The organism is Paenibacillus tyrphae, from assembly GCF_027925525.1.
Lineage (GTDB): Bacteria > Bacillota > Bacilli > Paenibacillales > NBRC-103111 > Paenibacillus_G > Paenibacillus_G tyrfis_B.
The window spans coordinates 1-57671 of the sequence record NZ_BSDJ01000015.1 but is presented as its reverse complement, the minus strand read 5'-3'; the positions used below and the strand labels follow the sequence as shown (position 1 = coordinate 57671).

52 protein-coding genes (1 of these 52 running past the window's edge) are annotated in these 57671 nt (G+C 45.1%); 28 read left to right on the top strand and 24 right to left on the bottom strand.

The window, feature by feature from the left end; all coding sequences use genetic code 11:
- The 3 genes in view from QMG93_RS19040 to QMG93_RS19030 are tightly spaced (at most 38 nt apart) and all read left to right on the top strand, a layout consistent with a single transcriptional unit that may run on beyond the window.
- On the top strand, positions 1 to 799 hold the 3' portion of the coding sequence (locus QMG93_RS19040) for a carbohydrate ABC transporter permease (protein WP_281939181.1). Its footprint begins 86 nt before the window's first position; only the last 799 of its 885 coding nucleotides appear in the window; the start codon falls outside the window, past its left edge; the stop codon is at positions 797 to 799.
- A 38-nt stretch (positions 800 to 837) separates the two neighbouring features.
- On the top strand, positions 838 to 2571 hold the full coding sequence (locus tag QMG93_RS19035) for a histidine kinase (protein WP_281939179.1): 1734 nt from the start codon (positions 838 to 840) through the stop codon (positions 2569 to 2571).
- Positions 2572 to 2583: 12 nt separating this feature from the next.
- On the top strand, positions 2584 to 4257 hold the full coding sequence (locus QMG93_RS19030; RefSeq protein WP_281939178.1) for a response regulator: 1674 nt from the start codon (positions 2584 to 2586) through the stop codon (positions 4255 to 4257).
- Positions 4258 to 4579: 322 nt separating this feature from the next.
- Here the strand turns inward: QMG93_RS19030 and QMG93_RS19025 are convergent, their stop codons facing one another.
- Positions 4580 to 6259, bottom strand: a complete 1680-nt coding sequence (locus tag QMG93_RS19025) for a methyl-accepting chemotaxis protein (RefSeq protein WP_281939175.1) — start codon at positions 6257 to 6259, stop codon at positions 4580 to 4582.
- A 708-nt stretch (positions 6260 to 6967) separates the two neighbouring features.
- On the opposite strand from QMG93_RS19025, the gene QMG93_RS19020 reads away from it, so the two are divergent.
- Together QMG93_RS19020 and QMG93_RS35405 are read left to right on the top strand one after the other, a co-directional pair.
- Positions 6968 to 7543 (top strand): phosphotransferase, encoded by a 576-nt coding sequence (locus tag QMG93_RS19020; protein WP_281939173.1) that lies wholly within the window; start codon positions 6968 to 6970, stop codon positions 7541 to 7543.
- A 2-nt stretch (positions 7544 to 7545) separates the two neighbouring features.
- Complete coding sequence (locus QMG93_RS35405; protein ID WP_413789311.1) at positions 7546 to 7941, top strand: phosphotransferase; 396 nt, start codon at positions 7546 to 7548, stop codon at positions 7939 to 7941.
- A 202-nt stretch (positions 7942 to 8143) separates the two neighbouring features.
- Here the strand turns inward: QMG93_RS35405 and QMG93_RS19015 are convergent, their stop codons facing one another.
- Positions 8144 to 8662 carry a hypothetical protein gene (locus tag QMG93_RS19015; protein WP_281939171.1) on the bottom strand — a complete coding sequence of 173 codons (519 nt, stop codon included), beginning with the start codon at positions 8660 to 8662 and terminating at the stop codon, positions 8144 to 8146.
- A gap of 82 nt (positions 8663 to 8744) precedes the next feature.
- On the opposite strand from QMG93_RS19015, the gene QMG93_RS19010 reads away from it, so the two are divergent.
- From QMG93_RS19010 to QMG93_RS19000, 3 genes are all read left to right on the top strand, one after another.
- A complete protein-coding gene (locus tag QMG93_RS19010; protein ID WP_281939169.1) occupies positions 8745 to 10286 on the top strand; it encodes an MDR family MFS transporter in 1542 nt (513 codons plus the stop codon).
- 116 nt (positions 10287 to 10402) lie between these two features.
- A complete protein-coding gene (locus QMG93_RS19005) occupies positions 10403 to 11575 on the top strand; it encodes an FAD-dependent oxidoreductase (RefSeq protein ID WP_281939167.1) in 1173 nt (390 codons plus the stop codon).
- A 53-nt stretch (positions 11576 to 11628) separates the two neighbouring features.
- A complete protein-coding gene (locus QMG93_RS19000) occupies positions 11629 to 12321 on the top strand; it encodes a TetR/AcrR family transcriptional regulator (RefSeq protein WP_164824320.1) in 693 nt (230 codons plus the stop codon).
- 249 nt (positions 12322 to 12570) lie between these two features.
- Here QMG93_RS19000 and QMG93_RS18995 read toward each other — a convergent pair whose 3' ends face one another.
- The gene (locus tag QMG93_RS18995; protein ID WP_025846770.1) at positions 12571 to 13482 is read right to left on the bottom strand and encodes a DMT family transporter; all 912 of its coding nucleotides are present in this window, start codon (positions 13480 to 13482) and stop codon (positions 12571 to 12573) included.
- 38 nt (positions 13483 to 13520) lie between these two features.
- Positions 13521 to 13901, bottom strand: a complete 381-nt coding sequence (locus QMG93_RS18990) for a RidA family protein (protein WP_025846769.1) — start codon at positions 13899 to 13901, stop codon at positions 13521 to 13523.
- 166 nt (positions 13902 to 14067) lie between these two features.
- Between QMG93_RS18990 and QMG93_RS18985 the strand changes: the two genes are divergently transcribed.
- Both QMG93_RS18985 and QMG93_RS18980 read left to right on the top strand, forming a co-directional pair.
- Positions 14068 to 14577: a hypothetical protein gene (locus QMG93_RS18985; RefSeq protein ID WP_281939162.1), complete on the top strand. Its 510-nt coding sequence runs from the start codon at positions 14068 to 14070 to the stop codon at positions 14575 to 14577.
- 651 nt (positions 14578 to 15228) lie between these two features.
- A complete protein-coding gene (locus tag QMG93_RS18980) occupies positions 15229 to 15606 on the top strand; it encodes a winged helix-turn-helix transcriptional regulator (protein ID WP_216795498.1) in 378 nt (125 codons plus the stop codon).
- A 48-nt stretch (positions 15607 to 15654) separates the two neighbouring features.
- On the opposite strand, the gene QMG93_RS18975 is transcribed toward QMG93_RS18980, so the two are convergent.
- Entirely contained in the window at positions 15655 to 16722 is a 1068-nt protein-coding gene (locus QMG93_RS18975; protein WP_281939158.1) for an SDR family oxidoreductase, read from the bottom strand.
- Between the two features lie 144 nt (positions 16723 to 16866).
- Between QMG93_RS18975 and QMG93_RS18970 the strand changes: the two genes are divergently transcribed.
- Together QMG93_RS18970 and QMG93_RS18965 are read left to right on the top strand one after the other, a co-directional pair.
- A complete protein-coding gene (locus QMG93_RS18970) occupies positions 16867 to 17538 on the top strand; it encodes an SDR family oxidoreductase (RefSeq protein WP_309299679.1) in 672 nt (223 codons plus the stop codon).
- Positions 17539 to 17743: 205 nt separating this feature from the next.
- Positions 17744 to 18298, top strand: coding sequence for a dihydrofolate reductase family protein (locus QMG93_RS18965; RefSeq protein WP_281939156.1), 555 nt, complete (start codon positions 17744 to 17746; stop codon positions 18296 to 18298).
- A 493-nt stretch (positions 18299 to 18791) separates the two neighbouring features.
- Here the strand turns inward: QMG93_RS18965 and QMG93_RS18960 are convergent, their stop codons facing one another.
- Positions 18792 to 19196 carry a VOC family protein gene (locus QMG93_RS18960; protein ID WP_216795505.1) on the bottom strand — a complete coding sequence of 135 codons (405 nt, stop codon included), beginning with the start codon at positions 19194 to 19196 and terminating at the stop codon, positions 18792 to 18794.
- Positions 19197 to 19431: 235 nt separating this feature from the next.
- On the opposite strand from QMG93_RS18960, the gene QMG93_RS18955 reads away from it, so the two are divergent.
- Positions 19432 to 20028 carry a TetR/AcrR family transcriptional regulator gene (locus QMG93_RS18955; RefSeq protein WP_281939154.1) on the top strand — a complete coding sequence of 199 codons (597 nt, stop codon included), beginning with the start codon at positions 19432 to 19434 and terminating at the stop codon, positions 20026 to 20028.
- A 130-nt stretch (positions 20029 to 20158) separates the two neighbouring features.
- On the opposite strand, the gene QMG93_RS18950 is transcribed toward QMG93_RS18955, so the two are convergent.
- On the bottom strand, positions 20159 to 20743 hold the full coding sequence (locus QMG93_RS18950; protein ID WP_281939152.1) for a DUF4062 domain-containing protein: 585 nt from the start codon (positions 20741 to 20743) through the stop codon (positions 20159 to 20161).
- A 193-nt stretch (positions 20744 to 20936) separates the two neighbouring features.
- Between QMG93_RS18950 and QMG93_RS18945 the strand changes: the two genes are divergently transcribed.
- The 14 genes from QMG93_RS18945 (at position 20937) to QMG93_RS18880 (ending at position 39467) form a co-directional block, all read left to right on the top strand.
- Positions 20937 to 21620 carry a response regulator transcription factor gene (locus QMG93_RS18945; RefSeq protein ID WP_281939151.1) on the top strand — a complete coding sequence of 228 codons (684 nt, stop codon included), beginning with the start codon at positions 20937 to 20939 and terminating at the stop codon, positions 21618 to 21620.
- A 1-nt stretch (position 21621) separates the two neighbouring features.
- Positions 21622 to 22623 (top strand): sensor histidine kinase, encoded by a 1002-nt coding sequence (locus QMG93_RS18940; RefSeq protein ID WP_281939333.1) that lies wholly within the window; start codon positions 21622 to 21624, stop codon positions 22621 to 22623.
- Between the two features lie 96 nt (positions 22624 to 22719).
- Complete coding sequence (locus tag QMG93_RS18935; protein ID WP_281939149.1) at positions 22720 to 23403, top strand: ABC transporter ATP-binding protein; 684 nt, start codon at positions 22720 to 22722, stop codon at positions 23401 to 23403.
- Complete coding sequence (locus tag QMG93_RS18930) at positions 23400 to 25964, top strand: ABC transporter permease (RefSeq protein WP_281939147.1); 2565 nt, start codon at positions 23400 to 23402, stop codon at positions 25962 to 25964. Before QMG93_RS18935 ends, QMG93_RS18930 begins: the two co-directional genes overlap by 4 nt.
- A gap of 331 nt (positions 25965 to 26295) precedes the next feature.
- Entirely contained in the window at positions 26296 to 27036 is a 741-nt protein-coding gene (locus tag QMG93_RS18925) for a LytR/AlgR family response regulator transcription factor (protein ID WP_281939145.1), read from the top strand.
- A 1-nt stretch (position 27037) separates the two neighbouring features.
- A complete protein-coding gene (locus QMG93_RS18920) occupies positions 27038 to 28309 on the top strand; it encodes an ATP-binding protein (RefSeq protein WP_253411827.1) in 1272 nt (423 codons plus the stop codon).
- A 139-nt stretch (positions 28310 to 28448) separates the two neighbouring features.
- The gene (locus QMG93_RS18915; protein WP_281939142.1) at positions 28449 to 30503 is read left to right on the top strand and encodes a serine hydrolase domain-containing protein; all 2055 of its coding nucleotides are present in this window, start codon (positions 28449 to 28451) and stop codon (positions 30501 to 30503) included.
- A 157-nt stretch (positions 30504 to 30660) separates the two neighbouring features.
- A complete protein-coding gene (locus QMG93_RS18910; RefSeq protein WP_281939140.1) occupies positions 30661 to 32715 on the top strand; it encodes a serine hydrolase domain-containing protein in 2055 nt (684 codons plus the stop codon).
- A gap of 158 nt (positions 32716 to 32873) precedes the next feature.
- Positions 32874 to 34925, top strand: a complete 2052-nt coding sequence (locus tag QMG93_RS18905) for a serine hydrolase domain-containing protein (RefSeq protein ID WP_281939138.1) — start codon at positions 32874 to 32876, stop codon at positions 34923 to 34925.
- Positions 34926 to 35270: 345 nt separating this feature from the next.
- Positions 35271 to 35960 carry a response regulator transcription factor gene (locus QMG93_RS18900; protein WP_281939136.1) on the top strand — a complete coding sequence of 230 codons (690 nt, stop codon included), beginning with the start codon at positions 35271 to 35273 and terminating at the stop codon, positions 35958 to 35960.
- A 1-nt stretch (position 35961) separates the two neighbouring features.
- Positions 35962 to 36897 carry a HAMP domain-containing histidine kinase gene (locus tag QMG93_RS18895; RefSeq protein WP_281939134.1) on the top strand — a complete coding sequence of 312 codons (936 nt, stop codon included), beginning with the start codon at positions 35962 to 35964 and terminating at the stop codon, positions 36895 to 36897.
- Positions 36898 to 37052: 155 nt separating this feature from the next.
- The gene (locus QMG93_RS18890; RefSeq protein ID WP_281939132.1) at positions 37053 to 37976 is read left to right on the top strand and encodes an ABC transporter ATP-binding protein; all 924 of its coding nucleotides are present in this window, start codon (positions 37053 to 37055) and stop codon (positions 37974 to 37976) included.
- Positions 37969 to 38661 (top strand): ABC transporter permease, encoded by a 693-nt coding sequence (locus tag QMG93_RS18885; RefSeq protein ID WP_281939130.1) that lies wholly within the window; start codon positions 37969 to 37971, stop codon positions 38659 to 38661. The genes QMG93_RS18890 and QMG93_RS18885 overlap by 8 nt, the downstream gene beginning before the upstream one ends.
- 53 nt (positions 38662 to 38714) lie before the next feature.
- The gene (locus QMG93_RS18880; protein WP_281939129.1) at positions 38715 to 39467 is read left to right on the top strand and encodes a DUF4097 family beta strand repeat-containing protein; all 753 of its coding nucleotides are present in this window, start codon (positions 38715 to 38717) and stop codon (positions 39465 to 39467) included.
- A 138-nt stretch (positions 39468 to 39605) separates the two neighbouring features.
- Here the strand turns inward: QMG93_RS18880 and QMG93_RS18875 are convergent, their stop codons facing one another.
- The 8 genes from QMG93_RS18875 to QMG93_RS18840 form a co-directional block, all read right to left on the bottom strand.
- Complete coding sequence (locus QMG93_RS18875) at positions 39606 to 39860, bottom strand: hypothetical protein (protein WP_281939128.1); 255 nt, start codon at positions 39858 to 39860, stop codon at positions 39606 to 39608.
- Between the two features lie 248 nt (positions 39861 to 40108).
- Entirely contained in the window at positions 40109 to 40477 is a 369-nt protein-coding gene (locus tag QMG93_RS18870; protein WP_281939127.1) for a hypothetical protein, read from the bottom strand.
- Positions 40478 to 41662: 1185 nt separating this feature from the next.
- Entirely contained in the window at positions 41663 to 42382 is a 720-nt protein-coding gene (locus QMG93_RS18865) for a tail fiber domain-containing protein (protein ID WP_281939125.1), read from the bottom strand.
- Between the two features lie 102 nt (positions 42383 to 42484).
- Positions 42485 to 42724, bottom strand: coding sequence for a hypothetical protein (locus QMG93_RS18860; RefSeq protein ID WP_281939123.1), 240 nt, complete (start codon positions 42722 to 42724; stop codon positions 42485 to 42487).
- Between the two features lie 96 nt (positions 42725 to 42820).
- Positions 42821 to 43075, bottom strand: coding sequence for a hypothetical protein (locus QMG93_RS18855; RefSeq protein ID WP_281939121.1), 255 nt, complete (start codon positions 43073 to 43075; stop codon positions 42821 to 42823).
- A 246-nt stretch (positions 43076 to 43321) separates the two neighbouring features.
- The gene (locus QMG93_RS18850) at positions 43322 to 43843 is read right to left on the bottom strand and encodes a DUF4309 domain-containing protein (RefSeq protein ID WP_281939119.1); all 522 of its coding nucleotides are present in this window, start codon (positions 43841 to 43843) and stop codon (positions 43322 to 43324) included.
- A gap of 121 nt (positions 43844 to 43964) precedes the next feature.
- Positions 43965 to 44540, bottom strand: a complete 576-nt coding sequence (locus tag QMG93_RS18845) for an SMI1/KNR4 family protein (protein WP_281939117.1) — start codon at positions 44538 to 44540, stop codon at positions 43965 to 43967.
- A 463-nt stretch (positions 44541 to 45003) separates the two neighbouring features.
- Positions 45004 to 45669 (bottom strand): hypothetical protein, encoded by a 666-nt coding sequence (locus QMG93_RS18840; protein WP_054973038.1) that lies wholly within the window; start codon positions 45667 to 45669, stop codon positions 45004 to 45006.
- A gap of 309 nt (positions 45670 to 45978) precedes the next feature.
- Here QMG93_RS18840 and QMG93_RS18835 point away from each other — a divergent pair, with 309 nt between their 5' ends.
- Entirely contained in the window at positions 45979 to 46329 is a 351-nt protein-coding gene (locus QMG93_RS18835) for a helix-turn-helix domain-containing protein (protein WP_281939113.1), read from the top strand.
- A 247-nt stretch (positions 46330 to 46576) separates the two neighbouring features.
- On the opposite strand, the gene QMG93_RS18830 is transcribed toward QMG93_RS18835, so the two are convergent.
- The 9 genes from QMG93_RS18830 to dnaA all read right to left on the bottom strand — a co-directional run bounded on the left by QMG93_RS18830 (position 46577) and on the right by dnaA (position 57621).
- Positions 46577 to 47644: an HD-GYP domain-containing protein gene (locus tag QMG93_RS18830; protein ID WP_281939111.1), complete on the bottom strand. Its 1068-nt coding sequence runs from the start codon at positions 47642 to 47644 to the stop codon at positions 46577 to 46579.
- A gap of 145 nt (positions 47645 to 47789) precedes the next feature.
- Positions 47790 to 50273 carry a DNA gyrase subunit A gene (gene gyrA, locus QMG93_RS18825; RefSeq protein ID WP_281939109.1) on the bottom strand — a complete coding sequence of 828 codons (2484 nt, stop codon included), beginning with the start codon at positions 50271 to 50273 and terminating at the stop codon, positions 47790 to 47792.
- Positions 50274 to 50338: 65 nt separating this feature from the next.
- Entirely contained in the window at positions 50339 to 51202 is an 864-nt protein-coding gene (locus QMG93_RS18820; protein ID WP_281939107.1) for a polysaccharide deacetylase family protein, read from the bottom strand.
- A gap of 10 nt (positions 51203 to 51212) precedes the next feature.
- Entirely contained in the window at positions 51213 to 53123 is a 1911-nt protein-coding gene (gyrB, locus tag QMG93_RS18815; RefSeq protein ID WP_281939105.1) for a DNA topoisomerase (ATP-hydrolyzing) subunit B, read from the bottom strand.
- Between the two features lie 57 nt (positions 53124 to 53180).
- Positions 53181 to 53429: an extracellular matrix regulator RemB gene (gene remB, locus QMG93_RS18810; RefSeq protein WP_010502242.1), complete on the bottom strand. Its 249-nt coding sequence runs from the start codon at positions 53427 to 53429 to the stop codon at positions 53181 to 53183.
- A 29-nt stretch (positions 53430 to 53458) separates the two neighbouring features.
- On the bottom strand, positions 53459 to 54565 hold the full coding sequence (recF, locus tag QMG93_RS18805; RefSeq protein ID WP_216795429.1) for a DNA replication/repair protein RecF: 1107 nt from the start codon (positions 54563 to 54565) through the stop codon (positions 53459 to 53461).
- 99 nt (positions 54566 to 54664) lie between these two features.
- Positions 54665 to 54880: a S4 domain-containing protein YaaA gene (yaaA, locus tag QMG93_RS18800; protein ID WP_036691741.1), complete on the bottom strand. Its 216-nt coding sequence runs from the start codon at positions 54878 to 54880 to the stop codon at positions 54665 to 54667.
- 17 nt (positions 54881 to 54897) lie between these two features.
- Positions 54898 to 56040, bottom strand: a complete 1143-nt coding sequence (gene dnaN, locus QMG93_RS18795) for a DNA polymerase III subunit beta (protein WP_281939100.1) — start codon at positions 56038 to 56040, stop codon at positions 54898 to 54900.
- Between the two features lie 210 nt (positions 56041 to 56250).
- Positions 56251 to 57621 (bottom strand): chromosomal replication initiator protein DnaA, encoded by a 1371-nt coding sequence (gene dnaA / locus QMG93_RS18790; RefSeq protein WP_281939098.1) that lies wholly within the window; start codon positions 57619 to 57621, stop codon positions 56251 to 56253.
- Between the last annotated feature and the right edge of the window lie 50 nt (positions 57622 to 57671).

Genomic DNA, 57671 nt, shown 5'->3' with positions numbered 1-57671 from the left:
GCCGATCATTCATATTTTGGCGATTTCGTTCAGCTCCGGCACGGCCGCCGCGGCCGGCAAGGTCACGCTGTGGCCGGTCGAGTTTACGACGGCCGCCTACAATAACGTGTTCGGCAAGCCCGAATATTTGCGGGCGTTCTGGGTATCGGTCCAGCGCGTCGTGCTGGGAACGACCCTCAGCATGTTTTTGACGATTCTCACGGCTTATCCGTTGTCCAAGGAGCCTCGGCAATTCCGGCTGCGAACGTTTTACGCCTGGTTCTTCGTCTTTACGATCCTGTTCAGCGGCGGTCTGATTCCCACTTTTCTCACGATAAAATCGCTGAACTTGATCGACAGCATCTGGGCGTTGGTCTTGCCGACAGCCGTTCCGGTGTTCAATGTCATCCTGCTGCTCAATTTCTATCGCAATTTGCCGAAGGAGCTGGAGGAATCGTCACGGATCGACGGCGCAGGCCATTTTACGACCTTATGGAAAATCTACGTGCCGCTTTCCTTGCCTGCCTTGGCCACGACGGGACTGTTCACGATGGTCGGTCATTGGAACAGTTGGTTTGACGGAATGCTGTATATGAATCATACTGAAAATTATCCGCTGCAAACGTTTTTACAGACGGTTATTATCAAGATGGATTTCCGCTTTATTAAAGCGGAGAATGCCGAATTGATGCTTAAGCTGTCCGACCGAACGAGCAGAGCGGCGCAAATTTTCGTAGCGGCCTTTCCCATCCTGGTGGTGTATCCGTTCTTGCAGAAGCTGTTCATTAAAGGAATCGTCATGGGGAGTGTAAAAGGATAATAGCGAAGCGGTCTGCAGGCATTAGAGGAGAACATACGATGAACTGCTTATTCTTTTTGCGTGATTCCTCGATATTCAAGAAGGTGATGGCCGCTTTTCTGGCGGCTTTGCTGCCGCTGATGGCGATTACTTGGACGATCAACGAGAAGGGCTCGGACAATATCCGCAGCGAGATCACGGAGTCGGTTCTGAATACGACGCGGTTTTATATGGACTCGCTGGATAAGGAAGCGGATCGCATCAGCCGTTATTTGCCCAACTATGTAATGGATACGGATCTGATGGAGCTTGCGGCAACCGGAAATGACATGAGCCCGTACGAGCGGACGCGTAAAATATTGGATATTCAGCGGCGGCTTGAGCTGATGAAAAATTCAAGCCCTTTTATCGAAGAAGCGAAGGCCTACGTTCCGCTCCTCAAGCGCAGCATTCTCAGCAACGATTATGAAACCCGTCTGGACCCGGAGGAATATACGGCGATGCAGCAAAATGCGAAGCTGTATGAAGCGCCGTTCATTTACTGGAACGACCGGCTGTTCATTACGATGCCATATCCCGGAAATACGGCCCGAAGCCCGCTATATATTCTGGGGGTCGAGCTGTCGGCGGCGAAGATCAAGGAAACGCTCGCGCAAATCGGCCGGACGCGGGGCGGGCAGAGCGTTCTGCTGAATTTGGAGCTGGGGTGGAGCATGGAGACGGGGATGGACCCGGCGTTGCTTCAGCGAATGAAGTCTTTTGCCTTGGAAAAGCGGGAATTGCAATCCGAGGAAGGCCATGAAACGATCGTACATGACCATAAAAGGTATCTTGTGGTGTATAAATATTCCAATTTCTGGAATTCGTATTCGATTACCTGCATCCCGGAAGAGATGGTTCTGGGCTCGCTGCAGATGTATCGGACGTTGTTCTGGTGGGCGTGCGCGCTGGCCGTTTGCATCGTCATGTTTTTTACTTACTTTCTATTGCGGTTTATTTACCGGCCATTGATGAAGCTGGTGCATTCCTTCCGCCGCGTTCAGCAGAACCGGCTGGAGCCGATCCTCATCGATCGCGGAGCGGATGAATTCGGGTATTTGTACCGGGCGTTCAATGATACGGTGCGGTCCTTGAAAACGTTGATCGAGGAAAACTACGAGCAGCAAATCCGGAATCAGCGCTCAGAGCTGAAGCGGCTGCAATCGCAGATTAATCCTCACTTTTTATATAATTGCTTCTTTGTGCTGTGCCGGCTGATTAAATCGGAGAGTCAGAAGGAGAAAGCGTATCAATTTTGCTTATATATTGGACAATACTTCCAGTTCATCACCCGTAACGACGAGGATGAAATTCCGCTTGAGCTGGAGGTGGAGCATTCCCGTACGTATGTCGAGATGCAACGAATCTGCTACGGGGAGCGGATTCAGGTTTTGTTCGAGGGAGATGTCCCTGCGATCGACGTGCCGCGGCTCATTCTGCAGCCGATTATCGAGAATGCGTATAAGCATGCGTTGGGCAATATGCTTCAGCCCGGCGAATTGTGGGTACATAGCGAGCGGAGGGACGGCGACTTTCTCCTCTATGTCGAAGATAACGGCCAAAGCATCACGGACGAGGAGATCGACCTGCTTCAGAAGAAGCTGCGCTATTCCTCGAACCGGATCGAGGAGACGACCGGCCTTATGAACGTCCATCGCAGAATTCAGCTGCGCTACGGGGAAGTATATGGCATAACCGTGTCCCGTTCGGAGCTCTGCGGGCTGCAAGTCATCATCAAACTGAGCGTAAGGTGAAGGGGGAATGGCATGTACCGACTGCTGATCGTGGATGATCTTCCCATTATCGTCGACGGCCTTCTTGAGCTATTCGAGCAAACCAGCCATCTGCCGCTTGAGGTGATGAGCGCTTATTCGGGCGAAGAAGCGCTTGAGGTGCTGTCCGATCACCGGATCGACATCGTCGTGTCCGACATTAAGATGCCCGGCATCGAAGGGATCGAGCTGCTGCGGGAAATCAAGTCGCAGTGGCCCGCCTGCAAGGTGATTTTTCTGACCGGCTATAACGATTTTCACTATGCCCGAAGCGCCATTACCTACGGCGGGTTCGATTATATTCTGAAGGTCGAAAGCGATGAAAAGATTATTCAATCCGTCGAACGGGCCATCGAGAAAATCGAAGAGGAACAGGATCAAGTACAGATGATTGCGAGAGCGCAATCCAAGATGAGACTGGCCTTGCCCTCGCTGCAAAAGGAGTTCATGTGGGGACTCCTGCAAGGCAAGCAAGTCACGGAGGAGGAGCTCAGGCAGGCGTTCAAAGAAATCGATATTCCGCTCGATGCGACCATGCCGGTGTATTTGCTCATGGGAAGGGTGGATGCCTGGAAAGAGATGTTCACCATGCCGGATAAGGCGCTGCTCACCTATGCGCTGCAAAATATTTGCGACGAGTATTTATCGGCACAGGTACGAAGCTTTTCCGTCGTCTTCGAGCTTTCGAAGATCGTCTGGATCATCCAGCCGAAAGCTTCCGACGAGCTGTCCGGTCATGCCGGCGGCCTGGATTGGATGAGAGCCCACCGGTATACGAGCGGTATTCTGGACACCGTGCAGGAAACGTGCAAGAAACTGCTGCGGCTGTCGGTCTCGTTCCTGCTCGGCAGCGAGGCGATCCCTTGGAACAGTCTGTCGGACCGGTTTCATTCGATCAAATACGGCTTGATGCAAGGACACGGATTGTTGCACGAGGTTATTATGACCGATAAGGACATGCAGAAGGCGGACCTTACCGATAAAACGGAAAGCTATCATGACGGATTCTTCCACGCCCGGGTACAACTACTCATGACCTGTCTGGAGAACAATCACCGCGAGCAGTTCAATAAGCTATTCGTCGAGCTGACCGCCATATGGAACGACCCGGACACGCCCTGTGAGCGGAAGAGTGAGCTGTACCATTCCCTCTCGTCCGTGTTTTTGTTCTATCTGTACAAATATCGGGACATTCGCGATCACGTCAATTTGCAGGTGGACCTTGACATTTTGTTTCGCTATGACGATTCGGCTTCCTGGCCGGAGTTGGTCGAATATTATTGGAAAATCGCCGATTGCATCTTCGAATGGAACGCGCAGCGGGGCTTGCAGCTGCCGACGGAGGTGGTGAATAAGGTGCATCGCTATATCGAGGAGCATATCGCTACCGATATTTCGCTCACCGCTCTGGCGGATTACGTAGGCTTGAATCCGTCGTATTTATCCAGGCTGTATAAGCAAATGACCGGGATCGGGCTATCAAAATATGTGAACGATTACAAGAACGTGATCGCGAAAGACATGCTTTTGAACACCTCGATGAAGGTCAATGAAATCGCGGCCGCGCTGGGCTATAACTCGGCGCTTGCGTTTATTCGCTTCTTCAAGAAGCAGAATGAGACGACGCCGCAGGATTTTCGCACGACGCGAAGCCCGATGCCTGGTTAGCAATAGTTAAATGAAAAAAATCAAACCGTCTTGGTTTGATCGAGATGGTTTGATTTTTTTAGTTTCGGACGCCCTTTAGAGGAAAAGGTCACGCCCGCAAAGTGGTGCGTTCCATCAGCAAATACGCCTATGAACGGGGATACGAACCCCAGTACCGATGCCAGCTCGATAACCAAGCGTCCGTGTCGCTGGCTAAAGCGGCGGGTTTGACGCTGTTTGGAAAGTGGGATGTGGTCTCTCCCGACTCCACGGACTGAAAGTCCTTCACGCAACTGAACAAAAATGCACCTACCCAGGACATCCGGCATAGGTGCATTTTTTGTTAAATCTCAAACTTATTCATATATTTGTTCAACGTGGTGGAAAGCTTGCTAAGATCTTCGGCTTGTTTGGCAAGCACCTCGACGCTGTGCAAATAGCCTTTGGCCATCGCAGCCATTTCCTCCGAGCTGGCGGCGGTTTCTTCCGACGTTGCCGATATGCTCTGGATGAAATCGACCAAGCTGTCGTTGCTTTCCTTCATGAGTTTGCTGCTCGATAAGATGTCTTCCACTTTCGTTTGCAGGATGCCGAGATTGTCGGAGATGTTCATGAAAATGTCCCGGGTATCGTTCACGTTCTTGACGTTTTCTCCTACAATGGTCAAGTTGGTTTTCATTTCCGCAACGGCCAGCTCGGATTTTCCTCGAATAGTATCGACCTTTTGCTGGATTTCCTCCGTCGCTTTCGAGGTTTGTTCCGCGAGCTTCCGAATTTCGGCGGCTACCACGGCAAAGCCTCTTCCGGCTTCCCCGGCTCGGGCGGATTCGATAGAGGCATTGAGCGCGAGCAAGTTGGTTTGGTTGGCGATAGCATAAATCGTGCCGACGATGCTTGTGATCTCGACCGAGCTGCGGTCCACCTCAACCACGATACTCTCCACATTTGCGGAAGCTCTTTTGTTCTCCTCGGAAGAAAGGGTCAGGTCTTTAATAATCGAAACGCCGCTATGGCATAAACTGTTCGTTTGATTGACCATCGATTCGATCTCCGAGGTACTGTTCAAGATGTCCCCCATGCCGCGCGCCAAATCGGATACTTTATCGGAGCCGTGTTCCGTTTCATTGGCTTGCTCTTCGCTTGCTTTGGCGATGTTGTCAATCGCAAGCGACAGTTCGGTCGTAGAAACCAAGTTGTCGTTGGACACCTGGGTCAGATGTTCGGAGGTGGCGGTGACGCTGCCGGATGCTTGTTTGATCGAACCGACAACCTCTCTTAATGCATTTCTCATTTCACTGATGGCGAGCGTCATTCTTCCGATTTCGTCGCTTCGTTTCATGAGCTTCTCATAGGAGGCGTCTTCTTTCAGGTCCAGCTTGCTGGTTTTTTGAATGAGGGCTACCAAGTGGTCCAGCGGTTTGAAGGCTTTCTCGTAGATCACCAGCATGACGACGATAAAGAGGACCACGCTAATGGCGACGATGATACCCACATTAGTCAGAATTTTGGTTATAGTTTGGCTGATTTCGCTCTGCGGGATGCCGATATCCATGGCGCCATAAAGCTTCCCGTCCTTGTAGATCGGGGTCATGATATCGTAAGTCCAGATTTTTTGCACATCGGCATAAAAAGCGCTTGTCTTGATATTTCCGTTCTTGGCTCCGTCTTCGGTATATGGATCATCTTTATATACTTTGCCGATCTTCTGAGGGTCGCTATGAGCGACGGCGGTCACATTCGTATCGATGACAATTGCGTAGGTAAGATTGGTTTCCTTGATCTTTCTCTCGACGAGAGCTTGGAGGCTCTTGACGCTATCCGGATTCCCCGCCAGAATCAGCTCGGCTTGATCGGCAATTTCCTTGTTCAACTCGACTCCCTTGTCAATCAGAATGGTGTTCATGCTGCTTCGGATGGAATAAATCGTGGCAATGGTCGAAGTTGTTAGCATTAAGAGGAGCAATAGAAGTGTGATGCCTACGACTTTGTTTTTGAGCTTCCCGGATGTTCTCTTTTCCATCATGTGTATACCCCGCAGTATGTATAGAGTCTTGATGCTGAACCCATTATAATGACGGCCAGATTTGGTATGGGAAAAATTTCCCCTCGGGAGATTAAACGAGTTTACGGCACATGCTTATGTTTTAACGACATGGATATGTAGTAAGTATCTTTTTCTACAATCAGTTCGGTATGGACTACAGCATAATTTATTCCTTCCATGGTGATTCCGTTTACCAGTTTGGACAGACGAAGAAATTCTCCAATGTCGGTCACGTAAATATCTGCCGCTGTGTCGTCGGGGTATATGCACAGTACTCTAATGGTGTTCAGTCCTTTCTTTTGACTCTAAATAAACCATAAACTAGCAAGTCGAATCTTCCAAGAGACGATAGAGCTTGTTTTATTGAATATAAACCCTAAAGGGATATATTCCGGAAAAAAATTACGCATGCTCGATCTATCGATGGTAGAAAGGGAAGCGAGTCTACGCTCGAAGAAATTGTGAACATGCTCCGAGGCCGAAGTGTAAACGAGCAAAAGAGGGTATTGAAGGTCATCAGCGCTATGTTGGATGACCCGTTGGATTGAAGAATCGGAAATATTCTGGTTTGATTGCAAAAGGAGCTGCCGCGGCATGCTCCTTTTGCGTTTTTAGCCATTATGAAGTAAAACTGAATGTGGGTTCCATTTAGTGGAGAATGATTAATCACCTAATTGGGGGAACAAAATGTCCAATGCTGTTTCTTTAATCAGAGATGATATTCTGAGCTCTATTTCTGATATCTTCGGGATCAAAATCTACGATTACTTGCCAATCGAGCAAGGTTACTTAAATCTAAAATGGAAAATCGAAACGGATGCAGGAAGTTTATTTGTAAAGCAATACAATAAGACACGTTATCCTGAAAGTTTCGTTGATGGTCTAGAGACCTCTTTGAACCATCAATCTAATTTGCAGAAGCAAGGTATTCCAACTCCCAAGCTGTTTTCCAATAAAGGAAGACATGTGCTGAGGACACCTTGCCAAGAACGGTTCGTGCTAATGAGCCTATGTGAAGGCAATGTTATACCACCAGGGTCGGCAAATGAAGATCAAGCGTATACCCTTGGGAGAGTCATAGGCAGGATGCATCAGATTTTAAATTCGAACAGTAATCCATATCCCTTACATTGGGATATTCGAAGCAAAGAAGAGATGCTTGAGACATGGTATAAAAGATGGAATCATGCCAATATGATGAAATGCGATAAGACGATCAGTTCGTTGGAAATACAAAAGAAGATCATTGATGAAACGGATTAGATATTTTTTCGAATTGTGAACGGGGCTGGGGGCACTGGGATTTGTTTGTAGATAATCTTTTATTCACGCACGATTCAATATCTGCCATTCTTGATTTTGATAGAATGCACGTTGTTTATCCTGAATTCGATATATCACGACCGATACTGTCCTGTACGTTGGATAATTCGACTATCCATATAGTTAAAGTGAGTGCATTCGTAAAGGGTTACCGTGAATATCAGCCACTAACTACGGAGAAGTTGGTTAGATCCATAAAGTTAACGTGGTGGAAAGAAGCCGAATGGGTTACGGTTGAAGGGAAAAATGATTCAAGTCCGCTAAAGAGATTTCAAGAAGAAAATATTTGGCTCGGGAAAAATTGGAATAACCTGTCCGACATTTTTTCTAACGTCTAGGTTCCGCCGATAAATTTGTATTGGAGTCACATTTTTATAGTCTGCCGTGCCCCGTCAGGGGCATGGGGGCGAACGGGCAGGATAGTTTAAGATCATTCGCGGTGAACCGTATCACAAGTGATGGTAAACACCATCAGACAAGGAATAGTACTCGATAGTAGCTTTATTAGCAGATTAAGGTAATAGTGATAGCATAGGGAGTTTACTTTTTTGGGGAAGGGTCGCAAACTGTAACTCGTAACACACACTTTACAAACTTGACCACACTTAGAAGGCTTATTCCACTTGTTGAAAATGGAGTGAGCTTTTTGGTATGCAGAAAACTACCTAGGAGGATGAAGAACAATGTCAAAATGTGTATCGGCAGTAGAGGAAAAGGTGGGTTTACTTGCCCAGGCGCAAGTGGAATATATTTCTCCACCTCCTCGTCGTGCGCTCCGGCCTGCGTGAAGAACGTCATCAGGTAGTCGTTATCGTACAGTATGGCGACTTTGTACGTTTGGAGCCCATCACCTACATCGAGTATTTCTACGTACTCGGGGTGACTTCCAAGCAGTCCTCCGTTTTCATGGTCTAACCCCACGTTGCCAAGATCTCGAATGTTGTCACCTGCTTCAAGAACTACGATGTAGCCCCAACCTGAAGGAGAAGTTCCACTGGAAGTGTCACAGCAAGTCGTAAGACGACAAGGTCTTGCTGTGTCTTGATGATTCTCATTCATCTGTCCCTCCTAAAAATGAAAATAACCCCTCGAAAAAGGGGTCATGGTTATGATATATGTATAACCATTACGAACACCGTTCTTGACGAACGGTGTTCGTAATGGTATAACTGAAATGTGCTTATTAGAGCTCAATAAGCATGCTCTGAAATTTATACAGAAAGAAGTGAGAATAATAGATATGGGGCCAGCAAATAAAACAGCAAGTATGCAGTCAGAATTTTCATTGAAAAAAATATTACCGGTGCTGCTTGCAGTGACTTCGGGAATGTTCCTCGTAATCTTGGACAGTACGATTATGAACGTGGCAGTACCGAAATTGGTAAGCGCCTTTGATACCAATCTCAGCACCATTCAATGGGTCATTACGGCCTATACTTTGTCATTATCAGCTATTATTCCGCTCGCAGGTTGGTTCTCGGACCGTTTCTCGTCAAAACGGATGTTTATGACGAGCATCGTGCTATTTGTGCTTGCTTCTGTCTTGTGCGCCCTGGCGCAAACGCCTGAGCAACTGATCATCTTCCGTATCCTTCAAGGACTCGGAGGGGGCATGGTTGCCCCGATTGGGATTGCAACGGTGTTCACCGTTTCGCCTCCCGACAAACGTGGTTCAGTCATGGGGATTCTCGGGATTCCGATGCTACTCGCACCGATTCTCGGTCCTGTTCTGTCTGGTTGGCTTATTGAGTTTATAAATTGGCACTGGATCTTTTTCATCAATGTGCCGGTTGGGTTTATCGCGTTACTAATGGCATGGAGATACCTCCCTACAGCGAAGCCGAAGCACAACAGCAAGCTCGATGTAGTCGGCGCAATCTTAGCTCCGATTTCCTTCGCCTCACTGGTCTTCGCGGTTCACCAAGCTGGTGAGAAGGGCTGGTCGAATGCATGGACGCTTGGTTCACTCATATTCGGTATCGTCATGCTTACAATTTTTATCTGGCATGAATTGCAGCAGAAATATCCTCTGCTGGAGCTTAGGGTGTTCCGCTCTCCGGCATTCGTACATGGAATTCTCGTCGCGTGGCTAAATCAGATTGCGTTGTTCGGCAGCATTCTGTTGTTCCCTCTTTATTTGCAGCAGGTTAAGGGCCTTTCGCCGCTTGAGGCTGGACTGTATGTCATTCCACAGGCAATCTTGTCAACGGTGGGAATCAACCTCGGTGGCAAATTGTTTGACCGTTACGGAGTTCGGCCGGTTGCCATTATGGGCATTCTGTCTCTATCTTGCTCATTGCTCGCATTGACACAAGTTACTGCTAATACCAGTCCGTTGTACATTATGTGTAGCTTTGCCTTTGCAGGACTAGGCCAAGGATTGACGATGATGCAGATCAATACTCATGTGCTCAAATCGGCTCCGAAGGAATTAGTCAGTCGCGTGACACCGATAACAACTTCAGCCCAGCAAATCATGTCATCCTTCGGAGTGACGATTACGATGGCTTTTCTAGCTGAAAAGATTAGAGAACTACCTTCCCAACATACTCTCAATCAGTTGGGGTATGCTTTCGGTTCCACGTTCTGGATCACTCTGGGGTTTGCGATTGCGGCATTAGTACTCAGTTTATTTTTTGCAAAACGTATAGAAAATAAGACTGCCTCACCTCAATCGAAATAGCGTTAGCTTATCAGCAGAGAGAATTTGTATTCTGCGGCCTTGGACGAAAAGAACGGAGTTCGCAATAAAGATATTTCACTTTGATAAACGACAAATATGCTGAGGAGATGCTTACAATGACAACAACTACTAAAGATCAAAAACGTATCGCTATTATCGGAGGAGGCCCCGGCGGACTAACGCTTGCGCTCATTCTTCAACATCATGGCATTCCGTCCGTCATTTATGAGCGGGAGCTGGAAGACAAGAGTCATGAACGCGGAGGTTCCCTTGACATTCATGAGGAATCCGGTCAACAGGCGCTGAAGGAAGCCGGACTTTATGAGGCTTTTCAAAAAGTAGCTCGTTATGAAGGGGAGGACTTTCGCCTATTCGATAAGACTGGAAAATGTTTTATGGATGAAGTAGCTGATGAGAATGCTCCAGGAGGGCGGCCAGAGATCGACCGTGGCGTACTTTGCGATTTACTCTTAAGCAAGTTGGACCCAGCGATCATCCGCTATGGGTATAAGCTAGACAAGGCCGTTTCACTATCCAATGGCATGACAGAGCTTCATTTCGAGAACGGGTTCGTCGATACCGCGCATCTTGTAGTTGGAGCGGACGGTGCCTTCTCCCGTATTCGTCGGCTGCTTTCGGATACGGATGTCAGTTATTCGGGACTAACCATGTTAGAGCTTAATGTTGAGGACGCTGCTAAACGCTATCCTGATTTGGCTGCATTCAACCGTCGTGGCAAAGTGTTTGCATTGGACGATCACAAAGGCATTTTGGGGCAGTTGAATGGTGATGGGCGCATTAAGGTCTATGCGAGCCTGTGGGTGGATCGGAAGTGGCTCGAAACAAGCGGTATTAGGTCTGAAAATCCTCAGGAAGCGAAAGCAAAACTACTGGAGATCTTCCAAGATTGGGATGAGTCGCTCAAAAATTATATCCGCTACGCGGCTGATGCTGTTCTTCCAAGACGGATTTACATGTTACCGGTTGGATTCAAGTGGAAAAGGAACTCCGGTGTTACGCTGATCGGTGACGCGGCCCACGTCATGTCTCCGTTCGCTGGCGAAGGCGTTAATATGGCGATGCAGGACGCAATGGAGCTTGCACTTGCAATCGTTCGGAATGAAGATCAAGCAAAAGCGATCGAGGATTATGAGGAGAAGATGTACGCCTATTCTTCGGAGATGGCTCGTGAGTCAAACGATAATCTCGTCCTGTGCTTCTCGGATGATGCTGCCCGGAAGCTTAACGAGCTTATGAATTCGTACCATGAGCAGCATAACGAAGCGTAGTCGTGCCCGAAGGGCGAATTTACTATTCGCTTCCGGTATGATATAAGAAAAGTATGATGAAACCTAAACGTAAAATTGTAAGTCGCCGGGCTCGTCCGGCCAAAGAACCGCTCAGTCATGAGTTGATTGTAAAGACCGCCTATGAGTTGCTGAAAGAAGAAGGCACCTCAGGCATGAGCATGCGGAAGGTGGCCAAAGCACTGGACACCGGACCCTCCTCGCTCTATGTTTACGTAAAGAACTTGCAGGAGTTGAGCTCCTATGTGCTGGATTATGGACTTGGGGAGCTCGTGCTGCCAGAGCTAACGGAAGGGAATTGGAAGGAACAGCTATTCCGGGCTTTGGATGCGTATGTGATGTTGCTAATCGAGCAGCCTGGACTTGCGGAGCTGTCACTTCAGGCAATTCCGGTAGGGACCCATGCATTCCGGTTGAATGAATACCTACTTACGGTCCTGCACAAGGGTGGTATTACGTCCACTTCCGCTGCTTGGGGAATGGATCTATTATTGCTGTATGTTTCCTCAGTCGCTTTCGAGAAGGCCGCTAGGTCCAGGCATGGAGAGGAACAGATGAATGCCATCCAACGTTCTTACCAAGCTTCAGATCCGGTTCGTTTCCCGCTCATTCACAGTCTGAAAGAGGAGTTGTTTTCCGGAGACACCGTTTCGAAGGAACGGTTCTATTGGGGGATTGAAGTGATCTTGAACGGTATTGTGCAAGCTAACGGTTTGCAGCGGAGCTAGATCAGTTGTTGGACGGTAACGGCTTACTGGTTTCCCTTCAAGAGCGAATTTTTGAACAAAGCGAGAACAAAGAAAGGGCCATCCCAACGAAGGATGGCCCTTAAAACTTGCCGTTACAGACAGCGCGGTGGGCCGAAACCACTCCAGACCCTAGGTGTACGTTTCAAAGGAGCCATGATAAAAAGCGCTCCCTTTGGTTTGTCGTAAATCCTCAATCTTCTTCTTTAGCCTCGATTGCCGCGTAGGCCATTATCTCTCCACAGGGGAGAATTTTAGTTTATCGTCTTGTGTTTTCCTTGTTCTCTGTCCCTGCACAGTGGCTAGAACTACGCCGCAAATGATTAGAACAGAACCTGCCGCTTGCGTTAAGGAAATCGGGGTGCCAAGCGTGATATAACCTAAAATCATGGCGACAAACGGTTGTAAATTCAGAAACAGGGAGGCTTTGGCCGCCCCTACCTTGCGGATCTGCGCATTCCAGATAACTGCGCATAAGCCCTGAATGAGCAGAGCCGATCCAAGCAAGAGAACCCACCACCAGAAATGAGGCTCCACCTGTACGTGAGGCTCGCTCCAGACCGCCACCGGGTATACCGAAATGCAGCCCAGCACGGTGGTATACACCGTTGCGACAAATGCATCCATACGTTCCGTCAGCTTTTTCATGAGGATCATAGATCCCGACAATGCCAGCATACAGATAAACATGATCCAGACGCCTTCGGTAATGGCTGTGCCCATGCTTCCACCGGGTCCAACCACGAAGAAGACACCGGCGAGGGCGACAATCGAGCCTGCAGCCATGCGTTTCGTTAACGGCTCTTTCAAAAATAAGCGGGCAAACAGCGCCGTAAAAATTGGAGCTAACGATAAGATGAGCGAAGCCGTCGTTGCATCCGTTGTCCGGAGTCCCGTAAAGAAAGAAACTTGGTGAAGCAGCATCCCAATCAGAACGAAGGGTACCAAATAAACGGAGTCGCGGAACGTAATCTTCGTCATGCCACGGGTTGCAACCAAATAAATAAGCAGGAACGCCGATGAAACCATAAGCCGGTATGCCGACAGATGCAAGGCGGGAAATGCTTGCAGCAGCAGCGAACTTAAGACGAAATTGCTCCCGTAAAGGGTTGCGCAAAACAAGAGAGGCAAATAAGTTCGCAAGCAGATGCGCCTTCTTTCACAGAGATAATGGAGCGGATTTAAATGTGTTTGATTGCGATAAGCTCTATTTCAATCTTGGCGTCTCTTGGAAGTCTAGACACTTCTACGGTTGTTCTAGCAGGGTGATGATTGCTGAAATATTGGCTGTACACTTCGTTCATCTGCTGAAATTGCTCTAAATCCGTCATGAAAACGGATGTTTTCACAACGTCTACTAAAGATAATCCAGCTTCAGCTAAAACGGCTTGCAGGTTCTTTAATATTTGATGGGTTTGGTCAACGATGCCTTCTTTCAGATTTCCTTCGGCATCAATCGGAAGCATGCCTGACGTATAGACGGCATTTCCTAAAGTGATGGCTTGCGAATAAGGGCCGATAGCTGCGGGTGCTTTTGTTGTTGTAATAGCGGTATGGCTCATCGTATTAAATTTCTCTCCGTCTTTTATAAATTGGTGAAAAAAAAGGCCCGAGGCAACAATGCCGCGGGCCTCTAATTAGGCAAGCGATATAATCCTAAAGTCCGCTCGTACAGCGGAAGCTTTATTTCGCCGGTGCGTACGCTTCATCCAGGAATCCGCGGATGGCTTGAAAAGCCTGAAGTCTGTTTTTCTCCAGAAGGACCATATGCGTCCCTTCACCGATTTCAACCCAGCGGCGATAGGCAGCTCCTGTCAGGGAAGTGAAGAAATTCTGAGCCAATTCAAGAGGGACATCGATATCCCACTCGGCATGGACAAGAATCTTATTGAGATTTGCGACAACTCATTATCTTATGAAGGTGCACTGATTTTAGCTACGATTATAGAAGTACTACCCATGGTTAGTGATGAGGAGATTAATGATATATCTGAACTTATTGAGGACTACCAAAAAAAGCTTAAATATGGTCTGCCGTTTCGAAAAGCTATAACAATTTATGAACTTGGATTTTCAGATAGGGTAATTGCACAACAGTTAACTGAGTTGCTGGGTGTAGGACGAAGTAGTAAACGCGTTACGATAAGACAGCTGAAGAACAATGAAGAGACTGTAACAAAACTGTTGGCTGATTATCCAACATATTTTCAAGTTGTCCTTCAACAATATCTAACCTAGAGTTAGTTGCACTTGAAGTATTCAATCTACCAATTCTATTTAGTCGAACAACCGGTGTTTAAAAATAGCATAGTAGCGCATCTATAGGGGAATCCGAAGAAGGGCTTTCGGGCGGTTTTCTTTTTCAATTGACATTTGGCACATGGATAAATAATAAGTGAGTTTTGAAAGTAACTTTAATGTAAAATACAAGGTACAAACTTTAATGTTATTGTGTGTTGCATGCACTTCTCTGGGACACCAATTATAATGCAGCTTACAAATGAGGTCAAAAACCCAAAAATCCTTGCTATTACTGTATTTTTTAGACCAACTTTAATGTCACTGAAAAATAGTTTGTCTGGTGTTCGTTGACATTAGAGTCAGGAACTGTAGATTCATAAGAATAAAATTTTTGAGACCACATTTGAAAGTCCTGGTGACTATCCAAAAGTCACCGGGACTATTTTTTTGCCGAAGGCATCTGCTCCTTGTGTTGACTGATAATAAAGTTGTTAAAAAAAACAGCTATCGTCGTTAAGCTATACGAACGGGCAGGATAGCGTCTATTTTGGTTTTGGTTATAATGTTTAATAGGGGCCATTTAATTGCTTCGATTCATCTGGAGTTACCAATGACCTGTGTCGAAATATTCGAAAAGGGGCAAGTTGTGTGCAAAAAACTGAAAAAATTTACAACACTGCAGTAGAGGCAACTTTAGAGGTGATTGGTGGGAAATGGAAACCCGTTATTCTCTTTCATCTGACATTTGGTAAGAAACGTAATAATGAATTTAAGAGCTTGATTCCCGCAATTACTCAAAAGATGTTAACGCAGCACCTTCGGGAGCTTGAAGAAGAGGGCGTCATCTTACGTATTTCCTATAATCAGGTACCACCGAGAGTTGAGTATGAGTTGACAGACTACGGCTGGAGTCTAAAGGAACTCCTACATCTGATGTGCCGTTGGGGGGATTCGCATATAGAGAGAAAGTACGAGGGAAAGGCTACCGTTCTTAATCCAATGCTTACAGACGTAAATAACAGTTAAGAAACCGACCCAATATACAAGGTCGGCTTTCTTATTTTATACGGTAGTTTACGGGATGACTTTACGCTTGCGGAAATCGTCGAAGATGTTCATAAACATTGCTTCGGTATCGACGAATTCGTGAAAGCCTAAACGACGAGCCTTAGTTCCGTCGGCAAAAAAATCGTAATCCCATGCAAACACGAAATCGCCGAATTGCCAAGAGGATACATCTTTATAGGAATTCCGAGCAAGCCCATGCCTCTCAACCATTTTGTTCCAAAGCTGCTCCTTGTCTGCCATGACAACGTCCAGAGACATCTGCAACGGAGGCGCTGTTTCCATGCCAAAGTATCGAGCGATCTTCGGCCATAACTCATTCCAACGAAACAGATCGCCGTTCGTAATATTGAATGCCTGATTCGCACAGTGCTCGTCAGTCGCCGCCCATACTGTTGCCTTTGCGAGAAGCCCCGCGTCTGTCATCTCCAACAGGCTGTTGTAAGCTCCCGGCTTACCTGGAAACCGCAAAGGGATTCCAAGTTCCTTCGAAATTGAAGCGTAAATCGCTATGACCATTGCGAGGTTCATCGGATTTCCAAGCGAGAAGCCGCAGACTACAGAAGGACGGAGTGCCGACCAAGTCCAAGCCTTACCTTTTTGCCGTTGTTCTAAGAAATCTTGCTGATCAATATTGAACTCAGGAGGCATGTGGTTGGCGTCTGTCTCACGAGCAGGAGTTTTGAACGGGCCGAGATGTGCGCCGTATACCTTGTATCCCTGCATCAGACTGACATGTTTCAAGCCCGACGCGATTGGTTCGATCACTTCTATGATGTTCATTAACATGGCGAGATTCGGTGGAACAAGTTCAGCCCAAGTTGGACGGTCTTGGTAAGCAGCATAAAAAATGTGTGTTACCTCAGTTAAATCGCTTAACTTCTCGCGAAGCTCGTCTATATTGAGTAGGTCCGCAGCCACATATCGAACATGGTTAGATTCTCCACCGCGACGCGATACGCCGATCACGTCCCAATCAGGGAGAGTGATGAGGTGATCGATGAGGTTGCGACCTATAACACCATTTGCACCTACTACCAAGGCGACTTTGCGTGTTGTTGTAGATTCAATATTCATAGTGTTTCAGCTCCTTCTGTACTATTCTTTGTACAACATTATTTTGCATCAACTAACCATACATAGGAAGTACGCACTTTAAAGTGACATAAGCACTTTAAAGTAATCGAGATATATTCAGACGAAAAGAAGTAAGAGGGCTCTCTGGTTATCGTTCACTATGGCAACCGCCGTGTTGCTGCAGAAGAAGTTGTCCGGGCCATTGGAGAGCATGGAGGACAAGCTTTGGCTATAGGAGCAAATCTCGAAACCGTTGCCGGGGTAACGGATTTGGTTCAATCTATGAAGGAAACGCTCTTTCGCCTAACTGGCCAGAACCGGATCGATATTCTCGTTAATAATGCCAGTATAGGAACATCCAAAACATTAGAGGAAACTACGGAGGAAGAATTCGACGCGATATTTGCAGTGAATGTAAAAGCACCGTTTTTTCTCGTCCAGCAAACTTTGCAGCTTCTACGTGACGGAGGACGAGTTATCAACATCTCTTCAGGCGTTACACGAATTGCGTATCCCCATATCATGGCGTACAACTTGACGAAAGGTGCCATAAATACGTTTACCCTGCATCTTGCGAAACTATTAGGACCCCGCGATATTACAGTTAATGCCGTACTCCCTGGCATCGTCGATACGGACGTGAATGCGGAATGGCTGCATACGCCGGAAGGCCAACAGCATGCAGCCGAAATGTCTGCCCTTGGCAGGATTGGCGAAGCTTCGGATATTGCGGACATCGTGGCTTTCCTCTCGTCATCGGACGGCCGTTGGATTACCGGACAGATGGTCGATGCTACGGGTGGATCACACTTATAAGTTCAATCAACAGCCCTTCTCGGGAGGGGCTGTTTTTATGTTTAATCATCGTAAAACTTGCCGTTACTTATGGTAAAGTTCCTGATGGTTGAATAATACCACACATCGTTGAACGGGATGTCGCAGCCAATTTTATTAATATGACATAAGGTGACGTATTTGAGGTCTATAATGGGTGGTAGATTAACGAAAGGAGTAATAAATCATGAAACGAAGAATTATTTTAGATTTAGCGGTTACTTTAGATGGTTTTATTGAAGGGAAAAATGGTGAAGTTGATTGGTGCATTATGGACTCTGAGCTGGGGTTTAATAATTTTTTAAATCAAATTGATGCCATTTTTTATGGAAGAAAAAGCTATGATTTATGGGGACAATTTACTCCGGAAATCGAACCTACGGATTTTGAAAAAGAATTTTGGGAATTGGTTCATAGTAAAGAGAAATATGTGTTTTCCAGGACGCAAAAGGGGACTGACAATAAAGCAATATTCATAAATGATAGTATTCTTGAAGAAGTAAATAAATTAAAGAATAAGCCTGGCAAAGACATCTGGCTATATGGTGGAGCAAGTCTTATTACAACTTTTATCAATTTAGGACTTGTTGATGAATTTAGATTATCTGTTCACCCTGTTGTTTTGGGAGAAGGGAAACCGCTGTTTGTGGATATAAAACAGAGGTTGAATTTAAAAATGGTCAATACAAGAACGTTCTCCTCAGGCGTTGTACAACTAATTTATCATTTTGATGGGAACTAATAATAATGCACATTCCAATGATAAAATCGTTAGTTTCATATTAACAGCGGCAAGTCTACCGGTATCCATAGCGTAAATCATTACGTTACGATAGTTTCAAGTAGAAAATGGAAAATTTAAAACTTTTGCATGATAATAGGGTGAGGTAAGAGAATTCTTTATTATAGATATTTCTGAAATAACACTGAATCTGCCGAAGGAATACCTAGCTAAGCAGTCCGATCGATTAAAGCCAAGCAGCCTAGGGCACCGTATCCGTTTTGCATAGCCCAAAATGGATAAGCACAGGTTGCTGTATTGGAGAGGTCGAGAAGTGAAACATTGATCCAGACGGAAACAAGCTGATGATTTGTCGTGAATAGAGAAGATATCAGGCACGATTGAACCAAATCATTCTTCAAGAAAAGGCCATCCTTTGCGGGATGGCCTTTTGGTCAATCCTTGCCGTTACAGACAGCGCGGCGAACTAAGTATCGGCAAGGAACGCTGTCCGTCAATTCCTGCCGCTGAACCGCTCGAGCGCTTCCTCGGTAACCGGTGCGAAGAGGTTGACGAGGTTGCCGTCGGGGTCGCGCAGCAGTGCAGAGCGGTTCCCCCATGGCATCGTGGTCGGTTCCTGTACCCACTCGTCGACAAGCGGCTTCAAGCGCGTGTATTCGGCATCAACGTCGTGGACGCGAAACTCGATGATGACGGTGTGGTTGTCGGCCGCGCGCGCGGTACCAGCGCCGAACAGTTGCACCGTCTGGGAGTGGCCGATCGCCAGGGTACACGATGGCAGAACGAACTCAGCGAAGACAGGCGCGGGGCGCTTCGCCGAAACACCTGTGACTTTCTCATAGAACTCGACGAGTCGATCCAAGTCGTCGGTAATGATGCGTACAGAAGCGAAATTCACGAGACATCATCCTTTCAATAATGGAATTAAACGCTACGATACCGTATCGTATCATAATCACCTGAAAAATACAAGGTGACCGTATGAAAAACAAAAATGGTGCTCGAAGTTGATTCGTTGCCTCACCAGGCGCGGTCGTGGACCCAGCGCCAAGGATGCCTCCATGGTATAATGTGAAGGACATTTATTTTAAGGCAACGAACCCCAGTTTAAGTACTTTTATGTTGGAGGGAAGATGGTGACTACGTCTAATAAATCTGAACGTGTGCCGTCGGACAAGGTGAATAGTCGCGTCGAGCGTTCACGACATACCGTCCTGACCACTGCATTTGAACTGCTCAGCGAAGGCGGTGTGACTAGCTTCACCGTCGATGAGGTAGCGCGTCGTTCCGGGGTCGCGAAGACGACCATCTACCGCCACTGGCCGACGCGGGAAGCACTGGTGATCGACGCCTGTTCACGGATGATTGCCGAGCAGGAAACGCCAGACACCGGCTCACTCGAAGGTGACGTCACGGCTATCCTGATGGAAATCGCGCACCTGCTACCGACGGCGAATTGGTCCTTCGTCCTGCCGTCAATCGTCGACACCGCCGAGCGCAATCCGGAGTTCGCGGAAATCCACAGTCGGATTCAGCGCGGACACGCCGCACCCCTGCGAGAGGTCCTGCAGCGCGCGGTAGGCAGGGGCGAACTGTCGGCACACGCCGACGTGTCAACGATCGTCGCGGCCCTGCTGGGGCCGCTCTTCTACCGCCGCTGGTTCTCGCGCGAACCGATCGACGACCAGTTCGTTAAGGAGATCATCAAACGTGTACTCGCTTCACTTTAGTACGAGACGCCTACCCTTGCTTGGCCGGACCGTTATCTAAAGGTAAGGGACAAGTAAAAAAGGTGTCCCTCAGCCATTTTCACGGCTTAAGGGACACCCTCTTTTTACTCTTTTTGAAGGTAGGTTCACATCATTTATCTGCTCTTTTATATTGCTCCAACTCAGCCTTTAATCTTGCATTCTCTTCCAACAACTTTTGTACATCGGGTATATCCTTTCCGGAAACCCAGCCACTCAAATCGTCTCTTCCATTATACTCCTTCAATTTTTCATGAAGAACCCACCTAACGTGCCATTCTTCCGCAATATGAAATATGGCCACGTCTTCCATTACGGATTCCTTAAACTCTTGGAACTTCTGATAGCTTGACACGCCGACAAAGTCGTATGGCTGTCGTCTTAATGCTTCATCGGTTAAAACAAGAGCGAATCTTGGCTTACCTAGTTCTCCGGCATAATCATATTCCCAATGAGGATAACTCTTCGATTCATCGGGAAGCATGTTTCCATAGAGTCCCCCGAGAATGAGGATAAATACATCGGATTCATCGATCCATCTCTTAATTGTGTCCATGGGGCGTTCCAAAAAGAATGGGTCGATTCCAATTCCAGCAGGAATGTGACCAGCTTTAAGAATAGCTTCTACAGCGGTTTGACGTTCTGCAACCAGATCGACAAAAGTAGACGATATGTAGATTTGTAATTTTTTTCTCATAGGCCACCTTATGGAATGAAATTAATATAAATCATACCGTTGGCTCCGTTCATATGTCAATATTTGCCGATGATCCAATGCTTCGGATATTGCAGCCGGGGCCGCTTCTTTGCTAATCATCCCCTTTTTTGTATGATACAATCATGAGTTAATAGTCCTTTTTCTTAAAAATTCAAATTAGGATGATGATCCAATGAACATTTTGCTTGTGGAAGATGATAAAACTATCGCGTCCGGACTGGAATATTCTCTACAGCAAGACCAGTTTTCCACGGTTCTGTGCCATGACGTTGCATCTGCGAAAAAGGTGATAGCCGAGCAGTTGGATCAGTTCGTTTTATGTCTGTTCGATTTATCGCTGCCGGACGGAAGCGGGTATGAATTGTGTAAAATGGTGAAGGAGCGAAGCGATGTTCCCGTGATTTTCCTGACAGCCGTTGATGATGAAGTCAATGTCGTGATGGGGCTTGATATGGGAGCAGACGATTATATTACGAAGCCTTTTCGAATTCGCGAGCTGCTGTCACGGATAAAATCGGTTCTGCGAAGATATCAGAAGCAGCCGCAGGCCAAAGCCATCATCGAAGTAGATGGTATCCGGATCAATACGCTTGAAGGCAAGGTATATAAGCATGGCGATGAAATTCCGGTGACGGCTTTGGAGTACCGCTTATTGCTGATTTTCGCGAACCATATTGGGCAGATCCTCTCCAGAAATCAGCTCCTAGAACAAATTTGGGATGTGGCCGGGGATTTCGTCAACGACAATACGCTAACCGTTTACATCAAAAGGCTGAGGGAAAAGCTAGAGGATGATCCGAAAGATCCAACGTTCATTAAAACCGTACGCGGTTTAGGATATAAGGTCGGTGAGTAGCATGCTGCGTAATCGCGAGATCCGCCTCGTACTCTTGTTGATGTGCACGATAAGTCTGGTTATGCTTGCCGCCGCGGCTTTTTTTTCGCTCGCTGCCGTGGTTCTCGTTCTAATGACGTCCATTTTACTGGTTGGGTGCAGCCACCTGTTTACGAGGTTGAGATATCAAGAGATTGAGAAATTGTCCGGCTATTTGCGGCAAATTAGCGGCGGCGACTATTCCCTTGACGTCCGGGATAATCGGGAAGGGGAATTCAGCATTCTGAAAAATACGATTTATAAAGTAACCGTCATGCTGTCGGAGCAGAGCGCCCTTTTGCACAAAGACAAGATCCATCTTACCGACGCGATTTCGGATATATCCCATCAGCTCAAAGCGCCTCTAACCTCCATGATGGTCATGGCCGACTTATTGGACGACGCCAAGCTGCCTGAAGCGAAAAGAACGGAATTTACGCGCAATATTCGCATTCAGCTCGAACGGCTGGATTGGCTTGTTTCTTCGTTATTGAAGCTTTCGAAGATCGACGCAGGCACCGTACAGTTCAAGAAAGATCATGTCAGAGTGACCAAGCTTATTGAACAAGCGTTACAGCCCGTGCTCATTCCAATAGACATCAAAGAACAGACGGTTTCGGTAACGGGCGATGATAGCGTCTCTTTTGTAGGCGATCTGAATTGGACAACCGAAGCGGTAATCAATATTTTAAAAAACGGTGTGGAGCATACACAGGCAGGCGGAACCATCGCGATTTCCTTTTCCGAGAACCCGCTATTTACGGAGATTAGGGTTGAAGATAATGGCAAAGGCATCTCCAAGGAAGAGATCCCTCATATTTTTAAACGTTTTTATAAAGGAAAGAGTGCCGGCGAGGGCAGCAGCGGCATCGGTCTCTCGCTGGCTCACAGCATTATAACGAAACAGAATGGAGATATCGAGGTCCAGAGTGAACTTCATAAGGGAACCCAATTTCGGATTCGCTTCTACAAGCAAGTCGTCTAACCAGGGCTAAGTGACTAGACTGTCACTTTCAAGTCACTGTAAAGTCACTTCGGGCAGATATACTAAATCCATCGACAAACGTATGGAGGGTTCAGCATGGAAATTCTGAGGATCGAACATCTGTCTAAAGTGTATGGAAAAGGCGACACGGCGGTAAAAGCGCTTGATGACGTTTCCTTCTCGGTGGACAAAGGGGAGTTCGTCGCCATCATCGGTCCGTCCGGATCGGGGAAGTCGACGCTTTTGCATATGCTAGGCGGTGTAGATAGACCGACAAGCGGAAAAGTATTTGTGGACCGCACGGACATGTACAGCCTGGACGAAACGCAGTTGGCGATTTTTAGACGGAGACAAATCGGCTTGATTTACCAGTTCTACAATCTTATTCCGATTCTAACGGTTGAAGAAAATATCCAGCTCCCGCTTTTGCTCGATCAGCATAAGGTGGATCGGAAACAGTTTGAGGATATTGTGAAGACGCTGAATTTACAAAATCGCTTGAATCATCTGCCCAACCAGCTTTCCGGGGGTCAACAGCAGCGGGTCTCGATCGGCAGAGCGTTGATGAATCAGCCTGCGATCATCCTGGCAGACGAACCAACCGGTAATTTGGACAGTAAAAACGGCAGTGAAATCATTGACTTATTGAAAATGTTCAACAAAAGCTTGCATCAGACGCTGATCATGATCACCCATGACGAACGAATTGCTTTGCAAGCCGACAGAATTATCGCCATTGAAGATGGGAAGATTGCCAAAGACGAGGTCATTCGGCCATGAACATTATCCATAAGCTAACGCTCCGGCATTTAATGAAAAATAAGAAGCAAACGTTGGTGACCGTGATCGGAGTTATGATTTCCGTGGCCATGGTGACGGCGGTTATCACGCTTGGTTCCTCTTTCTTGGTGTTAATGCAAAAGCAAACGATTCAAGACTATGGAGAATGGCATGTCCTGTACAAAAACGTCAACAAAGATCAGCTCGAAGCGATCAAACAGGATGCGGCAACCCAACAATTCATCACTTCCAAGGAACGCGGCTATGCCCTGTTACAAGGAAGCCAAAATATCAACAAGCCTTATTTGTTCATTAAAGCGTTTAATACCCGAGGCTTTAACAACTTCCCTATTGCATTGAGTGAAGGGCGTCTGCCTCAACAAGCCAATGAGATCGTCCTTTCAGAAGCTATCGCCCCGAACGCCAAAGTCACCTACCGGATTGGCGATCGGTTAACCCTTGATGTCGGGCAGCGCTCGAATCCTGCCGATCCTGATAATACGGACCTTAATCAAAACGAACCATTAAGATTCTTCGACGGGAAAAGCTCGGAAACCTTAATTCATACAACAACCGAAACGTATACCGTTGTAGGCTTTATTAAACGTCCTTCGTGGGAGCAGACGTGGGCGCCGGGGTACACGGCCCTTACCTATGTGGACGAGAACATGGTGGACACCAACAAAACCGTTGATGCGAGCGTGGTCCTCAAGAAAGTCGACGGCACTGTATTTGCTCATGCCAGTGACTTGTCCACGAAAAACAACATCAGCTCGTTTAAAACGAATGAGTCTCTATTGCGTTATTATGGCGTCATGGGCGGTGGATTAGGCAAAACCTATAACTCGCTATTCGTCATTGTGGTGCTTGTTATTGTCATTGGCTCCATTTCCTTAATCTACAATGCTTTTGCGATTTCCGTCTCGGAACGGTCGCGTTATCTGGGGATGCTGTCGAGTGTTGGCGCAACGAGAAGGCAGAAGAGAAATTCGGTATTTTTGGAGGGCGCGGTGATTGGCGTCATTAGCATTCCCTTAGGTGTCATCTGCGGATTGATTGGAATCGGCATTACTTTTCACTTCATTAACTCGATGCTCGAAGCCGCGATCGGCGTTACGGAAAAGCTGACGTTGGTCGTTACGCCTTCATCGCTCGCCATGACGTGTCTGATCTCGATCGTCACGATATTCATTTCAACGTATCTTCCAGCCCAAAAAGCATCTAAAATTTCGGCTATCGACGCGATTCGGCAAACCACGGATATTAAGCTGACGGGGAAAACGGTGAAAACCTCGAAGCTGGTCCAACGGTTATTCGGCATTGAAGCGGAATTCGGATTGAAAAATTTAAAAAGAAACAAACGCAGGTATCACGCTACGGTCTTTTCGCTTGTCATTAGTATCGTGCTGTTTCTATCCGTATCCTTCTTCACTTCCAACCTGCAGAAATCGCTTGATGTCTCCCAAAAAGGCTATAACTTTGATATCGGGGTATACAAGAACGGCGAAGTGGCGACGCTCGATGAGCGTTTGGTGAAGTCGATTGTGTCGTTGGAGGGCGTTACGGAATACAGCCTGATTCAACAGTGGTCCGGTGTCTTCACTTGGGTTGCAGAGAAGTCCGTTCCTGAAGGGGAGAAACCCCCCTGGGATCCCGATCAGGGGCGATATAAATACAATCTGCAAGTAAATGCTTTAAGTGAAGACAAGCTAAAAGCTTATGCTCAAAAGGTCGGCATCGAGTACGCCAAGCTAACGAATCCCGCTCACCCAACCGCCATATTGATTGATGTCATGTCCTATAGAGATAAAAAGGACAAAATTATCGAAACGAGAGGTATTCATGGCCGGGCAGGGGAAATGCTTGATCTCGTCTCCACGGATTCTCATGAGGAATCGGTCAGCAAAGTGGAGCTTGCCGCGGTAACGGATCAATTCCCGATGGGACTTGTTCGAAGCAGCTTTGAAGTTCATCTTGTTGTGTCCGAGCCGGTCTTCGACCAGTTAATGAAAAAAAGCAAGGATAAAGCGTATTCCGGACTTTACCTGAACAGTAAAGATCCTTTGAAAACACAGCAAAACATCGAAGAAATGAAGGAAGAGCTAGCTGTCAGGAACTTATTTCAAGAAAGACAGCGCTCTGAACAAATCATCCTGTTATTGTCCGTATTTGTTTACGGTTTTGTGGCCTTAATTACGGCGCTTTCGATGGCGAATATTCTCAACACGATTTCGACGAGCATTGCCCTTCGCAAACGGGAATTTGCGATGCTGAGATCGGTGGGGATGACGCCGAAAAGCTTTAATAAAATGATGAACTATGAAAGCATATTTTATGGAATCAAGGCCCTAACTTATGGGCTTCCGATTAGCGCAGTGATTATGGTGTTGATCTACCGGGCCATCAGCTACAGTTTCTCGTACGGTTTCATGGTGCCATGGACCAGTATTCTGTATGTGATTGCGGCCGTATTTGTTATCGTGAGCTTGTCCATGTATTACGCCAGCATAAGAGTAAAAAAGGCAAACATTATTGATGCTTTGAAGCAGGAGAATCTATAGACTGGACAGCCGACCACATAGCTTAGGAAAGTTTTCTTTAGCCCCGCCGATTTGTTGGTGGGGATTTTTTCATTGACGTCCGGGGGAGTTTCTGCTGCTGAAGTTAACGCTCTTCCGGAGTCCGCCAAAGTAGCGAAGGCAGTGACTGTAGCGAATAAAACTTCTTTGACTCTAGGGAAAGGAAAATATACCATAGGGCTTAGAGCGAAGTGATTTAAGGGATTCAAATATGCATTTCATCCAAAAGTTATCTATATGAAGTCAAAAGGTTGTATCATGCTTATATAGAGTTTTCTACAATAAAAGTAATGGAAATGAGGGGAGATCTTTTTTGTATAGAGTGGCTATTTGCGATGATGAGGAGAGACAAAGAGAGCTTGTTAAAGCTATCCTGATTACTTTGTCGATAAAGTCAAATATAGATTTTGAGATCGAATTATTCGGCTCGGGAGAGCAGTTGGTATCTTATTATGAGCGCCGTGAAAATCCATTCCATATATTGATCTTGGACATTGAAATGGGTGGAATGAACGGGATTCAAACAGCCCGAACAATAAGAGGTTTAAATAACCTGGATGAACAAATTATTTTTCTGACAAGCTACCCTCAATATATGGTGGAAAGTTTTGACGTCATGACATTCCAGTATTTGATAAAACCCATTGCCCCCTCAATCTTGGAGGAGAAAATCATCAAGCTATACCAATACTTTCAAGCACTTGATAAAAAGTTTCTGGTCATCAAGTCAGCCTATGAAGAAGTCGTTATCAAATATGATGACCTCATTAGTATTGAAGCTGCTAAAAGTTTAACCATAAAAAGCAAACTGCATTTTACGACCACGAATCAAACCTATGATAGCAAAGGCACCATTTCAGATTATGCTATGGCCTTAAAAGACTGTAACTTCTTGCAAATCCATCGTTCCATCATTATTAACTTACTTCATGTGAGGAAGTTTGCTAGCGGAGTTGTTCTAATGTCCAATGGGTTGGAATTACCCATAGGCCGTTCTAAAATTGAAGAGGTTAAAGATGTTTATACCAAATATATGATTAGGAAGATCGAATAATATGATTCAAAATAATTTACTTGTTGTCACTATCATTGTACTTGTGATGGGCTTTCAACTTAATTTTTTCTTCAACTCGGTTTTTGGTAAATCAACCAAAAAAAAATACCGATTCATTTACTTCATTATCATGATGTTGCTCGGTTACCTATCTCTAGTTATTCCCGTCTCTCCTCTTTCATCTTCGATTCTACCCTTGCTTATGATATTTAGTTTTGCGCAATCTTATAAAGTAGAATTTAAAACCAAGTTCACTTTTTCAATACTTTACGCTGTTTTAATGACTTTTGCTATTTTTATATCCTGTTATCTTTTTTATACCCTAGATTCAGTTGACATTAGCTTTGATCCTGTAAATGAACAAGATCAAATAGACAACACGAAAGCTATTTTACTCAGTCATGTGATCATGTTTGCGATCATTCAGATCATACGACTAGTTGCAAAACGCAGAAGTTCATCTTTGGATAATCGTTACTACGTATTATTCTTGGTTGTTCCTCTCGTAAGTATATACCAGCTGAGTATTCTAACTCATAAGGATGTTTATTCTTTGATTTCCGTTATTGGATTAATTTTTTTAAACGTGATGATTGTCTATATTTTTGATAATATCGTTGATAAATTTCAATTCATGCATGAGAATACTCAGTTGCAACATCAGATGGACTATCAGGATGCGAATTATGAAAAAGTCGTTCACAGCTTCAAATCCATTAAAAGAATCATTCACGATACGAATCAACAGTTTTTGTATATTGAAGAGTGTATTAAGCGAAATGAGCTTGCAGCAGCCATGGAACATATTAAGACTACATTAAATAAAGTCGAGGGAGCCTATCACCGGGTGAATACGGGGAATCTGGTTATAGATGCTCTTGTCACAAATACGCTAAATATTGGACAAGCCAATGGCATAAGAATAGATACGAAGCTTAACTTATGTTCACAAGAAGTCCATATTGACCGTTATGACTTATGTGTTGTCATTGGAAACATGCTAGATAACGCAATAGAAGCTTCTAAAAAGTTGAAAATCGCAGAAGATAGGTACATTCTTATCAAAATACATTCTACCGAGTCTACCCTTCTCATTCACATCTTGAATCATATGGAGAATGAAGTTGCCCACTTATACAGCCACAAACCAAACCCGGAATTTCATGGTATTGGATTAACCAATATAGCTAGAATCTGCGACAAGTACGGTGGTCATATGACGATTGAAACGGAAAATAAAGTATTTAATAATATGGTCCTCCTACCATTTTAAACGAACAATCCTTGGACAATATGTTGTTCAGGGATTGTTTTTGTCGTTTCAGGGCTTATTTAAATACAGCAGCCTTCTTCCATGTATGATGAATTGGGGTACATACAATCTAGAAAGAAATTACGAGGAGGAATGAATAATGAAGAAAATGGTTTCTGTAGTAATGACCGCTATGCTTATTACCATACCGGTCACCTCTGCTTTTGCTGGAACGGAACCGGGTACTGTAAAAGAAAGGGCACAGGTGCTAGCTTCGAAGCTCCTTTCCGTCACTGGTGCAAGTGGTGTGCAGTATGCCATTATGGATAAGGGATCCATTGTTTTATCAGATAACGCCGGTGTAAAAGATAAAGCTTCCAAAGCTCCGATCACCAAAGACACTATGTTTGGTATAGGTTCGGTAAGTAAAATGCATGTGTCTGCTGCAGCGATGATACTAGCTGATGCTTATGAAATTGATATTGATGAGCCACTTACAACGTATATCGAAGACTTCAAAATGGCAGATAAAAGATATAAAAAAATTACACCTCGTATGTTAATGAATCATTCGTCAGGGCTTTACGGCACTCACCTTCCGAATAGTTCTTTATTTGATGACAACGATACAATAGTCCACGATGAATTATTGAACAAGTTACAATCGGAACATTTAAAAGCAAATCCAGGTGAATTTTCTGTTTATTGTAACGATGGGTTTGATTTGCTTGAAATCATGATTGAACGAGTGAGCGGTATGAGCTATAAAGAATTCCTTGCGAAATATGTGAGCAAGCCTCTGAATTTAAGCTCTACTAAAACACCACTTGATCAATTTGATAGAGAAAGGTTAGCCAAAACTTACTTCCCTACGATGGATCAGGCTTTACCCATTGAGAATTCTAACACCCTTGGGTCAGGCGGGCTCTACTCAACTGCAGAAGACTTAACTAAGTTTGCAGATATGTTAATAGGTAATCGCACGGACGTTCTATCTAAACAATCAGCCAAAGCCATGCAAAGTCCTGAATATAAAAGAGGAATATGGGTTTCTGAAAAAACGAACGCCTTTAACTATGGTCTTGGTTGGGACACGGTCAGCTTGCCAGAGTTTGATGACTACGGAATAACGGCATTATCCAAAGGTGGAGACCTCGTTACTTATCACGGTTCCTTGATTACAATACCAAAACATAATATTTCTATGGCTGTGCTTTCTTCAGGAGGGTCTTCAGTATTCACTACTACATTTGCAACTAAAGTTTTATTAGAATACTTAAAAGACCAGGGGCATATTAAGGAAATTCTACCCGAGAAAACATTTAAACCTTCCCTGAAGGTGAACATGCCGTCTGAATTGCTTTCTTATGCTGGATTATATGTTACAAGGGATTCAACCATAAATTTGGAGATTAAGAACGGAGAGATTGATTTACCTGCACAAAACGGAGGGTTGATACCCGCACAAACCTATGTGTATACGGGCAATGGACAATTCAAAAGCAAAGATGGCAGTGCAACAGTAAGCTTTGACAAACAAACAAATGGAAAAACATATGTGAAGATTAACGCCTATACGAATAACCTAGGATTAGGTCAGTCCATGATGGTGTTCTATGCCTATCAAAAGTTGGATTCCAATCCACTCCAACCAGCAACGAAAAAGGTATGGGAAAATAGAAATGGAAAAAGTTATTATAGGGTGGATGAAAAGATAACTTCTACATTTTATCTGGCCATGCCATTGTTATCAAAGACAATATCCGTTGATATGGATCATGGATACGCAAATGGGACTAAAATTGTTAATGAGAATCAAGCAGTAAATGTTGTCCAAATTCCAATTACGATTGGAAGAGATGTATTTGATCTCAACTTTTATAAAGAAGGACAGACGGAGTATTTAAAGATTGATGGATTCTCCTATATCAATGAAGATGCTATTCAACCCATTGATGAAGGGAAGGATTCAACCTTCAGCATACCATCCAATGGTCAGGTTAGATGGTATAAAATTGATGAAAAATCAGCCAATCGGGTCATGAACGTTAAGACTCCGGTAAGTGGGGGATTTGCCGTTTACGACAAGAATGGAATGTCTGTAAACCTTTCAAAGGTAACTAACAATCATTCGGTAGTACTGCCTGAAGGTGGGATGATCGTTTTTGGCGGAAAAGCGGGTGATGTATTTAAAATTGAATTGAAGAATAAATAGATTTCTCCGTACATTTTAAACAAACAATCCTTGAACAATATGTTGTTTAGGGATTGTTTTTTTCGTTTCAGGGCGGTTTTTAATACAGCAACCTTCTTCCATGTATGATAAATTCAGTAAGTACAATCTAGAAAAAAATTACGAGGAGGCATTAATAATGAAGAGAATGGTTTCTGTAGTAATGACCGCTATGCTTATTACCATACCGGTCACCTCTGCTTTTGCTGGGACGGAACCGGTTACTGTAAAAGAAAGGGCACAGGTGCTAGCTTCGAAGCTCCTTTCCGTATCTGGTGCAAGTGGTGTGCAGTATGCCATTATGGATAAGGGATCCATTGTTTTATCAGATAACGCCGGTGTAAAAGATAAAGCTTCCAAAGCTCCGATCACCAAAGACACTATGTTTGGTATAGGTTCGATAAGTAAAATGCATGTATCTGCTGCAGCGATGATACTAGCTGATGCTTATGAAATTGATATTGATGAGCCACTTACAACGTATATCGAAGACTTCAAAATGGCAGATAAAAGATATAAAAAAATTACACCTCGTATGTTAATGAATCATTCGTCAGGGCTTTACGGTTCTCACTTTCCGAATAGTACTTTATTAGATGACAATGATACAAAACTCCACGATGAATTATTGAACAAGTTACAATCGGAACATTTAAAAGCAAATCCAGGTGAATTTTCTGTTTATTGTAACGATGGGTTTGATTTGCTTGAAATTATGATTGAACGAGTGAGCGGTATGAGCTATACCGAATTCCTTGCGAAATATGTGAGCAAGCCTCTGAATTTAAGCTCTACTAAAACACCACTTGATCAATTTGATAGAGAAAGGTTAGCCAAAACTTACTTCCCTACGATGGATCAGGCTTTACCCATTGAGAATGTCAACGCCATTGGGGCAGGCGGGCTCTACTCAACTGCAGAAGACGTAACTAAGTTTGCAGAAATATTAATGGGTAATCGAACGGACGTTCTATCTAAACAATCAGCCGAAGCTATGCAAAGTCCTGAATATAAAAAAGGAGTATGGGTTTCTGAAAAGACGAACACTTTTAACTATGGTCTTGGTTGGGACACGGTTAGCTTGCCACCGTTTGATGATTACGGAATAACGGCATTATTCAAAGGTGGGGACACCGAAAGATATCACGGTTCTTTGGTTACAATTCCAAAATATAATATTTCTATAGCTGTGCTCTCTTCAGGAGGGGCTTCAGTATTCAATCTTACATTTGCATCTAGTGTTTTATTAGAATACTTAAAAGACCAGGGGCATATTAAGGAAATTCTACCCGAGAAAACATTTAAACCTTCCCTGAAGGTGAACATGCCGTCTGAATTGCTTTCTTATGCTGGATTATATGGTACAAGGGATTCAACCATAAATATAGAGATTAAGAACGGAGAGATTGATTTACCTGAACAATTAGGAGGGGTAATACCATCACAAAAATATGTATATACGGGCGATGGACAATTCAAAAGCAAAGATGGCAGTGCAACAGTAAGCTTTGACAAACAAACAAATGGAAAAACATATGTGAAGCTTAACGCCTATACGAATTACCCAGGATTAGGTCAGTTCATGATGGTAATCTATCTGTATCAAAAGCTGGATTCCAATCCACTCGACCATACAACTAAAAAGGTATGGGAAAATAGAAACGGAAAAAGTTATTATGCGGTGGATGAAAAGATAACTTCTGCATATTATCTGGCCACGCCAATGATATCAAAGAAAATATCCGTTGATATGGATCATGGATACGCAAATGGAACTAAAATTGTTAATGAGAATCAAGCAGTAAATGTTGTCCAAATTCCAATTGTGGCGGGAAGAGATGTATTTGATCTCAACTTTTATAAAGAAGGACAGACGGAGTATTTAAAGATTGATGGATTCTCCTATATCAATGAAGATGCTATTCAACCCATTAATGAAGGGAAGGATTCATCCTTCAGCATACCATCCAATGGTCAGGCTATATGGTATAAAATTGATGAAAAATCAGCCAATCGAGTCATGAACGTTAAGACTCCGGCAAGTGGGGGATTTGCCGTTTACGACAAGAATGGAATGTCTGTGAACTTCTCCAAGGCAACTGACAATCATTCGGTAGTACTGCCTGAAGGTGGGATGATCGTTTTTGGCGGAAAAGCGGGTGATGTATTTAAAATTGAATTGAAGAATAAATAGATTTCTCCGTACATTTTAAACAAACAATCCTTGGACAATATGTTGTTTAGGGATTGTTTTTTTCGTTTCAGGGCGGTTTTTAATACAGCAACCTTCTTCCATGTATGATGAATTTGGGTACATACAATCTTGAAAGGAATTACGAGGAGGAATGAATAATGAAGAAAATGGTTTCTGTAGTAATGACCGCTATGCTTATTACCATACCGGTCACCTCTGCTTTTGCTGGAACGGATCCGGTTACTGTAAAAGAAAGGGCACAGGTGCTGGCTTCGAAGCTCCTTTCTGTCTCTGGTGCAAGTGGTGTGCAGTATGCCATTATGGATAAGGGATCCATTGTTTTATCAGATAACGCGGGTGTATATGATAAAGCTTCCAAAGCTCCGATCACCAAAGACACCATGTTTGGTATAGGTTCGGTAAGTAAAATGCATGTATCTGCTGCAGCGATGATACTAGCTGATGCTAATAAAATTGATATTGATAAACCACTTACAACGTATATCAAAGACTTCAAAATGGCAGATGAAAGATATAAAAAAATTACACCTCGTATGTTAATGAATCATGCGTCAGGGCTTTACGGTTCTCACTATCCGAATAGTTTGTTATTTGATGACAATGATACAATAGTCCACGATGAATTATTGACCAAGTTACAATCAGAACATTTAAAAGCAAATCCAGGTGAATTCTCCGTTTATTGTAACGATGGGTTTGGTCTGCTTGAAATCATGATTGAACGAGTGAGCGGTATGAGCTATACCGAATTCCTTGCGAAATATGTGAGCACGCCTCTGAATTTAAGCTCAACTAAAACACCACGTGATCAATTTGATAGAGAAAGGTTAACCAAAATTTACTTCCCTACGATGAATCAGGCTTTACCCATTGAGAATGTTAACACCCTTGGGGCAGGCGGGCTCTACTCAACTGCAGAAGACGTAACTAAGTTTGCAGAAATATTAATGGGTGATCGAACGGACGTTCTATCTAAACAATCAGCCAAAGCCATGCAAAGTCCTGAATATAAAAGAGGAATATGGGTTCCTGAAAAAACGAACGCCTTTAACTATGGTCTTGGTTGGGACACGGTTAGCTTGCCAGAGTTTGATGATTACGGAATAACGGCATTATCCAAAGGTGGAGACACCCTTAATTATCACGGTTTCTTGATTGCACTACCAGAACATCATATTTCTATGGCTGTGCTTTCTTCAGGAGGGTCTTCAGGATTCAATGGTACATTTGTAACTAAAGTTTTATTAGAATACTTAAAAGACCAGGGGCATATTAAGGAAATTCTACCCGAGAAAACATTTAAACCTGCCTTGAAGGTGAACATGCCGTCTGAATTGCTTTCTTATGCTGGATTATATGGTACAAAGGATTCAACCATAAATATAGAGATTAAGGACGGAGAGATTGATTTACCTGCACAATACGGAGGGTCGATACCCGAACAAACATATGTGTATACGGGCGATGGACAATTCAAAAGCAAAGATGGCAGTGCAACATTAAGCTTTGACAAACAAACAAATGGAAAAACATATGTGAAGCTTAACGCCTATACGAACGAAGGATTAGGTCAGTCCATGATGGTGTTCTATGCCTATCAAAAGCTGGATTCCAATCCACTCCAACAAACAACTAAAAAGGTATGGGAAAATAGAAACGGAAAAAGTTATTATGCGGTGGATGAAAAGATAAATTCTATATTTTATCTGGCCGCGCCAATGATATCTAAGAAAATATCCGTTGATATGGACCATGGATACGCAAATGGAACTAAAATTGTTAATGAGAATCAAGCAGTAAATGCTATCCAAATTCCGATTATGGCCGGAAGAGATGTATTTGATCTCAACTTTTATAAAGAAGGACATACGGAGTATTTAAAGATTGATGGATTCTCCTATATCAATGAAGATGCTGTTCAACCCATTTATGAAGGGAATGATTCATTCTGCATCATACCATCCAATGGTCAGGCTATATGGTATAAAATTGATGAAAAATCAGCCAATCGAGTCATGAACGTTAAGACTCCGGTAAGTGGGGGATTTGTCGTTTACGATAAGAATGGAATGGTTGTCAACTTCTCCAAGGCAACTAACAATCATTCGGTAGTACTGCCTGAAAGTGGGATGATCGTTTTTGGCGGAAAAGCGGGTGATGTATTTAAAATTGAATTGAAGAATAAATAGATTTCTCCGTACATTTTAAACAAACAATCCTTAGACAATATATTGTTTAGGGATTGTTTTTTTCGTTTCAGGGCGTTTTTGAATACAGCAGCCCTCTTCCATGTATGATGAATTCAGTAAGTACAATCTATATATCTGTTTTAACAGGGGTATCTATTGAATTATTCAGTTATTTACAAATACCGGTACTCTTAATGTGAATGATGTTTTTTTAATGTAATCGGTTCAGTTTTGGGATGATCGGATTATAATGAGCTTACGGTACTTTTTTGTTATACTAATGAAATGAAAAGTCATAGCAAAGCGTAGAGAGGATTGTTCGTTATAAATCATTCGATATTCATTATGGAAGATGATCAAGCCATTGTAGAAATGGTTGAGACTTATTTAACGAAAGAAGGATATGCGGTGACCGTTGCCGGGGATGGCGACGAGGGACTTCGGAAATTCGAGCAGGCGCAGGGGCAATTTGATCTGTTACTCGTCGATCTTATGATGCCCAAGATCGATGGAATGGAAGTCATCCGCCGCATTCGGGCTTACAGCCATGTGCCGATCTTGATTATGTCCGCGAAGGACAGCGACATCGACAAGGCGTTAGGCCTCGGGTTCGGTGCAGACGACTACATTGAGAAACCTTTCTCGATGATCGAATTGTCTGCGAGACTGAAGGCGATCATCCGGCGGGCGACGCAATACGCTAGCGTTGAGACGAAGGTTGCGCCGATGCATAACATCCTGAGCATGGGCGATTTACGGATCGATTTCGATAATTTCGCCGTCTTCAAGCACGAGGAGCCGATAAAATTGACATCCAAAGAGTTCGAGATTCTGCGACTATTCGCAGCGCATCCCAATCGCGTCTTTACGAAAGCCCAAATTTACGCGAAGGTATGGAACGATGAGTATTACGGCGACGAGAACGTCATTAATGTTCATATGAGCAGGCTGCGGGACAAGATAGAAGATAACCCGTCAGAGCCGCGGTATATTAAGACGCTATGGGGTATTGGCTACAAGTGGGAAGGTCGCTAAGATGACCCTCATTCTATTGATGATAATCGCGATTCTTATCTGTTTAGTCATATATCTGGCTGTTAATTGCGCGGGCCACCGCAAGCAATTGCGCCGGTTACGATCAGAGATCGAACGCATATCATCCCTCGCTACCCATGAGAAGTTATTGCTCATGACGAACGACCGGGAGTTCAAAGCGCTGCTGATGGAGATCAACCGGCTCTTGGAGGCGCAGCATCAGATGTACTCTAACTATGCCAAAATGGAAATATCGATGAAAAAGATGGTATCGAATATTTCGCACGATCTAAGGACTCCCTTGACCGTCATACTGGGTTATATTGAGATGCTCCATCTCGATCCGGCGATGCATGCAGAGGAGCGCGAACGTCTGCTGGGCAAAGTGTATGTCAAAACCCAAGAGACGTTGGTGCTCATTCATGATTTCTTCGATTTGGCTAAGCTGGAGTCCGGGGATCAAGATATGCCGATGACCCGAATTCTCATGAATGAACGTTGCGGCACGACGATTCTGGCTTATTACGACATTCTTGCGGAGCAAGATTACCTCGTCCATATCGAGATCCCGGATCATCCGATTTATGGCTTCGGTAATGATGAGGCGCTGCACCGCGTGCTGAACAATCTGATCTCGAACAGCATTCAATATGGCAATCACGGCAAGCAGCTCGGTTTGACGCTCCGGGAAGATGAATCTTCTGTCTATGTGGATATATGGGACCGGGGAAAGGGCATTGATGCGATGCATATCGATCATGTGTTTGAACGGATGTATACGCTGGAAGATTCGCGGAATAAGTTCTATCAAGGCAGCGGATTGGGTCTTACCATTACGAAGCGGTTGGTGGAGAGTATGGGCGGGTCCATCCACCTCCGCAGCAAGCCTTATGAGTTAACGGTGTTTACCGTTCAATTGAAAAAAGTACAATACTAGCTCATGAATTGAGGAGGGTTAACTCATTTCATGAGTTTTTTCATGAGCATCATCGCAAATAGAGTCCGCTTAAGAAATTCGTAAGAGTGAAGTAAGAAAAAAGAAGAGTACGTCCTGTAAGATATAGTTATGAGAGAGCGAGAGGAGAAAAGAGTATGGAGCATATCGTACGAACGAATCGATTGACCAAGACTTTTCAAGGGCAGGAAGTCGTCTCGAATGTCAATATGAATATGAAGAAAGGCGAAATCTACGGATTCTTGGGTCCCAACGGCGCAGGAAAAACGACAGTGATGAAGATGCTTACGAATCTCGTCAAGCCGACGAGTGGGGAGATCGAGATATTTGGAGAGAAGGTAACGCCGAATTCCTATCATCTTCTGGGACGCATGGGAACAATTATTGAATACCCGGTGTTCTATGATAAGCTGACAGCCCGCGAGAATCTGGAACTGCATTGCGATTATATGGGGTACTACAACAAGAAGGCGATTGATGAAGCGCTGGAACTTGTGAATCTGGTCGATACGGGCAAGAAGAAAGTAAAGACCTTCTCGCTCGGGATGAAACAGCGCCTGGGGATCGCCCGTGCTATTACGACCAAACCGGAGCTGCTTATCTTCGACGAACCGATCAATGGACTCGATCCGCTAGGGATCAAAGAGTTAAGAGACATATTCCGCATGTTGTGCAAGGAATATGGCACGACGCTATTGATCTCCAGTCACATTCTAGGCGAGATCGAGCAAATTGCGGATACAATTGGCGTCATTCAAGGCGGTCGGTTACTGCGAGAGATTGCGATGGACGAAATTCGCGGCGAGACGACGAATTACATCGAGATCATGACGACGGATTGCAGCCGAGCTGCTTATGTCTTAACGGATAAACTTCAATTGAACAATATCCGAGTCATCGACAATCAATTCATACGAATCTATGACCAGCATATGGCGCAAAGCGAAATTACTAAAACCTTGATCATGAACGAAGTGGTTATTGATTCGATTCATAAACGAAGCGGCTCGTTAGAGGATTACTTTTTGCAAGTGTTGAATGGAGGTGGAGTACATGCTTAATTTGATGAAGCTGGAGCTAAGAAAATTTAAGATTATGGGGTATATACGCGGCGCCGTGATCGCTACTCTGATCATTTTCGGATTCATGATATTGGTAAGCTATTCGCCGAAGATGAACGGCATAAACGTATTTGAAGATTATAGCAACGTGTTTTCTAAGATAGGTGTACTTGTGAGAGTGACATTTACTATTTTCGCGGCCGTCTTGCTGGGGCGATTCGTCATCGATGAGTTCAATCATAAGACGATTACCGTCTTGTTCATGTACCCGATCAAACGTCATAAAGTCATTGCGGCTAAGCTTATGGTCGTGATCGCGTTCACCTTTCTATGTATCGTGGCTTCCACGATTATTTTAAGTACGTTGTATATTGTCGTCAACTCATTCACACATTTCGTATCGGATGAACTGACGCTGACGCTCGTGTTGCAGCATGCTGCGAAATCAGGCTTCTATGCGCTGGCAGCAAGCTTCACGGCGCTGATTCCGCTCTACTTCGGGATGCGCAAATATTCTATTCCGACGACCATTGTATCCTCCGTCATCATGGTATTGCTGACCAGCTCGGACGGTGGCGGATTCAGCTTGAATGACATTATTATCGTTCCAATTCTGCTAGCCGCGATTGGCATAGCGGTCGGATACATGGCGATTCGCAAAATTGATCAAATCGATATTCGTTAACTTGGGAGAGTATATTCAACACATCTCATGCAGAAGAAAGGAAGATAAACATTTTGAATAACAACATGAAGTTAGCTATGATTCTCCTGGCCGCTGCCAGTATCGTACTCGCCGGATGTACGAAAGAATCCTCCGTCACTAGTACACCAAGTTCGTCCCAGCAAAACTCTTCAGTAAAAGGAGATAATTCTCAAATTGATGTAAAAAACATTCATTCCCTAAAAATCAAGAGTGACGTTGCTACAGTTACAGTCATAGGCGACAAACAAATCAATCAAGCAGAATGGGAACTATCCAAGGACAATTCAAAAGATACCGACGTGACTACGTCGATCCAAGATGGAACATTACTGATTATGCTTAAACAGAAACAAAAGATAAGCATAAATATGGGGCCATTGCCATCGTTAACAATCCGTCTTCCTTATAAAGACTTCAACTCCCTTGAGATAGATAACGGACTTGGCAACATATCCGTTGAGTCAGAATTGTCGGTCCAACACTTAAATGTGAGCACCAGTACCTCCGGCGACATCACCGTAAAGGATGTAATTGGCAAGAAAAGTAGTAACATATCTACTAACCTTGGTAAAGTCGAATTCGATCTACCTAATCAATTAGCACCTCTAAATGTAAGTCTATCAGCAAAACTAGGGAATATTGATAATCAGGTTTCTCTTGAAAAAGCAACAAATACCAAAACGGTTGTTTCCAATGAACTTCATGGATATGTGGGTGAGGCTCAATCCGAGAGTGCAACGCTCAACATTTCCACAGAGACGGGCGACATTCTGTTCAAAAAATGAAAAGAGGCCTCACCCGACCTTACCATGCAGGATATATTTTTGTACTTGGTGTCCAAATTATCGGAACCGCTACTAGAACAATAGAACAGCCTGGGGAAAGCAGACCAAAGTCTGCCTTCCTTTTTTCTTTTTCATTCATTACTTCGATTTTTGTTTATAAGTTCTTGTTCCAATCACAATTAACGCAATTGAGAGTAGGAAAATTGGAATTCCTGTATTGAGTTTCCCATAAAAAGAAGAAATTGCAGCCGCAATTATGAAAAGGAATGTAATGCCTATCAGCACCAAGTCAGCTTTCTTGGGACTACTTCTCAGTACAAGCTTTACACCAAGTACGATAACCAATGCAGACAATAAAAGAAATCCGATGATTAGCGCTGTTGGTCCAAACATATTGCATCCCTCCTTTTATTGTCATTATATTACATTAATTGTTTGGTGTCGCTTCATAGCATGACCTATGCAGTTGAAGTTATTTACTGGTAGTTCTCCTGCAACAAAGCTTGGCAGATGATGGTCTACTCGTTCTTTTGAGTGAGTGGGAGGATACACTAAACCACAAGCATAATATCGAAAAAGATTGGCTCTATATGCAAGGAGTTCAAGACGGGATTCGAATCATTTACCCCGCCTTACACTCGTCAGATTATCGAATAATTCGCTAACTCAGTTATCTCCATCCCACTTTTTAAAGTAAAAACAAAATGCGCTGGCGAGAGAATAGTTATCTTCTCCACCAGCGCATGAAATAGGCTATCGTCAAATTGTTCGAGTAATTCTTGCCGTAAGCGTAGTACTTGTATGATTTCATCGACACGTTCCTTGATTTGGGCTTTTTGGTCATTATCTTTATCCAGCAGGGATTTCTTTTGTCGAAGTTCGTTCAGCTCGCCCGAGATTCTGGTATTTTCTTCATTGTACACTGCTTCGTCAATCTTATCCCGGATCTTCAGGTTTACCAACCCGTTGAGGTCAAATTTTAGCTGTTCCATTTGCCGCTCGATTTCCAATAGTGGTTCATGTCCTGTTTGTTTTGTAACTGAATACAACTTTTTAAACAAATAAAAAAGCAGTGCTACTGTTGTTGCACTACTTGAACTAAATAGTCGGCAAGCTTCTTCAAATTTTCTGGTGTGGGCTCACCTGATGTGGTAACTCTAATTTCCGGTAACTCCTTCATTTTGATTTTCCCCAACCTTTTTAATACTGTTATATTGGAAATTCTGGAGATGTAAGGTTAGCGAAAATAAGTTCTAAAATTAAAATTATTACGAATATTAAAAATTTAATATTAATATTCAATTTGAATTGAGCCTGTGTCAAGGTAATAAGTGCCATGGATGAGGATGGCCAGGGGTAGGTGAATGTGACATACACTCTAATGGTACGTAATGTGTATCGACAAGGGCTATACGCCAATCACAAGTATGTCCGATATAATTTGAAAGTGATTCATAAGTTGATTTTCCATCGTGTTCTAAATTTTGAAATCGTGAAATATGAAGATGAGCTTGGTCTCCCACCGTATAGCCGGAGTTATCCACCCAACCAATTAGTTGCCCAGCTTGGATTCTGTGCCCAATCATTAGCGGTCTAGGTCTTAATTGTCCAATATGTCCAGGATACCGAGGATTAAGTAAATAAGGAGGATATATGGGAGCTGGTGTTATATGAGCATATTCAGTAAACCACCTATCCCCATCAACTGCTTGGATTACAACATTATTAGCTTGCATTTTGCAGTTCGCAGTGTCACAATGTTGTCTACCTCGCCTTATATCAGCTACTACGCCAGATTCCATGGCATAAACAGGCTCTCCATATGGCATACCAGGAAAATTATAGTCTCTCGCACCCGGATGATTATTATTAGGGTCATCGGGATTAATTAGACAATCTTTAGTCCGTTGGACTCGTGCTGTCGTATTAAACGGATGTCTACAATATATTTTCAAATGTTCATCCCCCTTTAGATTTTATATAAATTACGTGATTACCCAAATTTCGTGTCTGTCCATGCTTGTCAATAAAATTTAAAAAAGCATATTCTTTTCATGTCATGCTTACATAACAAGTTTATTAAGAATTTGGGGACTATTTTTTTACAAATAAGCTCTGTTAAATACTTATGTTGATATTTCATCAAAAGAAAAAGGACCATTTTCCGGTCCTTTTTCTTAACTCCTTTATTTGGTTTAGCCCTTGGACTCAAGCGCAGAAAGACGTGCCTCAAGTTTAGCTAAATTCATATGTAACTCAGCATTTTCAGCTATAAGTTTTTCGTTTAAACCTTGAATAGCAGCCAAGGCTACGCCATGCAAATCTATGCTTGAGATGTGTGTATCATCATCACCATTAAATCCGAAAGTGGCATCGAAATCCTGAGCAGTCGGGCCAATGTGACGCTCACTGGACGTGTCATCTTTATAGCTCCAAGACTGAATTGGCATACTTTCTAATTTGTTAAGAATCTCGAGTGTGTTGACGCTCGAGAAATTCTTCTTAACATTCTTGTCACTGGTGAGCTTAACCTCGTGTGCCCAGACGTTACCTGCTGTCGAGACGTCGCCATTATTAAAAAACCGGAAGACCTGATTACTTTCTCGGTCCAAGCCAGTGATAAGAGGCCCTGACCCAATATGTTTAACAACTAAAACTGGTGGGACACCGCCTCCTTCAGCGTAAAGGGCGATGTGCTTTGAACTATTCGCATGTATACCCGTTCCATTTTGACTTCCTCCGACCACACCTGTACCACTTGTACTTAACCCAGCTACACCCGTACTCGTTTCACTACGGCCCGACGTACCCCATCCATTTATGCTTTGCCCATATACACCTGTACCACCATCGGTATTATTACCAAACACTGCAGGAACATTTTGAGTATTAGAGTCACCCACTAAGTTCGGCATTTGTGTTCCTCCTCTTTAAGAATGTTATTTTAACCATCCCAAAATTAAAAAAAGCCACGTTACCAATATATTGTAAAAATTTTCTTTACAGAACCTAAAAGCTCATTTTTTGTCGAAATCATAAATCTCAGCAAGAATCAGATAAATAATTCCGACGATTAGAGTGATTATACTGTAAGTGGTTAAATTCCCCCCTACATAATCTAACCACTGTTTGAAAGAATCTGGGCCATAAACAGTGGCAGGCGATGATGTTGAATAAATCGATGCGGTTAAGTATTTGACTCCTGTAAGAAAAGCAGAAATAGCTAAAAGAATAACCCCAGCCGTTCTCCTGCTCATATTCATCACTTCCTTTCCTTAATACATAATATTACTAATAATTAAAAAATCCCCACGTATAAAGGTGGGGACATAGCGACGGGGAAAGCAAGTTATTTAGCCCACTTTTTTAGATTGCTTCATCATATCCAATACAAATGCAGCAATTAAAACCATAATGAATATGCTGCTCATTATCACTTTTCCTTGATAAACCTGTTGAAAGAGCAAAATTCCCATGAGAATGAAAGAAGCAACAATGTAAGGGACGTTTACCGAAAACCTTTTCAGCAGGAATTTTAGAACCAGAAGCCCCAAAATCGCATACCCCAGCATCATGCATAGCATGATCGCTGTGACCGAGAGTATCACCTTGTCACCCTCCCTTTTGAAAGGAATTAATTGGTGTTGTAGTAAGCCATGACATGTGAGTACCAGCAGCAAGGCGTATATAACAATCAATACCCCCATCAGCTACGTTGGCAGGGGGCCTTCGCTGGTGCTTCCAGGCTTACGCCATCTATCATTATGACAATTTAATCTCTTTGATCTCACCGTTCTCTGTATCAGCACTAAAAGTTAAATGATAAGTCTTTCCTGAATTTTCGATAGTATATATCAGATGCCACCCACCGTATGCTTGATCATTGACAAATTGGTCAGGCTCTCCAAAAATTTCTTAACATCGGAGGTGGTTCCTTTCCAATCCAATACCATAGGTTTAACATATATAGAAGTTGCTTGACTAGACTCTTCAAGCTCCTCCAATTTTAAGATTGTTACCAGTTTTTCGTTTTGACCATCTTTAACGACGAAGTTATTTGGAAATTCAAATATAAAGCCATCATACCTAAGTTGAAATCCATATTCTGAGCTTCCAGTCTCCAGTGGTTTCCCATATTTCTTAATGATTTCACTCTTAGTTGACTTAACTGAAAGATCAACTCCCTTTAACTTCCCCTGTGCAGCCAATTTCCAAATTTCATTTTGTTCATTTTTTTGACGATCTACAGAGGACGCTTGTTGACTTGGTTGCCCCTTCTGCTCGTTTTTAGTGGAGTCCGTTACAGGTTGCTGTTGGCTGCATCCCCAAACAAGTGCTAATGCACAGGCCATAAAAACAACTTTACATTGTCTCATATGGTCTTCCTACTCCTTTATTTACAAAATAAACCATATCATATGAACAGACCAATTTCAATGTCCGCTATTTGGGGTTTTGACCAGCTGGCGGAGGTGCTTTCAAACTTTTCAGACTTTACTACTCTTCCGTTTCATTTAGCTCATCAAGTGAAATCTCTTCTGGCTGATAGTTTTTTGGTGAATAATTGTTCCAATACCAGAAATATGCACCTTGGGAAACAATAAGTCTTTCAAACCATAATTCGAAATTAAGATTAATTGCTTCATATTCATGGCCAATAGTTGCGCCTTCAAATAAGTAGTCTTCCCTTCCCTCTTTTACCCGCGACGAATCAACAAAAATAATAGTTTGATTAAACTTCGCAATAGCATACAGGTTAGGAGGCAGTTCATTTTGTTCCGAGTATTCGATAATTTCCTCCAAGCCAAAAATATACCAAGGAGATTCAACATACTCGGACTGGTCTTGAAATAATATCGCGCCATCGTGCATTTTTAAGAAATCTATGTAACTTGTTGGCAAGAAAAAGCCTGTCTCTTTTACAAAGCTATAGATTTGATCTGGCGTAGCGGCTTTGTAAAAGGCGCATGTACAAGGTTTAACATAGCCCAATCCTCTTTGAACCCATAGGATCGGTTGTTTCGCTAAACGAGCCTTTAAGCTTCTCAAGGTCAGATATATAATTTTGTTCATATGTCGTAATTCCACCAATTCGTAAATTGATAATGTTTATCCGCATACAAAGGAATTAAAACCTCAATTAACATACCCATAATTTATACTCACTGGCCGGCGAATGAGCTGAGGAAGGCATCCGAGCAACCGGCACAATAGTAAAAACCCCCGTCGGCATAGCTGACGGGGGAAAGCAAACTTTTTAGTTTACTTTTTTAGACTTCTTCGCAAATATCATCCGCAGCGCAAAGCCAGCAATCAGAATCAAAATGAAATTTGTGCTGGGAATCACTCTTCCCTGTTGAATTTGCTGAAAGAGCCCAAGCCCGATGAGGATAAAAGAAAATACAATGAAAGGAACATTCACGGAAAATCTTTTCAGTATAAATTTCAGAGCCAAAAGAGACAAAATCGAATATCCCAGTATCATGCATATCATCACGGCTGTTACTGAGAGTATCACTCGTTCACCTCCTTGTCATTAGGGGTTTGAAGTGACATTGATGAAGCCAACATAGTGTATATTCAGTGTAACACCATTTCCTTTATTTTCAAAATTGATTTTGTTGGCAAGAAGACCAACACCCAATGACACGGCATAAGCGATAGCTTGCACAAGCTTTGTCGGAGGAGTAGGGATCAAACCAGAAATTGCCGCAGCCGCTGCCATTACGGTACCGGATTGCGTTAGATTATATGCGAGGTTAGCGGATTCTTGTTGAGTCAAAGTCAGTGCGTAACCCCACCAATAAAAGCTACCATAGGCCGCTGGCGAAATCTGAGAACCGCTCGGAATCGTTAGCTGGGATTTATCAACCACAAGCGTTCCATTAGCGACCTTAATATCTCCAACAGAAATGGCTTTATTTAGTGAAGCGACGCCTCTCTCGTAGACCTCAAAAGTTTCCTTTCCTACGACATTGACAGCGTTTTGGTCAATGTGAAGCAAGCCATCTTCCCCTGTTGTAATATATGCAGACATGGCGGAAATGTTCGTCAACACGTTGTTTTTCAGGTTTTTGTCAACCTGAACTTGGCTGAAATCTTGCGACACAGTAGCAGCTTGTGCAGGTGTCACCAAGGCGACGGAGCTGACGAGCGCAGCGGCGAGAACGGCGTTTGCAGATACTTTCCAAAACTTTTTCATGGATATTCCTCCCGTTTTTTTCTGAACAATTTGTGCGCATCAAATTGAACAATCTAAAAATATCATAATTATGAAAAATATGGGATAGGGATAGCTGTCTATTTTTTATCCCCTTGATTAGTTGATATAAGCAAAGTAATTACAGTGATTTCCAAGCAATCGCTTCTACTTTGTAAAAATTTATCGAATCGCTGTATTTCAAGTAAGAATTAGGCGATTATCGAAATAAACAGTTCATTGTCAGATGAAACCGACTTCGCTATAATTAACCAATGTAAAATAATAGAATAAAAAGGAAGGTTATGTGTAATGGTGGATATGTTAAATCACAATAAAACCATCTCCGATATCATCTTCCAACTTAGAAAAGAGAAAAACTTGACATATGCAGAACTTGAGGGGTTAACGGGTGTGGGTAAACCTGTACTTCAAAAACTCGAAAAAGGATCGACCAAGCGTCCTGAATTTAAAACGGTTAAAGCGATCACGAGTGCTTTCCCCGAAGCTTACCAAGAACTGATAGAATGCTACATCACAATAGAAAATCGAACGGAAGTGTTATATGAAGTTCTGCAAGATGTATTGTCAAGTGAGAAGCCATCACTAGTGCCTCATCAGACAACCTTGATCTTGTTTTGCTCACGTAAAATAGCAGCATGACGTTTGTTTTTATTTCGCCATCGCAGATAAGCTTGAATGGCTGAACCCAGATCTTTATGTTCCCTGAAGTCGTTTATCGCCTTGTTTAGCGGCGACTTAATTAATATATCACACTTGCCTATTCGATTGCAAGTACTTTTTTTCTACCAAGTGATGCAAGAGAAAAAAAAAGCCCTCGCCCTTCGAGGGGCGAAGATTAATGTAACATATAATCGAATTAAAAGTCAAGACTTGATCCAAAAATACTTTATTTCTGAATAACCTCTTGAATATGCAAATGACGTTCTACCGTAAGATTGATGATTTTGCCGTTCACGTTAACCCATGGTCTCGTCGGATGCGTACGGTCGGAGAATACGATTTCGCCAACGCAGTTATCATTCAGCCGGACAAGCATACCATTGTGGAATGCAGTTACTTTGCTTATAAATGTCTGAACGATGGCAGGCTGCATTTTGCCGAACGACTCTTTTTGAAGCTGCTCCAAAACAAGGTATGGCGAGACAGCCTTTTTGTGAAAACGGTCGTTCGTCATAGCGTGGAACATATCGGCGACAGCTACGATTTTGGAATACACATGAATTTTGTCGCCATGAATGCCAAGCGGATAGCCGGAGCCGTCCTCCCGCTCGTGATGCTGGAGGGCACACAGCTTGACCCCTTCGTTGATTGCCGGAACAAGCTTCAACATGTTATAGCCGATAACGGTATGCCGCTTCATATCTTCGGCTTCCTCGGCCGTAAGCTTGGTTGGCTTGAACAAAATAGCGGCATCCACTTTGGCATTGCCGATATCATGCAGCAATCCGGCAAGTGCAACCTGCATTAACTCCTTGGAAGACAACCCGTGCCATTTGGCCAAAAGATAGGAGGTCAGGCTAACCATAATGCTGTTATGGTAAATAAAATCATTCAGTTGAAAGTGACGCGGATTGAACGTCAGCACGTTATATTGGTCAATATTTTTAATAAGCGCTTCGAGCGTCGTGCGAATTTCCAGAATCGGCGGATTATGCCCTCCCGATGCGGCAGTATTAAATACGCGGCGAAGCAAATGCAGCATTTTATGATAATGCTCATGAAAAGGCAGGACGTTGTCGGCCTGCTCCTCAGACGTCGCTTCCTGCGCGGCAGGTTCCGCTTCACCGTCTTTGGATTCGATCTGAACGGATGGAATGAGGAATGCCCGCAAAATATCCAGATCGCGTTCCGATACGATTTTTCCTTTCATGAACAAAATATTGTTAAACTTGGTGAGCACATTCTCGATAATTCTTTCGCCGGGTTTCAATTGGGAAACAGGAACGGTTACCATGGGATTCCCTCACCTTACCTCTTGTCAGCTTCCGCGGATCATTGATTTCAAAAAAATAATACTTTAGACCCATATATTTATTATTATAAACGAAAAAGAATGGGGATGTAAGCCCCATTCTTCTCATCTTCGTCTAAAACATTTGTTATTCTTGTGTTTCCTGGCCTTCCGAAGACTCCTCGCCCTCTTCGAGCTCTGGCTGCTCCTCGCTCTTATCCACACGAGCCAAGGTCGATACCTCGTCCTCTTCCCGAATGTTAATGAGCTTGACCCCTTGTGTGTTACGGCCCATGAGCGAAATGCCGGACATGCTGGTCCGAATAACGGTTCCCGATGCGGTAATGATCATGAGGTCTTCTTCTTCCTGAACAATCTTGAGACCGACAACCGGGCCGTTCTTCTGTGTCACATTAAGCGTCTTGATCCCTTTTCCGCCGCGGGATTGGAGACGGTACTCGGAAATCGGCGTACGCTTACCGAACCCTTTGGAGGTGACGATCAGCACGCTGTTATCCTCATGCACGACATCCATATCGATGACCGCATCGCCTTCGTCGAGCTGAATCCCTTTGACGCCGGTGGCGGCCCGGCCCATCGCTCTTACTTCCTGTTCAGGGAAATGAATGGACATGCCCTGCTTCGTTCCCATAATGATCGATTGGTTGCCGTCCGTCAGCCTGACGCCGATCAAATCGTCGTCCTCCCGAAGGGTAACGGCAATAAGTCCGCCCTTGCGGATATTGGAATAATCGTCAAGCGGCGTCTTCTTCACCAAGCCGTTCTTCGTGGCAAAGAACAAATACTTGTCGGAATCGAAGCTTTCGACCGGGATAACCGCATTGATCGTCTCGCCTTGTTCGATCTGAATCAGGTTGATGATCGGCGTTCCCCGTGCGGTACGGCTTAGATCCGGAATTTCGTACGCCTTGAGACGATATACTTTCCCTTTGTCCGTAAAGAACATCAAATAATGGTGCGAGTTCGTTACGAACAGGTGTTCCACAAAGTCATCGTCTTTCGTATCCATCCCGATCACGCCTTTGCCTCCGCGGCGCTGGCTGCGATATGTCGATACCGGCAGTCGCTTGATATAACCGGTATGCGAGATGGTAATGACAACTTCGGTTTGAGGAATCAAGTCCTCGTCCTCGATGCTGTCTCCGCCGATCGTAATTTCGGAACGGCGGTCGTCGCCGAATTTCTCTTTGATTTCGTTCAACTCTTCGCTGATGATATTCAGAACGAGCCTTTCATCGGCAAGAATCGCCTTGAATTCGGCAATTTTCTTCTGCAGCTCGGCATATTCCTCTTCGATCTTCTCGCGTTCCAACCCGGTGAGGCGCTGCAGACGCATGTCCAGAATCGCCTGGGCTTGATCGAAGCTGAGACTGAAACGCTGCATCAAGCCGTCACGGGCCTCTTCGGTCGTACGGGACGCGCGGATCAAGGCAATGACTTCGTCCAAATGATCCAAGGCGATGCGAAGTCCTTCCAAGATGTGCGCACGCGCTTCCGCCTTACGAAGATCGTATTCGGTTCTACGGCGAATAACGACTTTCTGGTGCTCCAAGTAATGGAACAGCATATCACGCAGGTTGAGCACTTTCGGCTCGCCGTTGACAAGCGCAAGCATGATGATGCCGAAGTTCGACTGCATCGCCGTCTGCTTGTACAAGTTGTTCAGCACGACATTTGGATTGACGTCACGGCGCAGTTCAATGACGATACGCATCCCGTTGCGGTCGGATTCGTCGCGCAAATCGGTAATGCCGTCGATTTTTTTATCGCGGACCAGCTCGGCGATTTTTTCGATCAACCGGGCTTTGTTCACTTGATACGGCAGCTCGTGCACGATAATCCGTGCCTTATTGCCGTTTTCTTCGATGGTCGCTTTCGAGCGCATGGTCACAGAACCGCGTCCGGTCGCATACGCCTGCTTGATTCCTTCGCGGCCCATAATATAGCCGCCAGTCGGGAAGTCGGGGCCCTTGATCGATTGCATCAAATCGAGCGGCGTCACATCAGGGTTTTCGATCAGCTGCTGAACGCCGTTAATAACCTCGATCATATTGTGCGGCGGAATATTGGTTGCCATACCGACCGCGATCCCGGACGAACCGTTTACCAGCAGGTTTGGAAAACGCGCCGGCAGGACAGCAGGTTCTTGTTCTTCGCCGTCGTAGTTAGGCACAAAGTCGATCGTTTCTTTGTTGATGTCGCGTAGCAGCTCCATCGCAATCTTGGACAAGCGCGCTTCGGTGTAACGCATGGCCGCAGCCATGTCGCCGTCGATGGAGCCGAAGTTTCCGTGACCGTCAATGAGCATGTAGCGCAAGGAGAAATCCTGCGCCATCCTGACCATGGTTTCATAAACGGCCGAGTCGCCGTGCGGATGGTATTTACCGATGACTTCGCCGACGATCCTGGCGGATTTTTTATACGGCTTGTCCGGCGCCATACCCAGCTCCGACATCGCATACAAAATACGGCGATGCACCGGCTTAAGCCCGTCCCGTACATCCGGCAGAGCGCGGCTGACAATGATGCTCATTGCGTAATCCATAAAGGAGGTGCGCATTTCCGAGCCGATATCGATTTCTCTAATCTGCGAACGAGATTCTTCCGACATGTGTACCCCTCCTACATGCTATCTGCTCTTAAGAACTACTGCTATAAAAAGGTATAAGAACGTTGCTATGAAGACTTACGGGAAATCGATTTAATAATTAAATTATTCAATGAGTTCTCTTTAACAAATGGACTGCCTGCGTTAATGCGCGGAATTTGCATCGGGTCCGCATCCCGGCCGGTCAAGCCGCTTGCCGTCGTAAAACCGTAACGAATGCCTGCCTTGCGAAGCAAAGCGATCGATTGCTCGTCATAGTAGCCGAATGGATACGCATAGGCATCCACCGGACGATCATAAAGCTCCTTCAGCTTGTTGACACATGCTTTTGTATCATCCGTAATCCGCTGTTCGAATTGCGGCAGATCTTCGGCGCCGCCATCCTTAGGAAGCCGGGAAGTCAACAACGGCCCTCCGTCAGGCGCTCGGTCATGCAGACTATCCGAGTGGCACTGGGCGTCGATATCTTTCATTTCCCGGGTCATAAAACGGATCTGATCCCTGGAAAGCGAGGGAATCAGGCTCTGATCGGGATGCTCAAGATCTTTCGTAATGACAAAGTTCACGGCAGGAATATTCAGTTCTTTCAAGATCGGGTAAGCATTCGTATAAAAGCTCCGGTACCCGTCGTCGAACGTGACTAGCACAGCATTGGGCGGCAACTGCCCGCCGGCCATAAAATCGCGAAACTGCTGCAGCGATATGAAATGGTATCCCCGCTGCAGCAGATCGGTCAGTTGGCCGCGAAAGCGTGCCGTCGTTATCGTAACGTCGCCCTGCGTGTGATCGTCGATATGGTGATAGGCGATGACCGCTACCCGGTCTGTGTACCAGACGTCCGTTCCCCGTCCATGGAACATGCCCGGGACGAGCAGCAGCCAAGCGACTGCCGCGAGCAGCCACAACAAGCCGTATTTTTTCATATTTCGCATGGCTAAGCCGTTAAATATCCAGGTTTTGGACGAATTTGGCGTGCAGCTGGATAAAGTCGCGCCGCGGCTCGACATTGCTGCCCATCAGCGTATCGAACATCGTATCCGCTTCGATCGCATCTTGAATGCTGACCTGGAGCATCGTACGGCTTTCCGGGTCCATGGTCGTCTCCCACAGCTGCTCCGGATTCATCTCGCCCAAACCTTTATAACGCTGAATATTCACTTTGACGCCGTCGCCGAATTCGGACAAGATCGTTTCCCGCTGCTTGTCGTTGTACGCATAGCGCACCGTTTTGTTCCGTTCGAGCTTGTAAAGCGGCGGCTGGGCGATATAGACGTAGCCGGCTTCGATCAGCTTGCGCATGTAGCGGTAGAAGAACGTCAGGAGCAGCGTCCGGATATGGGCGCCGTCGACGTCGGCGTCCGTCATGATAATGATTTTATGGTAACGCGCTTTGGCAATATCGAAATCTTCCCCGATTCCCGTACCTAGCGCCGTAATAATAGCCCGAATTTCGTTGTCGGACAAAATTTTGTCCATACGTGCTTTTTCCACATTAAGAATTTTACCGCGCAGCGGCAAAATGGCTTGGAAATGCCGGTCGCGTCCTTGCTTCGCGGAGCCGCCGGCGGAGTCCCCTTCGACGATATACACTTCGCTGATCGAAGCGTCCTTGGAGGAACAGTCGGCCAGCTTACCCGGTAAGGAGCTGACTTCGAGCGCGCTCTTGCGGCGTGTCAACTCGCGCGCTTTCCGCGCGGCTTCCCGGGCTCTTTGCGCCTGAACGCCTTTTTCGATGATTTTGCGTGCTATGGTCGGATTTTCATCCATAAATTCCTGCAGCTTCTCGGCAAAAAGCGACTCGACAATCCCGCGAACTTCGCTGTTGCCGAGCTTCGTCTTCGTCTGGCCTTCAAACTGCGGTTCCGGAATTTTGACGGAAATAATCGCGGTAATTCCCTCACGCACGTCGTCACCGGTCAAATTGGCGTCGCTGTCTTTAATCGCATTGAATTTCCGCGCAAAATCGTTCAAGATGCGCGTCAATGCGCTTTTGAAGCCGGACTCGTGCGTACCGCCTTCGTGCGTGTTGATGTTGTTGGCGAACGAATAAATGTTCTCCGTATAGCTGTCGTTGTATTGCAGGGCGATTTCCACCTGGATGTTGTCTTTTTGCCCTTCGACATAGATCGGCTGATGCAGCGCTTCCCGGTGCTGATTCAAAAACTCGACAAACGAAATGATCCCGCCTTCGTAGAAAAACGATTGGGATACGTCCGTTCGTTCGTCGGTCAGTGTAATTTCGATGCCTTTATTTAAGAACGCCAGCTCCCGAATCCGCGATTGGAGCGTCTCGTACGAGTACTCCGTCGTTTCCGTGAAGATCTGCTCATCGGGCCAAAACGTTACTTTCGTCCCCGTTTCATCGGACTCGCCGATCACTTGCAATTCTTGTTGCGGAGCACCGTAACGGTATTCCTGCTGGTGCACCTTGCCTTCACGCTTGACCTCTACGATCAGCTTCTTGGAAAGGGCGTTCACGACGGATACGCCTACCCCGTGCAAACCGCCGGAAACTTTGTAGCCTTCGCCGCCGAACTTGCCGCCGGCATGAAGCACGGTGAGGACGACCTCAACCGTCGATTTTTTCAGCTTCGGATTCTCGCCGACCGGAATACCGCGTCCGTTGTCGATAACGGTAATGCTGTTATCCTGGTGAACGATGACATGGATTCTCGTACAGTATCCTGCCAAAGCTTCGTCTATACTATTGTCGACGACTTCCCAGACCAGATGATGAAGGCCGCGGCTACTTGTTGAGCCGATGTACATCCCCGGACGCTTGCGAACGGCCTCCAGACCTTCAAGCACCTGGATTTGACTTTCATCATAAGTTGTACCTGGATTCACAGACATGCAGACACCCACTTTTCCGTAATTAAGAAAAGCTTCCTTACGAAGCGTTTCAAAGATCTAGTTCGTTAACAGATGATGAGCCCGTTTCTTCAAGGTCATGGACGAAATCGGAGAATAGTATACTTTCGTCTGGGTCACCACGAGCGACTTGCTTTCCTCCTCGCCGATGACTTCCACCTTCTTGTCTTTATTGGCATACGTTATAAATTGTTTCGATATTTTCGATGATTTCTCAATGGAAAGGTCAAAAATGGCGACAAGCTCTGCGGCGCGAATAATTTTTTCTCCGCCCAAATGGATAAACACGCTGGCCCACTCCTTATCGGCAAAACTATCTATGTCAAGCTTCCGTCCCGAACGTGAATCACAGAAGCGCTTTCCAGTTTTGACAAATCTATGCTTTCAATGCCAGTGGTTGTTATGAAGGTTTGGACCTTGCGTTGAAACGTCTCGATAAGCTGGGTTTGGCGGTAGCGGTCAAGCTCGGAGAGCACATCGTCGAGCAAGAGCAGGGGATATTCGCCGACCTCCTCGCGGATCAGCTCGATCTCGGCCAGCTTAAGCGACAAAGCCGTCGTCCGCTGCTGCCCTTGGGAGCCGAACGTCTGCACTTCCTTGTCGTTGATATAAAATCGCAGATCGTCGCGGTGCGGCCCGACCAACGACACGCCCCGGCGAAGCTCCTGATCCTTCACCTGTGATAACTTTATCATAAAATGGTCAAATAAAACAGCGTCTTCTTGTTCCAGCGCGTGGGACAAGGCGCAGTCGTACTCGATGCGAAGCTGCTCGGAGCCGTTCGTAATGCCGGCATGGATCTTTTCGGCCCATGCTTGCAGCTTCTTTATAAAGCTTTGACGTTTTTTCATAATTTTAACACCGAACTGCATTAATTGCTCATTCCACACGTCCAGCATGGAAGCTTTGCCCGGCGAGGAAAACAGCTGCTTCAAGTAATTGTTGCGCTGTTGCAATATTTTGTTGTATTGCGACAGGTCGTGCAAATAGGCCGGGTAAACCTGCCCGATCTCCATATCGAGAAAGCGCCTGCGGACACCGGGAGAGCCCTTAACGATCTCCAAATCTTCAGGCGCAAACATAACGACGTTTAAGGCCCCGATGAAATTGCTGAGCTTTTTTTGCTCCAGCCCGTTCACCTTGGCCTTTTTGCCTTGCTGCGATATGGATAAATCGAGCTGCACCGTGCCGTAGCGCTTTTCGACTTCGGCGTGCAGCAGCGTGGAGGAAGCGTTCCACCGGATCAGCTCTTTATCCTGATGCGTCCGGTGGGATTTGGTTAACGCGAGCACGAAGATCGATTCGAGCAGGTTCGTTTTGCCCTGTGCGTTCGGTCCGACAATGATGTTGACCATGTTGTCGGTTTGGAATTCCATCTGGTCATAGTTACGGTAATGCTGCAATGAAAGCCGTTTTAACTGCAAAAGAGTTCCTCCTAAGGGCTTTGCGCAGCAAAGCCTTCTTCGAAAGCATGTGCTTGGGCTTTGCGTAACAATGCCAACTTCGAAAGCATATGCCGGGCTTTATTCTTGTATGACTTGGAACTCGCCGCAGCCCGCAACGTTGACGATGTCGCCGGCCACCAGCTTGCGGCCGCGGCGGTTATCCGGCTCGCCGTTGATGATGACGGTAGCCTCCTGCAGGAAGCTCTTGGCTTGTCCGCCGGTGGAAATACAGTCGGCGAGCTTCAAAAATTGCCCGAGCGTAATATATTCAGTGCGAATGCCGATATTTTTCATCCTTGAAAGGCACTCCTTTAGCCTGTAGTCCGGTACGGCAAAATAAGCTGCAGCAGGCTCGAATTTTCGTCGGGACGAATGATGATCGGCTGCATCGCACCGGTGAAACCGATATGAATCTGCTCGCTGTCCATGACTTTGAGCGCATCCAGCATATATTTGGAGTTGAACGAAATACGCAGCAGTTCCCCAGTAAGGCTGGCCGTCGTCAGATCCTCGGTGACCTTCCCCAGCTCGGACGAGCTCGAAGAAATTTCAATGGTCTGGTCCTCGTGCATGATGAGCTTCACGATATTCGTTTTTTCTTCCCGCGAAAGCAGGTAGGCGCGGTCGATCGCGTCCGCCAAATTGTCTGTGTTGACAACCAGCTCGGTCTGATACGCCTGCGGAATGAGCTTCGACGTATCCGGATACGTTCCGTCCAAAATACGGGTATAGAAAAGAATCGAGCTCATTTTGAATAGCACCTGATTTTCGGCGAACACGACGTCGATCAGCGTGTTTTGATCAGGTAGAATTTTGGATAGCTCATTCAAAGTTTTCCCAGATATGGAAACATTATTAAGGGAAAGGTCGACGTCGGTATCTATGGTCGTTTCCCTGGAAGCCAGACGATGCCGGTCACAGGCAGTAAATTTTAGCTTCCCGTTTGAAATTGTCCACAACACTCCGGTCAAAATCGGCGTCGCTTCGTTCGTTGACACGGCAAACGATGTTTGCTTGATCATCGTTTTAAGCAGATCGCTCGGGATCTGAATCCGTTTGTTTTCTTCAATGCCCGGCATGATCGGGTATTCCTCTGGATCGAGTCCGACCAGCTGAATTTCTGAAGAACCGGAACGGATCGTCGTTTGGAAATGGTCTTTGACCTCAATCTCGACTTGCTGTGCCGGAAGCTTGCGGATAATTTCCACGAAAAACTTGGAAGGGAGCACAACGCTGCCGGATTGCTTCAGATCGATGACTTGCAGCTCGTTTTTTTCGTTGGGAATGAAGCTTTGAATCGAAATGTCGGTATCGCTGGCCGTCAGCGTGATACCGGTGGAGTCGGCGTCTATTTTAATTCCGCTTAAAATGGGAATCGTCGTTTTGCTGGAAATGGCTTTGGAAACGTGCTGAATCGATTCATTTAAAAATTCTTTCAGTACGGTTAACTTCATAATTTCACTCCTACGGGTTCTAAAATGGGAGAGTCGCGCATATACCTCTATATTACATGTTTTTTTATAGTAATAGTAGTAGGGCCTCGGGATATGTGGATAACTGCGTGAATAAGGCAAAAAGAGAGCCTATCCACATGTGAATAAGTGTGTGCATAGGCTCCCCTTTATTCAGTTGTGGATTGAGGGCTGTGAATTAGACGCCAATCGTTACATCGTCACGTTTTTCACTTTTTCGGTAAGGTTCTGGATGATTTTATATAATTCCTGGTCGGCCTTGAGCGCTTCGGATATTTTTTCGTGCGCATGAATCACGGTCGTATGATCGCGTCCGCCGAACGCTTCGCCGATTTTCGGCAGCGAAAAATCAGTCATCTCGCGGGCCAGATACATGGCGATTTGCCGCGGAAAAGCCACGGTTTTGGTTCGTTTCCTCGCTTTGAAATCCTCCAGCTTCAAGCCGTAAAATTCGCCGACCTTCTGCTGGATGTCATGAATCGTGATCACCCGCGGACGGCTGCTTGGGATAATATCCTTGAGCGCCTCCGCCGCCAAATGCGACGTAATGTCTTCGTTAATAAGAGACGAGTAAGCGACCACCCGAATCAAGGCGCCTTCCAGCTCCCGAATATTCGAATCGATCTGGTTCGCTATGTAGACCATCGCTTCGTTAGGAATATCCAGGTTTTCGGCTCTCGCTTTTTTGCGCAGAATGGCAATCCGTGTCTCTAGGTCCGGAGGCTGAATGTCCGTGATGAGCCCCCATTCGAAGCGGGAGCGCAACCGTTCTTCGAGCGTCGGAATTTCCTTCGGCGGCCGGTCGCTGGAGATGATGATCTGCTTCCGCTCTTCGTGCAGCGCGTTAAACGTGTGGAAAAATTCTTCCTGCGTCGATTCTTTTCCCGCAATAAACTGAATATCATCTATAAGAAGCACGTCGATATTGCGGTACTTGTTGCGGAAGCTTTCCCCCCGGTTGTCCCGGATCGCATTGATGAACTCGTTCGTAAATTTTTCGGACGAGATGTAGACGACCTTGGCGCTCGGATTATGCTCAAGCACGTAATGGCCGATCGCGTGCATCAAGTGCGTTTTCCCCAGCCCCACGCCACCGTACAAAAACAACGGGTTGTATGCTTTGGCCGGCGCTTCGGCGACCGCGAGCGAAGCGGCATGAGCGAAGCGATTACCCGATCCGATGACGAACGAATCGAACAAATACTTGGGATTAAGCATGTGGCTGACCGTTTCCTCGGAAACGGCGGTTCGCGGCGCGCTTGCAGGAATGGTTGATGGGGAGGAAGAGCGGCTGAACGAATCGGCTTCATCTTCGGACTCGATGATGAACTTTAATTCGACCTGCTTGCCGCAGTAATCGAATACGGCTTCCTTTATATGCTTGGTATACCGGTTCTCAAGCCATTCCCGGGAAAAGTTGTTGGGGGTACAGATGACGACCGTGGAATCGTTGAATGCCACGGCTCTTGTGGAAGTCAGCCACGTCTCGTAGCTTGGCTTGCTCACCCTTTTTTGCAATATGGAAAGAACTTGCTGCCACTGGTCGTTGGGATGGCTTTCCACAATCTATTCACTCCTTAAAAAAAATAACCGGTATGGCTTAAGCCGCGACC

Bases quoted from the DNA above. Each gene is read 5' to 3' on its own strand.
- QMG93_RS19035 (WP_281939179.1), top strand. From the start codon at position 838: ATGAACTGCTTATTCTTTTTGCGTGATTCCTCGATATTCAAGAAGGTG.
- QMG93_RS19030 (WP_281939178.1), top strand. From the start codon at position 2,584: ATGTACCGACTGCTGATCGTGGATGATCTTCCCATTATCGTCGACGGC.
- QMG93_RS19025 (WP_281939175.1), bottom strand. From the start codon at position 6,259: ATGATGGAAAAGAGAACATCCGGGAAGCTCAAAAACAAAGTCGTAGGC.
- QMG93_RS19020 (WP_281939173.1), top strand. From the start codon at position 6,968: ATGTCCAATGCTGTTTCTTTAATCAGAGATGATATTCTGAGCTCTATT.
- QMG93_RS19015 (WP_281939171.1), bottom strand. From the start codon at position 8,662: ATGAATGAGAATCATCAAGACACAGCAAGACCTTGTCGTCTTACGACT.
- QMG93_RS19005 (WP_281939167.1), top strand. From the start codon at position 10,403: ATGACAACAACTACTAAAGATCAAAAACGTATCGCTATTATCGGAGGA.
- QMG93_RS19000 (WP_164824320.1), top strand. From the start codon at position 11,629: ATGATGAAACCTAAACGTAAAATTGTAAGTCGCCGGGCTCGTCCGGCC.
- QMG93_RS18990 (WP_025846769.1), bottom strand. From the start codon at position 13,901: ATGAGCCATACCGCTATTACAACAACAAAAGCACCCGCAGCTATCGGC.
- QMG93_RS18975 (WP_281939158.1), bottom strand. From the start codon at position 16,722: ATGAATATTGAATCTACAACAACACGCAAAGTCGCCTTGGTAGTAGGT.
- QMG93_RS18965 (WP_281939156.1), top strand. From the start codon at position 17,744: ATGAAACGAAGAATTATTTTAGATTTAGCGGTTACTTTAGATGGTTTT.
- QMG93_RS18955 (WP_281939154.1), top strand. From the start codon at position 19,432: ATGGTGACTACGTCTAATAAATCTGAACGTGTGCCGTCGGACAAGGTG.
- QMG93_RS18950 (WP_281939152.1), bottom strand. From the start codon at position 20,743: ATGAGAAAAAAATTACAAATCTACATATCGTCTACTTTTGTCGATCTG.
- QMG93_RS18945 (WP_281939151.1), top strand. From the start codon at position 20,937: ATGAACATTTTGCTTGTGGAAGATGATAAAACTATCGCGTCCGGACTG.
- QMG93_RS18940 (WP_281939333.1), top strand. From the start codon at position 21,622: ATGCTGCGTAATCGCGAGATCCGCCTCGTACTCTTGTTGATGTGCACG.
- QMG93_RS18935 (WP_281939149.1), top strand. From the start codon at position 22,720: ATGGAAATTCTGAGGATCGAACATCTGTCTAAAGTGTATGGAAAAGGC.
- QMG93_RS18930 (WP_281939147.1), top strand. From the start codon at position 23,400: ATGAACATTATCCATAAGCTAACGCTCCGGCATTTAATGAAAAATAAG.
- QMG93_RS18920 (WP_253411827.1), top strand. From the start codon at position 27,038: ATGATTCAAAATAATTTACTTGTTGTCACTATCATTGTACTTGTGATG.
- QMG93_RS18915 (WP_281939142.1), top strand. From the start codon at position 28,449: ATGAAGAAAATGGTTTCTGTAGTAATGACCGCTATGCTTATTACCATA.
- QMG93_RS18910 (WP_281939140.1), top strand. From the start codon at position 30,661: ATGAAGAGAATGGTTTCTGTAGTAATGACCGCTATGCTTATTACCATA.
- QMG93_RS18905 (WP_281939138.1), top strand. From the start codon at position 32,874: ATGAAGAAAATGGTTTCTGTAGTAATGACCGCTATGCTTATTACCATA.
- QMG93_RS18900 (WP_281939136.1), top strand. From the start codon at position 35,271: ATGGAAGATGATCAAGCCATTGTAGAAATGGTTGAGACTTATTTAACG.
- QMG93_RS18895 (WP_281939134.1), top strand. From the start codon at position 35,962: ATGACCCTCATTCTATTGATGATAATCGCGATTCTTATCTGTTTAGTC.
- QMG93_RS18890 (WP_281939132.1), top strand. From the start codon at position 37,053: ATGGAGCATATCGTACGAACGAATCGATTGACCAAGACTTTTCAAGGG.
- QMG93_RS18885 (WP_281939130.1), top strand. From the start codon at position 37,969: ATGCTTAATTTGATGAAGCTGGAGCTAAGAAAATTTAAGATTATGGGG.
- QMG93_RS18875 (WP_281939128.1), bottom strand. From the start codon at position 39,860: ATGTTTGGACCAACAGCGCTAATCATCGGATTTCTTTTATTGTCTGCA.
- QMG93_RS18865 (WP_281939125.1), bottom strand. From the start codon at position 42,382: ATGCCGAACTTAGTGGGTGACTCTAATACTCAAAATGTTCCTGCAGTG.
- QMG93_RS18860 (WP_281939123.1), bottom strand. From the start codon at position 42,724: ATGAGCAGGAGAACGGCTGGGGTTATTCTTTTAGCTATTTCTGCTTTT.
- QMG93_RS18850 (WP_281939119.1), bottom strand. From the start codon at position 43,843: ATGAGACAATGTAAAGTTGTTTTTATGGCCTGTGCATTAGCACTTGTT.
- QMG93_RS18845 (WP_281939117.1), bottom strand. From the start codon at position 44,540: ATGAACAAAATTATATATCTGACCTTGAGAAGCTTAAAGGCTCGTTTA.
- QMG93_RS18840 (WP_054973038.1), bottom strand. From the start codon at position 45,669: ATGAAAAAGTTTTGGAAAGTATCTGCAAACGCCGTTCTCGCCGCTGCG.
- QMG93_RS18835 (WP_281939113.1), top strand. From the start codon at position 45,979: ATGGTGGATATGTTAAATCACAATAAAACCATCTCCGATATCATCTTC.
- QMG93_RS18830 (WP_281939111.1), bottom strand. From the start codon at position 47,644: ATGGTAACCGTTCCTGTTTCCCAATTGAAACCCGGCGAAAGAATTATC.
- gyrA (WP_281939109.1), bottom strand. From the start codon at position 50,273: ATGTCGGAAGAATCTCGTTCGCAGATTAGAGAAATCGATATCGGCTCG.
- QMG93_RS18820 (WP_281939107.1), bottom strand. From the start codon at position 51,202: ATGCGAAATATGAAAAAATACGGCTTGTTGTGGCTGCTCGCGGCAGTC.
- gyrB (WP_281939105.1), bottom strand. From the start codon at position 53,123: ATGTCTGTGAATCCAGGTACAACTTATGATGAAAGTCAAATCCAGGTG.
- yaaA (WP_036691741.1), bottom strand. From the start codon at position 54,880: ATGAAAAATATCGGCATTCGCACTGAATATATTACGCTCGGGCAATTT.
- dnaN (WP_281939100.1), bottom strand. From the start codon at position 56,040: ATGAAGTTAACCGTACTGAAAGAATTTTTAAATGAATCGATTCAGCAC.